A 43402-nucleotide genomic window follows, 5' to 3' on the forward strand; every position below is an offset into this window, starting at 1 on the left:
TAGCATCCCACTTACAGAAGTCACAACCACTTATGTCAGATTTTTTGGTTCCTACTCTTCTAGGATAACTGGGGTTATATTTAATTGCAAGCCCCTTAACAGATGTCTCAAAGACCGGGCTTAAGTGGTACAGCATTTAAGCAGTATATTTCAATGACCCGTTATCGAGTCGCCAAATCCTCTATCCGAATTCCCCTATATGGCTCGATCGCCACAGACAATCTCTGGCACCCGCAGTAGCTTACCCTTAGCGCCATTGCCTGAAGTCGCAGGCAAACCCAGAAGAAACAGGAAGCTGTTCTTGCCGGCAAAAAATCGACTCCCAGCAAGATTTTTGGCGAACAGTTTTCTGATATGCGCTCAAGAGGGCTTATAATTAGTACAAGAATATTTACAGAACCCTAAAAGTTCTTAATGAACCTTATAATCCTTAGTCAGGAACTCCGAGGCTCAAGCCACTGAGCTTGTAAGAAATTGCAAGCTGTTCTGACCAGACCCCTCTTGGGAGGAGACGTTATTTAGGTCACGACACCGGCGAATGCGACGCCAGTTTTCCGCTCTGTCACCTGCGATTAAACAGTTTTAAAGTCACTGAAACAGTGTCGCAGGTCTAACAAGCCTTTATAACCAGGTCGAGGCGAACATTACCCCGGAAGGGAGGCTCCATCAGGAGCGAACATTATGCGTACAGGGTTGCAAGATTTGAGATGGTAATTGTCCCATTGAAAGTACATTACAAAAGTACACCAGACTCTTGCAACTCCAAGGCGGTAATGGTAAAGATTCAAGGCGGTTGAAATCGCCTGGTCATTTTCCTCTCAGGTCTTTCATACCCTGAGTTTCCCACTTACCGAGTTTTTTTATGAAGCTTAAAATTAAAAAATTGCTCCTTAAAGTTACCTGGAACCCCCAGAAGGCTGTAGCCTCCGCCATCTGGTTAGCGGTGAGATAAATGATGATGCCTCGGATACTTGTTATTGATGATGACGCGGCGATCGCCGAACTCGTAGCCGTCAACCTAGAAATGGCTGGCTACGAAGTCACCCAGGCAGAAGACGGCATCAAAGGTCAGGCACTAGCAATACAAATGCTCCCCGACCTGATCATGCTAGACCTGATGCTGCCTAGAGTAGACGGATTCACAGTGTGTCAGCGATTGCGGCGTGACGATCGCACCGCCGACATACCCGTCTTGATGTTGACAGCCTTAAGTCAAACTCAAGATAAAGTAGAAGGCTTCAACTCCGGCGCCGACGATTACCTGACCAAACCCTTTGAACTAGAAGAAATGCTGGCACGAGTGCGAGCCTTGCTGAGGCGCACAGACCGCATCCCCCAAGCTGCCAAACACTCAGAAATCCTGAATTACGGCCCGCTAACTCTTGTCCCCGAAAGGTTTGAAGCTGTTTGGTACGTTAATACCGTCAAACTGACTCACCTAGAGTTCGAGTTGTTGCACTGCTTGCTCCAGCGCCACGGTCAGACAGTCTCTCCCAGCGAAATTCTCAAAGAAGTCTGGGGTTACGACCCCGATGACGATATCGAAACAATTCGCGTACACATCAGACACCTGAGAACCAAGATGGAACCCGATCCCCGCCATCCTCGGTACATCAAAACCGTATACGGCGCGGGTTATTGCCTGGAGTTGCCCAGCAACGAGCAAGTAGCCGAGGAAAGCAGATCATCGGAAAGCAAATCATCTGCTTGAGCTAGCGTGTCCGATGCCACAAGCAGTTAAAAATCTAACTAGAAAAGCCTGAGAGCAAACGCTCTCAGGCTTTGTTGTTTAGAGTTTGAGATGAATATGCCAACAAGTAGCGATTAACTCTCTTGATTCAGAAAAAAACAATCCCGCACCCCTTCTAGCCCCACTTTTATCAAGCTTGCCCAGAAGAAAGTACCGAATTTCTTTTGCCACCTTGTCTTTTCCGAGAGGATTAGATAGCTACTTAAACAAAACTCTACCTTTACTAAGACTATTTGTCAATAAATTTATAAATCTTGCTCTAAATTTTATTCTGCCCAACCGGAGGAAAAGTTCTTATTGTAGCTCAAAACCAATTGTAGACTTGGTTTTACGATATTTTAAACGGCTGTGTTACATATCTTAACTAAAATAAGTGAAAAACTTTATCAAATAGCCCTTGACGAAACTTCTAAAATTGTTGATTATCTATATCAATAAGCTGCACAAGCTTAAGACTCAATTGACATCTTTCTCAAGAGGTAACTCGCCGTGACAAGCATGGCCAAAAAATCCTTCCCAGCCCAAGGAGAAACCTATCCCTGGTGGGCCGGCAACGCCCGCTTAATCAACCTTTCGGGTCGTTTGCTAGGTGCTCACGTCGCCCAAGCCGGCCTCATCGTCCTCTGGGCGGGAGCCTATACCCTGTTTGAGCTTTCCCGCTTCAACCCAGAATTGCCCATGTACGAACAAGGCTTAATTCTGCTGCCCAACCTAGCCAGACTTGGCTTGGGTGTCGGAGCCGGAGGCAAAATTGTTGATACCTATCCGTACTTTCAGATTGGTGTCATTCATCTAATCAGCTCAGCCTTTCTCGGCTTCGGTGGCATCTTCCACTCCCTCAAAGGAGAAGCCACCCTCGAAGAAAGAACTCCTTTCTTCGGCTACAAATGGGAAGACAAAGAAAAAATGACCACAATTTTAGGCATCCACCTAGTTTTGTTAGGTATCGGAGCCTTCTTATTGGTGGCCAAAGCAATGTATTTCGGTGGTTTGTATGATACCACGATCGGGCAAGTGCGGGTGATTTCGGAACCCACATTCGACCCAACTGTGATTTTCGGCTACCTATTCGGCGCAGGTGGCAAAAACTGGATTGCCTCCGTCAACAACCTCGAAGATGTTGTCGGCGGCCATATGTGGGTAGGAATTCTCTGCATAATCGGCGGGTTGTGGCACATTCGCACTCAGCCTTTTGCTTGGACAGAAAACCTGTTCGTCTGGTCAGGAGAAGCTTATCTCTCCTACAGTCTTGGCGCTTTAGCCTTAATGGGTTTCATCGCCGCCTACTTTGTCTCAGTCAACACCCTGGTTTACCCAGTAGAATTCTTCGGCCCAGCCTTAAAAATTGGCATCCAGCAATATCCCTATTTCGATAGTGGAGAAGTTTTGACTTCTCGAACTTGGCTGGCAAATTCTCACTTCTGGTTAGCCTTCTTCTTCTTGCAAGGACATATTTGGCACGCCCTCCGAGCAGCGGGATTTGACTTCCGCAAAGGCGAAGTCGTCAACCAAGTTGCAGCGAATGCAGCGAGTTAACCCAGAATTTACGCGCGGGGGTCAAAAACCCGGTTTCTGCACCAACATTTCTCGAAAAAAGCGACGACTTTTGTGAGAAACCGGGTTTTTTGGGCAACTCCAATTCACCGAAATTAGAGGAAAGCGAAAATGCAAGCAATAGCTGAACCGAATTTAAAACCAGAACTGGAAAAGCCAGAAAACGAGTACGGCTGGTGGGCTGGTAACGCCCGTTTCACAGAATTGTCAGGACGAATTTTAGGAGCTCACGTCGCTCACGCAGGTTTGATTGTACTGTGGGCCGGGGCGATGACTCTGTTTGAAATTTCCAATTTCAACCCGCAGCAGCCCATGTACGACCAAGGTTTAATCCTGCTGCCACATTTGGCAAGTTTGGGTTTGGGAGTAGGTAAAGGTGGTCAAATTGTTGATATCTATCCCTATTTTGCGATCGGAGTTGTGCATTTAATTAGCTCCGCAGTTCTTGGTGCCGGCGGCCTTTATCATTCCTTGCTCGGCCCGAAAGTATTGCCACAAAACAACACTTTCTTTGGTTCCTTCGGCTACGACTGGGAAGACAAAGATAAGATGACCAGCATCATCGGCATTCACCTATTACTATTAGGTGCTGGTGCTTGGCTGCTAGTCGCAAAAGCCTTATTTTGGGGAGGTCTTTACGATCCCCACGTCGCAGATGTACGAATAATTAGCGAACCAACCCTCAATCCCATTCGCATTTTTAGCTATCTCTTCCCCGTATACGGCCCCGAAGGAATGGCAGCAGTTGACAACTTAGAAGATGTGATCGGCGGTCACATTTATGTCGGCTTGCTCTGCATCATTGGCGGTTTCTGGCATATCTTCACCAAGCCTTTTGCCTGGGCCCAGCGAGTGTTGTTTTGGTCGGGAGAAGCTTACCTTTCTTACAGTTTGGGCGCTTTGGCTTACATGGGCTTTTTGGCTGCCTACTTTGTGACAGTAAACGACACTGTTTATCCAGAGGTTTTCTACGGCCCTGTGGGTTTAACCGGCCCGGAAGCCACAGTAGTTTCTTCGCGGACTTGGCAGGCAACAAGCCACTTTATCTTAGCGATTCTGGCGCTTTCCGGTCATATTTGGCACGCCCTGCGGGTACGGACAAAAGCAGCAGGATTTGATTTTCGATCGGGCGAATTTGTAACGGCAACTCCTGCTATGGTTCCAGTTGCAAGTGCAACGACAACCGTAAGTTTTTCTGACACGACTGTAACTTTTTTGCGGAATTTGCCGATTTACCGCAAGGGATTGTCTCCCATAGTCAGGGGATTAGAAGTTAGCTTGGCTCACGGCTATTTCCTGGTAGGAGCTTTTGCAGTATTGCTGCCTTTACAAGAAAAAGGTTTAGCACCTCTGGCAGGATTGCTGGCAACTCTGGCATTAGTCTTGATTTTGGCAATAGGCCTCTCGATTTACGAGAATCGGAACATCGAAGCAGGTAAAGTTCTTTACTGGCACAAAACGCCGGAAGATTGGAGTTTATTCCGGGGCGGTTTTGTGATCGGAGGTACGAGCGGAGCTTTCCTTGCTTATTTGCTGCTAGACAATTTTGCTGGCATTGATGCAATTTTCCGAGGTGTTGTGAACTGAACTCAAAATAGAATCTGAATCGAATTTAAGCAAGAAACAAAGTTCAACTTTCTTGCTTAAATTGGCTCAGTTCTGGATTTGTATATACTGTTGAGAAAATCACCCTATGACTGTTTTTATTTGCTGTTTCTGTATCGGGACTTTGATGGTTCTGTTTTTGTGGAGTATTTCGGTAGCGCTGCGAGAAGGATTCTATCAAATTCGGCGACTGCATCAAATTCCGTGTTCGGATTGCGAGTTTTTTACTAATGACTACCGTCTCAAGTGTACCGTGCGGCCGTGTGTTGCTTGTACTGAAGATGCGATCGGCTGTACCGACTTTGAACCGAAAACTTGTTTTGCCAATTCTTGTCAACAACATTGCTCTAAGCTTCATAAACCTTACACAGAAATACCGACAACTAATCCTTCAGTTACACCTTTAGCAAGAGGGAAAAGCGGCTATAGCCCTCAATTATGAATTGCGAACAATTTGTAGGGGTAGTGCCCCCGTGCCTACCCTCCTCTCCTCTCCTAGATAACTAAATCCTTCTGCCTTCACAAATATGAATTTATACAGTGCTAACTCACTCAAAGTCGAACTCAACCAGAGGGGCTGTCGCCTGACTCCCCAGCGAGAAACTATTTTAAGCGTCTTTCAAAATCTACGGCAAGGCAATCATTTGAGTGCAGAAGAGTTATATAAAACTTTACAGAGTCAAGGAGAAAAAATTGGCTTATCTACTGTATATAGAACATTGCATTTATTAGCCAGAATTGGGATTTTGCGCGAACTAGAATTAGCAGAAGGACACAAACATTATGAACTAAATTTGCCTGAATTACACCACCATCATCACCTGGTTTGCATTCAGTGTCACAAGACTTTTGAATTTAGCGATGAATCGATTTTTAAAATTGGGAAAAAGCAAGTTGAAAAAGCTGGTGTAGAATTGCTGGATTGTCAGTTAACTGTGCGTGCTGTTTGTTTTGAAGCGCTGCGGGAGGGATGGCCTTCTTTGATACCTAGCAATTGGTTATGTCCTCAATACCATTCGGAAATGGAGAGTGAAGTTCTTTAGGGGCGGTGGCTGTGAGCTCCCGCCCTTGGCAATCAAGCAACCTCTGAATCGAAACGTTGGTGTTCCATCCGAAATACGTTGGCGTACAAACTAGCAACAATCTGTTTGCCTTCCTGGGTCAACTGCAAATAACCGAGAGATTCGCTAATGTGAGGATAAATTCCACTCCAGTAAAACTTAGAGTAGCTTTGGAGCAAGTCGCCCGGATGTCGGTATCCCAAAACTTTAGTAGCACCGCTTTCTTCCAATTCGTAAAACAGCGCGCCAATTTTTTGTAAATATTGTGGGTTGCTGAGCTGACCTATCAAGTCAGCACCGCGAACTAAACTAGAATAATTACCTGCATCTTGGTCAATGTTGCCGTCAAGCACCGAGAAACGAGTCTGTTCTATGTTCTGCTTGATTATCTCAGCATTAATTAGCTTGTGGTTGCCGAAGCGCTCGTCAATGAATAGTTTTGCTCTGTCAACTCGGTAAGGAGATAAACTAGCCGCTGTTGCACCAGGAGCAAGTGCAATTCTCATGCCATCTTTTCCGGTAGCATACAATCCTGCTGATGCTTGGTCTTCTCGGCAAACTCCTTTGACATATCCGATATCTTGGCACAGCAAAGAAATGATGAAGTGCAGCCAATTTTCACACGAGACTCCGCCCTTGCGAATGTGTTTTCCCCGCAAAATTTCTTGACCGACCAAGGTAATACAAATGGCGTGTTCTGTATTGTGATAAAGAGCGTCGCTGCTGGCAATGTTTTCTAACGCCATTGCCCCCACCCAGGCAATAATGTCGGCATAGTCGGATTTGTAGCCTCCGTAAGTGCGACTATATCCATTTTCTAGTTGTTTGATGAAAGCTTCGATCAGCAGTTCTGTAGAATTAAACATACCCTGTCCTTTTCCTTGAATATTGCCTGTCAAGTGTGGTGAGTCTTATTTGAGTCTCTATATAATATAATTTATATATGATTTTATGGATGAGATTTTAACTCAAAACTGAAAACTCACTCACCTGCGTTGTTGGCGCTTGCCTTTGGAGGTAATATCAACACTCCAAACGCCACTTAGTCCATGACTAAAAGCCATCCCCGTCGGACTGCATAGAGCAGTCTGCTAACAATTTTTAGCTCGTCTGAACTTTTTAAAGTCTCAGAATTAATTTCGTATTGAATTTGGTGGAACACCGTCCGATCTATCTTACCGGATTTCCAAATATTCAAGTAAAGTTCGGAAATTGTACTTTCAGGAATATAAGTTTTGGTTTTCATCTGCGCTCAACTAAATGTATATTGCTTATTATCAGGTAATTTTATATAACTTTATGTGATGTCGATCTCTCTGAGGCTGTGATGCGAGCGGCTGTGATGCGATCGCACGGTAGAGTTGATGGGCGTCTCCGAAAAATGGTGGTTCGATATTTCGCGCGATCGATTTTGCACCACTGCTGTGACCCTCTTCAAAGTTGGGCTTCAATATATAATGCCACATATGTATTGGTACGACGGGCGATCGCCGCATCCCAACTTCGAGCAAACAAGCAAGAAAGTTCGCCCGCCGTGGAAATTTCTTGCCAAAAAAACTCGAGTCGTGTACTATATAGAGTCTGGTATCCTCACTTACCCATAATTATTTTCATTTATCCCGTCCCCACACAGGGGAAGGGACTTTCAGTGCGGATGCCGCCAAATCACTATATTCAGCAAAAAGCTAGAAATGCCGTAACTCATGCCCACTATTCAGCAACTCATCCGTTCAGCACGGGAACAAACGCAGAAAAAAACCAAATCGCCAGCTCTCAAGAGTTGCCCCCAGCGCCGCGGAGTTTGCACCAGAGTGTACACGACCACCCCGAAAAAACCCAACTCGGCGCTGCGGAAAGTGGCTCGGGTACGGCTGACCTCTGGTTTTGAAGTGACAGCCTACATCCCCGGCATCGGTCACAACTTGCAAGAACATTCGGTAGTAATGATTCGAGGCGGTCGGGTAAAAGATTTACCTGGAGTTAGATACCACATCATTCGCGGTACATTAGACACTGCCGGCGTGAAAGACCGCAAGCAAGGTCGTTCAAAATATGGGGCGAAGCGTCCTAAAGCAGCGAAGAAATAAGACTTCAACAGTTGACAGTTGACAGTTGACAGTTGACAGTTGACAGTTTAAGAGCGACCTCTACCTAGAAGGAAGAGGATTGGAGTAATGAATAGTCTGATTTTAACTTCTCCCTCACTCGTGTTCCGGCTTTCAACCAATTCTTTCTGGTAACTCGCATCCTTGAGGGGTGGAAAAGCCAAACTTTCGATCGTCCGCGATCGATAATATCTGAGTTCAAAACCCCAAATTCAATCATTCAAAATCAAAAATCCCAAATAGAACTATGTCTCGCCGCACAGTTATTCAAAAACGTCCAGTTCCTCCAGATCCAACCTACAACAGCCGGTTGGTAAGCATGATGGTGAGACGGATCATGCAGCACGGCAAAAAATCCGTGGCCTCCAGCATAGTCTACGACGCCCTGAAAACCATCCAAGAACGCACAGGAGCTGAACCGTTAGACTTGTTTGAAAAAGCAGTCAAAAACGCTACACCCCTGGTAGAAGTCAAAGCCCGCCGGGTAGGTGGCGCTACATACCAAGTGCCGATGGAAGTACGTTCCGATCGCGGAACCACCCTCGCACTCCGTTGGCTGATTAGATTTGCCCGCGCCCGCACAGGCCGCTCAATGGCAGCTAAACTGGCTAACGAACTGATGGATGCAGCCAACGAAACAGGCAGTGCTATTCGCAAGCGCGAAGAAACACACCGTATGGCAGAAGCTAACAAGGCTTTTGCTCACTACCGTTACTAATTGCCAAATCGTCGGGCATGGAGAAGAGGTCGATCGCGCGGCATAAAAGCATCGGGCGATCAATTGAAAAGTGTAAATTTTGAGTATTGAGATTGCTTCTCCAGGGACAATGCTGCCGGCCATTCGTGAAGCAAACTCAAAACTCCCAAAGTAAAAATTCACCCGGTCTCTGAATCCTCCATGTCGCATCCTTAATATTTTTGTAAACAAATGTTGCAAAAAATATTAAAATGTAACAATACGCTCCATATACTTATGTTCTAAGTCGGTAGCGATGGCAAACAAAGTTATTATGTAGTATAGTTGTATTATAGCAACACAAACTCCAAGGAGGTAGCTGTGGCACGTATCGTCCCGCTAGAGAAAACTCGCAACATCGGCATCGCCGCCCACATTGACGCGGGCAAAACAACAACAACAGAAAGAATTCTGTTCTATTCTGGCATGGTTCACAAAATGGGTGAAGTGCACGATGGAACAACAATTATGGACACGATGGCGCAAGAGCGAGAGCGGGGAATTACGATTACTGCTGCCGCTATCACCACCACTTGGAAAGAGCACAAAATCAACATCATCGACACTCCCGGACACGTAGACTTCACTATCGAAGTAGAACGTTCCATGCGAGTGCTTGACGGAGTGATCGCAGTATTCTGCTCGGTAGGTGGAGTGCAACCACAATCGGAAACAGTTTGGCGACAAGCCGATCGGTATAAAGTACCGCGAATCGTGTTTGTCAACAAAATGGATCGGATGGGCGCGAACTTCTACAAAGTCTATGCTCAAATTTGCGATCGGATGAGAGCGAACGCTGTACCCATCCAAATCCCGATCGGCAGTGAGGAAAACTTCCGGGGAATTGTAGACATAGTGCAAATGAAAGCCTATATCTACAAGAACAACACGGGCACTGATATCGAGGAAGTAGAAATCCCCGATGAAGTCCAAGAGCTAGCGGCCCAATATCGCACCAAGCTGATCGAATCCGTAGCAGAAACCAGCGACGCCCTTACCGAGAAATACCTCGAAGGTGTAGAACTAACCGAAGACGAAATCCGTTTGGCCCTGCGCCACGGTACTGTCCAAGGTACGATCGTCCCCATGCTGTGCGGTTCGGCATTCAAAAACAAAGGCGTTCAGTTGTTGTTGGATGCAGTCATCGACTATCTGCCGTCGCCCTTGGAAGTTCCCCCAATTCAAGGACTCCTACCCAACGGCGACACCGCAGAGCGCTTTGCCGACGACAACGCCCCGCTGTCAGCTCTGGCATTCAAAATCATGGCAGACCCCTACGGTCGCCTGACCTTCCTCCGCGTTTACTCCGGTGTCCTCAAAAAAGGTAGCTACGTCCTCAACTCCACCAAAGACAAAAAAGAGCGGGTTTCTCGCCTAATTGTACTCAAAGCGGACGATCGGATAGACGTAGAAGAACTCCGCGCCGGAGACTTGGGAGCAGCCTTGGGTCTGAAAGACACCTTCACAGGCGATACCATCTGTGAAGAAGGCTCCGAAGTGATTCTGGAGTCCCTGTTTATTCCAGAACCAGTCATCTCGGTAGCGGTGGAACCCAAAACCAAACAAGACATGGAGAAGCTCTCCAAAGCCCTCCAGTCACTCTCCGAAGAAGACCCCACCTTCCGAGTCAACGTTGACCCAGAAACCAATCAGACAGTCATCGCCGGCATGGGAGAACTGCACTTGGAAATTTTGGTAGACAGGATGCTGCGCGAATTCAAAGTAGAAGCCAACGTCGGTCAGCCGCAAGTAGCCTACCGCGAAACCATTCGCAAATCCGTCCGCGCCGAAGGTAAATTTATCCGCCAAAGCGGCGGTAAAGGTCAGTACGGTCACGTGGTGATCGAACTAGAACCTGCTGAAGAGGGAACCGGCTTTGAATTTGTCTCCAAAATTGTCGGTGGCACTGTACCGAAAGAGTACATCAATCCGGCAGCACAAGGGATGAAAGAAGCCTGCGAATCAGGTATTCTAGCAGGATATCCCGTGATCGACCTCAGAGCTACTATGGTAGACGGGTCTTTCCACGATGTAGACTCTTCAGAAATGGCATTCAAGATCGCCGGTTCAATGGCAATCAAAGAAGCCGTGATGAAGGCGTCGCCTGTGCTGCTAGAGCCTATGATGAAGGTAGAGGTTGAAGTTCCCGAAGATTACATCGGGAACGTCATCGGAGACCTCAACTCGCGTCGGGGTCAGATCGAAGGTCAAGAGACGGATCAGGGAATTGCCAAAGTTTCTGTAAAGGTTCCACTAGCAGAAATGTTCGGTTACGCTACTGACATCCGCTCCAAAACCCAAGGTCGAGGCATCTTCACAATGGAATTCAGCCATTACGAAGAAGTGCCGCGAAATGTGGCTGAAGCCATTATCGCTAAGAACAAAGGGAACTAATGATTTAAGGTTTTAGATTTTGGATTTTGGATTGAATCCAAAATCTAGAATCTAAAATCTCAAGTCTAAAATCGCTAAAAAAAACAAGGAACAAATCGAGAATGGCACGCGCAAAATTTGAACGGACTAAACCCCACGTAAACATCGGCACAATCGGTCACGTTGACCACGGCAAAACAACTTTGACCGCGGCGATTACGATGACTCTCTCTGCACTAGGTCAAGCAAAGGCTAAGAACTACGCCGACATCGACGCTGCGCCCGAAGAAAAAGCACGGGGTATTACGATTAATACCGCTCACGTAGAATACGAAACCACAGGTCGTCACTACGCCCACGTGGATTGCCCCGGACACGCTGACTATGTGAAAAACATGATCACCGGTGCTGCTCAAATGGACGGCGGCATCCTAGTAGTGTCAGCGGCAGACGGCCCCATGCCTCAAACTCGCGAACACATCCTGCTAGCTAAGCAAGTTGGTGTTCCCAGCTTGGTTGTCTTCTTGAACAAGGAAGACATGGTGGATGACGCTGAACTGTTGGAACTGGTAGAACTGGAAGTTCGCGAACTTTTGAGCTCTTACGATTTTCCTGGCGATGACATCCCCATCGTGACTGGTTCTGGCTTGAAAGCTCTCGAAGCGATGCTTGCTAACCCCAAAACCAAGCAGGGCGAAAATGAGTGGATTGACAAGATTTACAAGCTGATGGAAGCAGTAGATGCTTACATCCCTACTCCAGAACGCGAAATTGACAAGCCTTTCTTGATGGCAGTTGAAGACGTATTCTCGATTACTGGTCGGGGTACTGTGGCTACTGGTCGGATTGAGCGCGGCAGTGTCAAAGTAGGCGAAACTGTCGAAGTGATTGGTCTTAAGGACACTCGCAGCACTACGGTGACTGGTGTGGAAATGTTCACTAAGTCCTTGGATGAAGGCTTGGCCGGCGACAACGTGGGTCTACTCCTCCGGGGTATTTTGAAGGCTGATATTGAAAGAGGCATGGTAATTGCCAAGCCAAAATCCATCAGTCCTCACACTCAGTTTGAATCTGAAGTTTACATTCTGAAGAAGGAAGAAGGCGGCCGTCACACGCCATTTTTCTCTGGCTACCGCCCTCAATTCTACGTCCGTACAACTGACGTAACCGGTACAATCATGCAGTTCACTGCTGATGACGGTTCGGAAGCTGAAATGGTGATGCCTGGTGACCGGATCAAAATGACTGTAGATCTGATTCACCCGATCGCGATCGAACAAGGAATGCGCTTCGCAATTCGCGAAGGCGGCCGCACCGTCGGCGCCGGCGTTGTTTCCAAAATCCTCAAGTAGGAATCCGCTAACAGCCCTGATAGCAGAAAAGCCACCAAATGTCAATAGGCTTTTCTGCTATTTAGTGAGTAGTTAGTAGTTATTGGTTAGTAGTTATTGGTTAGTAGTTAGTGGTTAGTAGTTATTGGTTGGTAGTTATTGATTAAATATTCGATAATAAAGAACAAATAACAAGTAACAAAGAACAAATAACAAGTAACAAAGAACAAATAACAAAGAACAAAAAATAAACAGAACCTAGAAAATTAAAGAAACCAAAATGGCAGCTATCCCACAACAAAAAATTCGCATTCGCCTCAAAGCTTTCGATCGCCGAATTCTCGACGCATCTTGTGAAAAGATTGTAGATACAGCAAATCGGACAGCAGCTACTGCGATCGGCCCGATTCCCCTACCGACAAAACGACGGATTTATTGCTTGCTGCGATCGCCCCACGTAGACAAAGATTCTCGCGAACACTTTGAAACCCGCACGCACCGTCGCATTATCGACATTCACCAGCCTTCTGCTAAAACAATTGACGCTTTGATGAAATTGGATTTGCCAGCCGGCGTAGATATTGAAGTCAAGCTGTAGATTGACAGTTTGGGAAATAACAAGAGAAGGAACAATGGAAAAATACATTGTTCCTTTTTTTTAGTTATGACTCGGCGGTTGAAACCGCGTCTATACAAACAAAATCGGCCTGCGCCGATTGAAGAATAAAGGGGTTTGGAAACCCGGATTTGGTATTAGGTAAAAAAACCGGTTTCTTTGGTATGAGTGCGTCCAGGACTGTGTTTGATGAAAATTTGGGCGATCGAGTAGCAAAAACAAATGCGGGCAAAAGCAGATAAACCCCACTTGTGGAAGCCAGATATAGCCCAGTTTGTTTAAGTCCTACTAGACATTGACAAAATAGTTGGCGCTGAGGTTGAGATTGGTGGAACCTTGAACGATCGCAATTAGTTCCGCACGGCTTTCATTCAGGAAGATGGCTGTACCCACAGCTAAACCAGTTGGTGACGCTCCCAGACTATACCTCGACTTGGGGCCGGACAGTTGGATCGTATCTTCTAAAGCATTGAAATCGGTAATTACCGCAAAATCGCTAAGACCGGAGGTGCTAATATTATTATCGCTGTAGAAAGCTCCCTGAGTAGCGCCTAGCACAAAGCGATCGCGCCCAGCACCACCAGTCAAGCGATCAATTTCGCCAAAACCTCTTCCTGCTGCTGCATCTGCGCCCGTCAGCACGTCGTCGCCATTATCTCCAAAAAGGCGCTCGTTGCCAGTACCGCCGAACACTGAATCGTTACCACGTCCACCATTAAGGATATCGTTGCCACTATCCCCAAAGAGGGCATCATTACCATCACCGCCAGTAATTTTGTCGTTTCCTAGACCGCCACTAATGTTATCATTGGCTCCACCACCTGCCAGGTTATCGTTGTTAGCGGTAGCGGGTAGATTGAGAGCAACAATACTTTTATTGTTTTTAGTGCTAGCATCGTTTTCCCCAGTAAATCCCGCGTTGAATACGGTGTTGAGATTTAGGAGAGAGCCGTTAGACTGAGTAAAACTGTTGCCTTGGAGCAGTTCTGTGAAGAGGGTAGTACCGTAGGTATGATTGCCACCTAAAAAGTTCTTCGGGAAGATAGTTTGTCCAGGTTGGTACCATTCTTTTTTATTTGCATAAATATCGAGAGTACCTAGCCGATCGTTGTAACCTAATACCTGGCTGGTATGAATAGCTACGACGCGATTAGCATCAGTTGGGTCGAGGCGATCGCCTGCACCCTTACCTTCAAATGCCGGGCCAGCGGGGTCTAATCCCACAATTTGATTAATCACTTTTCCGGTGGATTGGCGATAGGCAGAGGCTGCAAATCCAGCAACGTGAGCTCCTAAACTGTGTCCGATTAAGGTGGTGTAATTAGGATCTACACCGCTATTTTTCAAGTAAGCAGATAGCTGATTGCCAACATTCTGTGTTTTGTCGGCAGAAGGGAAATACAAGACATTACCAGCATCTTTTTCCCAGTCAACAACGACGAGATTTGCATGAGATTCTCGCTGGCGTATAGTTTGAGCTTGGTCTGCCAGCCAATCCCCTGGCTTGTAGCCGTTGCCTGCATTTCCGCCGGTATTACGCCAGCCGTGAATAAGTACATAAGTTGGTGCGTCAGGATTGATCCGTGCGGAACGGTCGATCGAGCCGTTCCCCCAAATATTAAAATTGACTCCTGAAGCGCCAGTAGGATTAGAAGACATTGACCCAAAAGCGTTCATTGTAGTGGTCATGTTCATCGTTCCCGGGCTCATATTGGAAAACATCTCAAGAGATAAACTTGCATCCATTCCTGGCAGACTAGAAAAGTTATTGAGCGATAGGTTGCTATTCATGACTCCGAGACTGGTATTGTTTGATGAGGAAGTAATGTTAGAGTTAGAGCTAGAGGTAAAAATCGAAATTGCCATTGGTTTCTCCTTATGTATGTGAAGATTTTCGCTGAATTAAGTTAATTGACTTTGCTGACTTTTGAAATGTCAGATTTTTTCCCATTTTTGGGATTATCTACTGTTCGCCAGTCATCGGAGTCATTGAAATCGATTAGGACTTCTTGATTCGGTTCTCATTGAAATCTCCTCTTGTGAACTATTCAAACGAAGGTGCGCTAGCAGATGGCATAACGCACCCATAAGCTATACTCTGCAAAGTAGAAAATCTAAGCAGCAGAAGCCAGTTCGCCATCACGCAAGACTATATATTCGTGTGAGTAATACTGTTCAGCAGCCTCTAAAAGCCCACTCACTAGCCACCAGTTAACCCCTCCAGAAACAATTCCACCAACCAAGGGAATCCAAGCTGTACCAGTCTTTGCCATAAGTTTCGCAACTAACTTTGCAGCAGCTTTAGATGCAGCTTTAGATGCTAATTTTGCTCCGAGTTTAGATCCACCTTTGAGAGCTACTTTTGAAACAAGAACTCCGGCTACCTTAGCAGCTATCTTCGGTGTTGCTTTGCTACAAACTTTAATACCAACTTTTCCGACTGGAATGGTACTTGCGGCTTCTCCAAGCCCTGTCCAAATAGACATGATTAAATTCATATCTACGTCGTAGTCAACATCAACACCTTTGATATGACCAATCCCGAAACAGCCCAAGGCACTGACTCTCCCACACCAGGCCAGATCCGCAGGAATTGCTGCTAACCCCATAGGACCCCCTAAAGCACCTGATATTCCCCCGGATGCTACAACCATTGCTATGCGTTCATCTTTCCAAGCATCTATGGTGTAACCTTTTACCTGTTTTTTTAATTGTTCTCGTTCCATACTACTACCGAGGTTTGCCAAGTCTTTGAACGTCTGTGCGATGTTATCATTGAGGCTCATATCGATCGCTCCTGTTTTTAGATTGATAAGAGAGTAGATTGGTTGGGAATTAGTAAAATGGGTATTATTGAGCCATTTTGCCTCCCTTTAATCTTGCAATCTTTGGCTATGACTCAACTGTCTCATCCGAAGCTAGAATCGTGCCAGCACAAAAAAAGATCAGTTCGATTCCCTGTATAACGATCTGAGTTTGTGCTTGACAACCAGGGGATAAAATGTTACCCGAATACTAAGATTGTTGCTTCGATATTTCACCTGCAACTGCTAGAGCAATGGGTAAAATAAAGACATATTCAGATAGTTTCTGGTTAAAGACACCATCTATCTTCTCTATTCCTTCCTGCTGTATCTTTGATGTATCCTTACCAAGTGCTGAAACAGCTAAATAGTAAACAGAATCCTTTCCTAAAGGAGCTTCCAACCTTTGCATTAACCGAACTTCAGCCAACTGTTTTAGGGATTCTTTGAAAGCAGGAACAGCATCTTCTCCTAAAGCATTCCCCATATTTAATAAACACTTACGCACTTCATCAGAAATCATCCTACCGATGTCTTTTTGCAGTAAAACTTTACTCTTCTTACTAGAAGTATCCTTATTGTCTTTACTCTTGGGGTTATAACCTGTGCCTCCCAGCGAACAGAATCCATCAAAAGACTCATCATCCTGTTTGTCAAAATTTGACGGTACAAAAATACCTTGACCGATCATCTTTTCGTAAAAACTGTTAAAAAACAATCGGTCTTGTTCTCCATCTTTTTTAGCATAGAGGTCGGATTTGGGAATCACACAGATAAAATTTATCCCTGATAAATTACCTCTTTGCGTTTCTAGATCGCTGATGATTTGTTCCAAAAGATATAACTGATTGACCGTAGCTCTACCCTCGCGTGATTTATCGACGACCGCATAATTTTCCGCAACAGCTTTCCAAATTTCTGCATTGCGAGTTTTAGTCAATTTTTCGCGAATAGTAGGCTCAATCGATAAGTCAAAGAAAAAGATAATTGTATTGGCATTTTTCAGGATTCTCAGTACCCAAGGTTGAGAACCTTCTTCTGTCAAACTGCGCGCCACATCTTCTCCCGCTATATCCGTAAAGACAAAGTGAGTTTTATCGAAATTATTTGAACCTATTTCAGGAAACTGCACAGAAAGTTTAATACTGGTTTTAGTACCTGTTTTTGTGGGTTTAGGAATCGACCCATTACGATACTCTTTTTCTAGCTCTTGCAATCGTTTTCGGTCATCTGGCAAATCAAGGGCTACAGTTGCTCCCAAAACTTGTACGTGATCGAAAAAAGAAACTAACCCTGTGAGTAAAACACTTGATTTTCCAGTACCCGGACTGCCTAGTAAGATAATTGAGTGAGTTTCGCTTTCTTTGGGATACCAACCGCACCGTTTGTCATTATCTCCTGAAGGCCCTGTACAGGAAAAATTGACTAGCTTATAAATTTCTCGACCCCATTGTTTGACAAGTTTTCTCACAAACTCTTCAAGTAGAGCTTCGCTATTTGGCGTATTAGTCTTTGGAGAAATATTTGATACTTGTTGTACGTTTTGTTCCTTAAGCAACTTCTCTTTACTAGATTTTAACTGTTTCTGCAAGTTGTCTGATAACCTCAGCTTAGGATTACCTAATACCACTTCCGAGTGAAGAAGATCTAGTAAATTACGGTATGAAATAATAGTTTGCCGAGGTAAAGTAAATGGCACATTCCGATTGATAGAGAGTGTTTTTAGTTCATAGACCTCACATTTTTCACTGTTGTGTCCCAGAACTATAGCTAAAACAAATTGCCCTCTAAGAATAGCTTTGAGTAATCCTTCATCGTCTTTCTTTTTGCCATGAATCTCCTCTAATTTATTCAAGTACCATTGAATAGTAGGACAAACTTCATTGAGTAGTTCTTTGAGTCTTTTTCTGTTTGGCTCGCTCTCAAGTTTTTTCATCCATTCAAAGACATTCCTTTGATCGAAAATCAAATCCATCAAATTCCCAATTAGAGAACGAGGTTCTATACCGCGCAGGAGAGATTTACATTCTCGATCCAAAAGTTCTTGGTCAGTTTCTGTTTTTAGCGGGAATTTATCATGATTTCTGATTTGCTCAAAAAAGTCTAACTTTTTCTGAACAAAGTCTTCGGCAGCATCTTTGCCTAAAATACCTCGATACATCCCTTGATGAGATAATTCTCGTTTATTTTGAATTGCATCATCATCCTCATCATTATCGTCATCATCAGCATCAACAGTTTTATCATCGGAAAAAAACTTTCTTTCCTGCCCGTATGGATAACGACCATCCGTTGATGGTTTTAATAACAAGTTTCTTTGTTCTAATTTAGTTTCCAATCGTTCTAAGAAAAGCCGTAGGGACGCAATGTTGCCATCTAACTCTAAGCGTAAGTTATCAGTCAAAATCATTTCATAGCCTTGAGTTCTGATACCAATGGGAGAGCCGCAAGCCGGACAGGTAATATAGTTCTCCTCACTTTCAGCCGTTTTCAGAAAATCAAATACAGTATTGGATGTCATAATTGATGTTACTCCTGGATTGTTTGTAGAGAGAGGCGTTACGAAGAATCTTGCAATCCTTAGTTATGACTTAACTGTCTCATCCGTCCCATGAATACTCCAGCACAGAAGCAGATCAGTTCGATTCGGTGTATAATGATCTAAATTTGTGCTTGACAACCAGGGAGTATAATGTTATATGAAGAGTCTTAAAGCTTCTCTTCGGGGACTGGCTAGGATAAAACAGGCTAGAGAAGAAAGGGGATGGGCAATAGAAGACCCTATATGGCGTGAAGAAGCCAGTCAGATCCTTGACCCTAATCGAGATTGGGAGAACGTAGAGGAAACATATTTAGCTGTATCAATAGGGACTTGGAAACGATTTTTGCAGGGAACACCTATTAAAAACAATACTTTCAAAGCTTTCTGCCAGGTTTTGGGTCTGAATTGGGAAGAAGTTGTCGATAATAATCCATCTCAGTCAACCACTCTGGCTGTATCTTCAAGCCAAGACTGGGGAGCAGCACCAACTGTCTCCTATTGCTACGGGCGCACTCAGGAACTAGATACATTAAAAAAATGGATTTTGAAGGACAAATGTCACTTAATTTTTCTGCTAGGTCAAGGAGGTATAGGTAAAACTACTCTCTCGATCGAATTAGCAAAAGAAATTCAAAATAAATTTGACTATATAATCTGGCGAAGTCTTGGGGCATCGCCACCAGTAGAAAAAATCCTAGCAGATGCAATCAAATTTTTGTCTGATCAGCAAGAAACTACACTACCAGAAACTTTAGAAGAGAAGATCGGCAGACTGGTTCATTACTTAAAATCTTCACGCTGTTTGTTCATACTGGATAATGCAGAGTCAATTCTTCAAAGTGGTAGCCACATAGGTCAATATCTGGAAGGATATCAAGGGTATGGTGATTTGCTAAAACGAATAGCTCAATCATCTCATCAAAGCTGTTTAGTAATTACCAGCCGAGAAAAACCAGAAGCAATTGAATTGATAGCCAGACAGAATCAAAATATACGTTCATTATATTTAGATGGTTTGAAGGTAGAATATGGTCGAGAAATATTTACTGTATTTGGAGAATTCTCTGGATCAGAAGATGACTGGAAAAACGTTATTGAAAACTATGCAGGTAATCCTTTTGCTTTAGAAGTTCTAGCACAAGATATTCGAGATTCTTCATTAAGAGGGGACATATCTCGATTTGTAAAAAGATATTTAAATAGAGGCAGAGTAAAATTTACTGAAATCAACAATTTATTACAACGTCAGTTTGAACGGCTATCTCTGTCAGAAAAACAAATTATGTACTGGGTGGCAATTAATTATGAGCCAGTTTCAGACGAAGAATTACAGGAAGATATTATTTTATGGGAAGCTCAACAGGAATTAGTCGAATGTTTAGCGTCTTTAAAGCGACGATCGCTCATCAAAAATACCGAATTGGGATATACACAGCTACCCGTATTGAAGGAATACATTATCCATCGACTAATAGATGAACTTTGCCAAGAAATTAAAACAGAGCAAATAGAACTTTTGAACAGCTACTCTCTGTGCAAAGCCACATCCCAAGACTATATTAGAGAAACTCAAGTTCGCCAAATTATCACGCCTTTGCTGGAAAGATTGCTTCAGGAACTTGGCGGGAAAAGAAATGTCGAAAGTAAACTCAAACAAATTATTTTCAATTGCCAACAACAATCGCCTAAAGCGCCTGGATATTTAGGAGGTAATATTCTTAATATCTTGTGCGAGCTAGAAACCGATTTGACAAACTATGATTTTTCGGATTTAACTATTTCTCAAGCCTATCTTCATGGAATTCAATTACATCAGGTTAATTTTGCCAACTCTGACTTATCTAAATCTTTTTTTTCTGAACCTTTGGGTAGCATTCTATCAGTAGCATTTAGTCATGATGGTCAATTATGGGCAACAGGTGATGCAGATAAAAATATTTATATTTGGCGAGCGGATGGTCAACTCATAACTACTTGTGTAGATCATACTAATTGGGTAAGGTCAGTTGCCTTTCATCCTCAAAAACAAATTTTAGCTAGTGGGAGTGACGATCGCACTGTCAGGTTATGGGATATTAATACAGGTCAATGTCTTGCTACATTACAGGGACACACCGATCGAGTTTGGTCAGTAGCCTTTAGTCATGACGGTAAGATATTGGCTAGTGCTAGTGATAATGCCGATCGCACCGTAAGATTGTGGGATGTGGATGATGTTGACTCTCCTCAATTTCTGCGAACTCTACCACATAGTTACTGGGTAGTCAAAGTTGCTTTCAACGATCGAGGGACAACTCTAGCCAGTGGGAGTGCCGATCGAACTGTAAAATTATGGGATGTTAATACAGGTGAATGTCAGAATACCTGGCAAAACCTCTCGCATCAGGTTCGATCGATCGACTTTAGTCCTGATGGTGAAACTCTAGCGACAGGTACGGATGATAAACTTGTCAGATTGTTGGATATTAAGACTGGTAACTGTCTCAAAGAATTTTTGGGACATGATGGAAGAGTGTGGTCAGTTGCTTTTAGTCCTGACGGTCAAACTCTGGCTAGCGGTGACCATCTAACTGTCAAGTTATGGAACATTGAAACGGGTGAATTATTACTCACTTTACCAGAAATCGATCGCCGAATTAGAACAATAGCTTTTAGTCCAAATGGTGAAACTTTAATTACTGGTAGTGACGATCAAAGTGTTAGATTGTGGGATATCCGCAAAGGCGAATCTTTGAAAACTATCTATGGCTATACTCAAAGAGTTTGGTCAGTTGCTTTTTCTCCTGATGGGAAAACTGTTGTTAGCGGCAGTGACGATCGCACAGTAAAACTGTGGGATATCGAGACAGAGAAATTCAAAATACTGGGTATAGCTACAAAGCGCGTTCAGTCAGTTGCATTTCATCCTCAAGGCACAAAAATAGCCAGTGGCGGTAATGATGGGAGAGTACAGTTATGGGATCTAGCTACTCGTAAATGTTCAAATTTCTCAGAGAAGCACAAAGATTGGATTTGTTTAGTAGCTTTCAATTCGGAAGGAACAAGACTGATTAGCACTGGTGACGATTGCAGGATAAAAATATGGGATGCTAACACGGGTCACTGCTTAGAAAATTACGAACATCCATATTGGATTCGATCGCTTGCTATCAGTCCTGATGGTGAGAATATAGCGATCGGTAGTGATGCTACAATCTTACAAATATGGAATATTCAAACAAAACAACTACTCGATATAGGAAAGCATCAAAAAGGAGTGTATGCAGTCGCCTGGAGTCCTGATGGTAAAATTATCGCCAGTGGGAGTGATGACCTCACTATCAAATTATGGGATAGTAAAACGTATGAATGTCTGCATACTTTAACAGGACACAAACAGCCAATCAGATCGGTTGTGTTTAGTCCTAATAGCAGCCTTGTTGCTAGTGGCAGTGATGACTGTACGATCGAACTATGGGATGTAAAAAGTGGTGCTTGCCTCAAAACTTTTACAGAACATGAAAATACCGTTCGTTCCGTTGCTTTTAGTGCTGACGGATTAATGCTGGCAAGTGGCAGTGAAGATGAGACAATTAAACTGTGGAATATTGAAACACTTACCTATATTAAAACGCTGAAAGCTGAACGCCTTTATGAAGGAATGAATATTGCAGGCGTGACTGGGATTACTAACGATCGCAAAGATACGCTGAAAGTATTAGGCGCAGTAGGAAATTAGCGATATGTTGAGGTTAATAGGCAAACCTACTCTATTTTAATCCTTAAACCTACGTTGCTCCGATTTAACGGGCGATCGTCGGAACTTTTGGCACGCTATATGTAGCGTGCTTCCGTCCAGGACTGTAAATCCCGTGATGGAGGCAGTCGATCGCCCTTAACCGCATTTTCCGCCGATCGCCCCTCACCCCCGCCCGGAATTACTCAAATCAGTTAAAGTAAGAAAAAGAAGCGCAAGTACCGTCACCTTTGAGCGACAATGGCATCCTCCTCCTCTGTAGCAGTTCGCGAACTCCCCTTATTTCCCTTGCCGGAAGTGGTTCTATTTCCAGGTAGACCGCTGCCACTGCAAATTTTCGAGTTTCGCTATCGAATTATGATGAACACGATTCTGGAGGGCGATCGCCGTTTCGGTGTGCTCATGTGGGACCCGAACCAAAACAAAGTCTCTGGCGTTGGCTGTTGCGCCGAAGTCATTCACTGTCAGCGCCTCCCGGACGATCGCATGAAAATCATGACTCTCGGACAGCAGCGGTTCCGAGTCCTCGACGCCGTTCGGGAAAAACCCTATTTAGTCGGTTTAGTAGAATGGATTGAAGACGAACCGCCACAAAAAGACCTCCGATCTTTGGGCAAAGAAGTCGAACAACTGCTGAGAGATGTAGTTCGCCTGTCTAGTAAATTGATGGATCAGTCGATCGATCTACCGGAAGACATTCCCAGTTTGCCCACAGAACTATCCTACTGGGTAGCCAGCTACCTTTACGGTGCAGCTACAGAACAGCAAACTCTCTTAGAATTGCAAGATACTGCTGCGAGATTGGAACGCGAAACCGAAATTTTAACTTCCACTCGCAATCACTTGGCAGCAAGGACTGTACTGAAAGATACGCTCAAGTAGTTAATGGGGCAGGCAAAAAGTACGATCGACTTTGCCTGCATTGACACCCAAATTACCCAGAAATCATACCATTTTCAATTTTCGATTTTCGCATAGGAGATTAAATAATTGAGAATTAATAGACCTTTTACAAAAATATCTAGGAACGGGCAAGATGCCCGTTCCACAAAAGTAAATTTTTCTGTGGAACGGGCATCTTGCCCGTTCCAAAATTAGATGCTTGTGTCACAAAATCTCGACCAACCGAAACCCTACGATGCAGTTAGAGGCGGTCAACTGCCGCCTCCGGTGGGCGGTGTGGTACTCGGCGGACTAGCAGGAGTCAGACACCGACTGTCTAGTTCAGTCAGCGAACATCGGATTGCAGCGCTAAAGGAAGCCTTCAATTACGGCGATGCAGGCTTAAAAATAGTCATCAAGATTTGTCAAAGCGAAACAGGGCCAGTGCAGCGGGCGGCCTGCGATTTGCTGCGAGAAAGGCTGAGTGCGATCGCCCGCGAAAAATTACAAGCCTTCGTACCTGCAAGTTTAGATTCAGAAACAGCGACAGACAGGACTCAAAAAATCTTAAAGAACTCAGCCAGTACAGTCTCAGAAAAAGGCGATCGGCAGTTATCAGAAGCACAGTTAATATTTGAGACAACTGTGCAGCAGATGGAACCCAATTTGTTGCTCTTAGAAGCATTAGTAGCCTCTGTAGAACGCGAAGGCTTTACCAGCGAACTGATGAATTTTTGGGATTTATTAATCTTAGAAATTCAGGAACCTCTCAAAGAACTTCGTCAGGCTGTTGGCAGCGCGATTTCAGCCCAACTGCGGATTCAGTGGCAGTACAATCAATCTGAATCCCAAGCCAATCAGTGGCAGCAGCGAGCTTTGCTAGCTCTTCAGAAAGGCGATGAGAACTCCGTTCGACAAGCCTGGGTTCGCAAGCAAATAGAGTTGGATAAGGTAGCAAAAGTGAAGATAGATTTAGACGACCAAACTGTACGAGTAGAAACTCTCAATCGCAACTTGCTAGCTTTGGAAAGTAAGATTGCCGAAGCTAATTCTAAGAAAGAAATACTAAAGATGCAGGTTCATTTTTCTAAGGTACAGGAGCAAATTAACTGCACTTTTAGCCAAATGAATACTATATTTTTTAGTCCTTAGCTGTCGGATTATGTGCGGATATATTGCCTGATTTCAGACTTGTCTGATGCAAAACTGAATTGCCCTGCTTAAATTTGTAGCCTCATCTAACTTAGCGCCTTCGCGGTTAGCGCCGCACAAAAATGCCCCGCTCAAATTAGCACCGCGCAAATCAGCTTCTCTCAAATCCGCATCCTGAAGGTTACTTTCAGACAAAAATGCTCCTCTCAAGTTGGCTCTTCTGAGACTTGCTCCCCGCAGTTTTACCTCACTGAGATTTGCTCCTTCGAGATTGGCTTCATCTAAGCAAGCATCTATCAGGTTGGCTTCCATCAAGTTCGCTTTATACAAGTTTGCCCCGGTTAAGTTGACACCAATCATTTTCGTGTCTCCCAAGTTGGCGTTTTCCAGGTTTGCATTAATCAGCTCAGCCCCTGTTAATCTGGCACGAGTTAGCTTCGATCCCCTGAGATCTGCCCCATTCAGATCCGCCATGATCAGACAAGCATTTTCGAGGTTTGCACCAATTAAGTTAGCCCCACTTAGGTCTGCTTCAGCTAGAATTATGTCCTTTAAATTGGCACAGGCGAGGCAAATATGAAGTAGGGAAGCTTGTGACAGGGAAGCACCTATTAAGTTGGATTCGTGAAAATCTCTTTCTCCGGCTGCATATCGCTTGAGAAGTTCATCAGCATTCATCTCGCTAGCCCCCTAAGTATTAATACAATCATACTACTGACAGTACAGTGTAGCAACCAAAGATTTTTAAAGTTTCCGTGTGTTTTTTTAACTCTTCTAGTGCCGATCGCACTAATGTAGAACAAGCATCGGCTTCCACGTCCATAAAGAAGATATATTCTCCGAGCGATCGCTTAGTCGGCCGAGATTCAATGCGACTTAGGTTAATACCGCGACTAGCAAATACTTGCAAAGGTTTTACCAATGTTCCGGGCATATTAGCAGGTACGCTAAAAGCTAGTGACGTGTGAGTACAATTCGCCGAAGTTGAATCTAGGTGCGAGTTAGCCCCTAGTGTGGTGCCGGATGTCATTGATGACTCGTGGGATTCTGCGAAGTTTCCTAATTTTCCTGCATCGGAGCCAAGTACCCAAAATCGAGTGTAATTGTCGGGATAATCATTAATCGGGCTCGCTAGCACGGGCAATTTGTAGAGTTCGGCGGCTCTTGGCGAAGAGATTGCCGCTATACTGCTATCTTCTAGATAGTGCAACGCTTCCGTCGTTGAATTAGCCGGAATCAACTGAGCCTGTGGGATAAACTCGGCCAACCACAATTGACACTGAGCTAGGGCTTGCGGGTGAGAGTAAACTTTTTGAATCTGGTTAAAATTTTGAGCATTTGACAGCAGTGCGTGGGAAATCGGCAAAACCAGGGCGTGTTTAATTCGCAGTGCATCCAGCCGCCACAGGGTATCTAGGGTGACAGTGACGCTACCTTCTATGGAATTTTCTACCGGCACAATTGAGTAATCAACCAGCCCGGAGGCAGATGCCTCTAGTGCCTGAGAAATGGTGGAATAAGGATACAGGGTACATTCGGAGTTAGTTTCCCGGCTCAACCAATTGACATAAGCCTGAGCCGCTGTTTCTGCATTGGTACCTACAGGGCCGAGATGTGCGATCCTCTTCGAGGGCTTTGCTAAGGAAATTTTCATAATAATCGGCAATTTTGCGTTACAAATGTTTGCTTTACTCTCATCAGCCAGCAAGTATGATGAAAAAATTAGCCTGAGTCCCAAAAGCTTTTATCCGTTATTTCTCGGATGAGATGGGGCGAGTGGGCGAGTTAGTGCGCGACTCAAATCACCTTAAAAAAGTTATAGTTTATTAAGATATCCTTACGAATCCCACATATTGACATATTCTCATGTATACCCGTTTTAATGCTTCCCAATCCGTTGAGATCGCCGTACCAGATGAACGGGTTCCCATTCAACATTATCTGCGCCAGCCGAGGCGATTGGTGAACGCCCTAGTCGATCGTACTCGCACAGAGCAACTAAGCGATGACTGTTTCCGCCTGAAAATGCGACCGTTACAATTTATGATGCTCAGCATTCAACCCACAGTAGACATGAGGGTATGGGCGCAGTCGGAGGGCGCAATCAATTTGGAGTCAGTCGCCTGCTCGATTCTTGGTGTGGATTATATAAACGATCGCTTTGCTCTCAATCTTAAAGGAAAGCTTTACGTAGACCAAAGTAGTGGGGTAGCGTACTTGAAGGGAAAAGCGGATTTAGAGGTGCAAGTCGAGTTACCGCCACCGTTTTGGCTGACGCCCAAACCAATTTTAGAAGCAACGGGCAACGGCTTGCTCAAGAGTGTACTGCTAAGCGTCAAACAGCGATTGATGTATCAATTGCTCTTAGATTACCGCCGCTGGGCAAGCAGCGAAACAGAAGTAATATCGAGCGATATCCCTCAAATCTTATCGGTTGAAGGTTGAGCGGGTATTAGAGAATGACGTTGCTTAATCAGGGTATGAAAATGGGTAACTTGAAAATTCAGCTATATTAACTGACCAGACGATCGAATGCAATGCAGCCTGAATTTTGTTGAAATTTGCTAGCTCCCATAGATAGCAGCGGGTCATTCAAAATCGATGTGAGTCAGCGCTCCATCATCGTCTTCCATGATTCTCCTAGGCCCAGACCAAGCTGTTGATTTGTCTTGTGAAACTTCGGCCTTTTTGTCGGTGAGTTCGCGCTGTGGTGGTCGAGTTTTTGGGCTCGGTTGCACATTCGTCGCCCCCACCCGGATTCGGATTTTTGGTCCGGAATTGCCCAAGCGAATTGTCATCCCGTCCGCTACCGATACCTGAGCGATCGGCTTATCATCTACATAAGTGCCGTTAGCGCCAAAATTAATAATTTCCCAGCCATAAGAATGATTCCACAGCTCTACGTGGTGGCGGGAAACTACAGCGCTGTAAATAATTACATCATTGTCGTTCGATCGACCGATCCGAACCACAGATTCGGATTCAAAACACCAACTTTGAACTGGGACAGACTGAATAGGATGTAGCAGAGTTAAGGTAATCACTGATGTTTTGACACTCCCCCGCATGACTGAAACGGGGATGCTTCAAGAACCAATTTTTGCGATAAAACCGCAAAAGATTTGATGCTTAAAGGCGTTGTCAGTGCGCCGCTACTCCCTCGCTTTGCCGTAAAAGTTGAAGTTTTGACTGCTTGAGGCATTTGAACAAACTTTTGATTGTTGGCTTGGACTCCAGGTGCGAACTTTGCCTGTCCTCGATCGCCACCAAACACGATATTAATCTGGTGAACTTGGCCGCGATTGACAGCAGTGCGAAGTTCTCGATCGATTGAATCTCGGATGGAGCTACCCGGCCGATCGCCCATCTGGGCCGATCGATCGGTGGAGTGACCATTTTCCCACAGATCGATCGGAGAATTCAACTCAGACGAGTGCTGGTTGCACCGCTGATTCGAGTTGTCGATCGGGCGACAGTCTGCGACGATCGGCGAATTGCTGTTTGCCCCTACAGAAGTTAACCAATTATTAAGGCTGCGGGTTCTAGATAAAATAGGAGTTGGTTCTCTCAAACAGCATAGGTCTTTTAGGGTTGCTAACATTTTTCGTATTGATGCGATACCTTTAAAATACAATGCTTTGAGCACTAGAATTCCTCGCCCAGAAAGCCTCTATTTCGCGTACTCTGTACCGATCGAGCTTTCGGGTGCCGGCCACCCCAAAAATGCGATCGGCAAGCAGCTACTTTCTCGATCGGGAAAGCCGCACTTCAGGGCAAATCCGACTCTGGCGGTTCCACCGGATCGGGCGGTACAGATTCATCCCTTTGGCGCTTCAACTCTGCGACTTTTTCTTGAGCTACATCCCTGACTTCTATAGCTTTATCTTGAAGTTTTTCCGCCAGATTTTGAGCGTTCCGCTTCACGCCAGCCACATTTTTAAGAGTTCTGTCAAGATCTTCCTGTAAAAACTCGGCTACCATGCCGACTTTATGGTGCAGTCCCTCCGCGTACTGCACGGGTTCGGATACAGCAGCCTCAGAGACGATCGCCCGCTTGCTGCCGATCGTCGAAATCGCCTGCACCGGCAACAAGTAAATCCCGTCTAAAACGCCGCGCCAGCCGCTAGATTTAAACAGGTAATCCCTAACAGAACCAGTCCGGACATCAAATAGGTAGTCAACCACCGTACCTGCCTTATTTCCTGCGTCCGTAAGTACCTCAAGGCCGATCGGACAAACAGCTTGTTCCGGCTGATGCAATTCCGGAAGTTCCGGGTTAATCGTCACCAAAACATTTTCGCCCACCGTATCAACTTGCGCCCAAGCGAACCAGCGTTTTTTGTTGCCCAAAAGTCCCGACTTGCAAGTAAAGCCGATCGCCCGCTGGGAGTGAGGATCGAGCCAAAGCCGATCTACCCTGCCGACCTCTTCCGCCGTGCGGCGGTCGATCGTGCGGCGGTTGATCAGTTCGCTGCGCTTAACAATCTGTTGTGATGTACTCATAAATAAACTCCTGAGTGCCGCCTGCAAGAAAAATGTCGATCGTCCAAAGATGTCGATTTAATATTCTTCTTCTTCTTCTTCTTTTTCTTCCGAATAATGGGGAGTATTTTCTGCCTCAGTTAACTCGTCTTCTTCCCTGGAAGTGCCAATTTCTTTTTGGCTGGGAATAGGAATCGTGCTAAGCAGTGCGCCCCCGGAGGGAGCGTGAATTGCCTTAGCATCCCTTGACTTGACGCTAGTTTGTGCTAACTGGGCTGAGGACTGATTCCCACCGACGTTGATTTGAATTTTCGGGCCCGAGCGAGCCAAGTGAACGATCAGACCGTCCACAACGGGAACCTTAGCGATCGGCTTACCATCGAGGTAAGTACCGTTGGTACCTAAATTGATCAGTTCCCAATTAATGCCGCTGCGTCGCAATTCGATGTGGCGACGAGAAACCACAGCGCTAAAAAGAACGACGTGGTTTTCCGTCGATCGCCCGATCCGGACGACCTCTTCGTCTTCAAAGATCCAACTGCGGACGGGAATAGACTGGAGTGGATGTAGCAAGGTCAGCTTAATCACATTGGCAGCATTGAGTTTTGGTAGAGCGCCTCAAGATGCGATTTTAGATTTTAGACTTTCGATCGCCCAATCCAAACTCGATCTAAGAGATTTGAAATAGAAACGTAACCAGGTCTCCTTTTCCCAGAGAGATGCGGTCTCCCGGTCGCAACCGATGTCGGTTTCCCTTGGGCAGGGGAGTATTGTTGACGTAAGTGCCGTTAGAACTGCCTACATCTTCTAGGTAGCAAGCATCTCCCTCCACCCGGAGATTTGCGTGTACCCGAGAAACTATCTCAGAATTAGCAAATCCCGAAACATCAATATCTGGCGGCACCAAGTCATTTGGCTTGCCAATGTGAATCACAGCGAGATTGTGAGGCAATTCCATCGGCGTATTTGTCTGAACGTGTATCAGTCGCGCCGACTGCTGTTGCAGTTGAGTTTTAGCCACACCCGCTGGCTGTGGGTCGGGAACCGGGGGAGAGGTATTTGGTGCTGTTGTCACCGATTCTGTTGTAACAGGAACCGAGAGCGACGGCGAGGGATCTGGAATCGTCGGAATGCTGGCGGGAGTTTTTTCCAAGTTCGGCCCCTGATGTGGGGTAACTAGAGGTTCCATTGCGATCGTCGGCGGTTCGGTTGATCCTAAGTCCGGCACCAGTGGCGATACCACTGTGGGGCCCACAGGCGAGACGGACGGTACTGTCGCCTCAACTTCTGGAACGTAGGAACCCGGACGCAAATTAAAGCCACACTGACCGCAAAATGCTGCATCTGTCTGAACCGCTGCACCGCAGTTTGAGCAACTGGCGGTAACGGGTAAAGGCGTGTAACAAGACTCGCACTGGCTGGCCCCGTCGGGGTTCTGGTGATTGCAATTGGGACAGACAATCATCGATTTCTCCTTGCTATCGGCCAGATTTTCCAATCAGCCTCGTAAAAATAGTTGTGTATATGGTCAAATTTTAACTTTAACCGCCACAATTCTTATATTGCTTCGCTAATACTAGCAACTGAGTTCGCGCCGTGACATTCGGAACGAAGGAAAAGATTGAGTTAGTAATACTGCTGACAGTGCTGACTCTGGAGGCTCTCTCAGCTATTTTACTGCAACGCCTGCCGCAGCATCGAGCAGCCACCAAAGTTCGCCTTCTGGTTGAATGAGTCTGGCTGGATAGGTCATGGAGTCGGCTGCGGGGGCAAAAATTTGACTGAGGGCGGGTTGTTTGCTGGCTCCTGCCACCATGAAGATGACGCACCGGGCGCGGTTGATTAAGGGGAATGTAAAGGTGATGCGGGGTTGACCGTCTTTGTTGCCGACGGTTATTAGGGAGTCACGGACTTGTAAGGCTGGTGTGCCGGGGAATAGAGAGGCTGTGTGGGCGTCGTCTCCTATGCCCAATAGGATGATGTCGAAAGCGGGAAACTCGCCGTCGGATATTTTGAAGAATTGCTGCAATTCGGTTTGGTGCGTCGAGGCGTCGGCTGCGGGGTCAGCCGCGCCTGTGGGCATGGGGTGGATGTTGCTGGCGGGGATGTTTACTCGATCGAGCCAAGCGAGGCGCGCCATTTTTTGATTGCTGTCCGGGTGATCTGGCGCAACGTAGCGTTCGTCACCCCAGAAAACGTGAATTTTGTCCCAAGGCAGGTCTTGGGTGGCGATCGCTCTGTAGAGCGGTTCTGGTGTGCTGCCACCCGCCAAGGCGATCGTGCAAACTCCACGTTCTGCGATCGCTGCTGGGATTTTGGACAGGACAACCGCGAGCGATCGCTCTATGAGTTCTTCCCGATTTGCTAATACTTCTACTACTTTTTTCATTAATTTCCTCTCAACTTTTCTCTTCGTCTGGAGCTGGGCAATTACTCAAATTCGGCCTTGACATTTTGCTTTGAGGTCGATCGGCTGACACGCTTGGAAGGCTCTACACCGCGTCAACTCTGATTTTATCATTATTTCCGCTTTATTTTGCTGGGCAAAACTTATTTCGGTCGGTACTCAATCGAGCTTCACCTGTGGCATACATCTGTAGCAACAGTTTCCGAGAGTTAGGACGTTCTTAATTGCACTTTTCACAAGATATATGTAATGGAACTTCCTTCATAGTTCTTGCTTCTGCTATTATGTTTTTCGCAACTTGCAATCAAAATCGCGATCGCACTTACCTGGGGACAGCAAAAATCATCAAGATTGATATGGTAGACTATGGAAAATAGTTTTAGGTCCCGAGGCTCGGATGGAAGCAAAACTATGTCAAATTTTAAGAAATTTCCTACATCTGTCCGCTATCTAATAGCGCGTTTCCGCCACTGGACGCAACCGTCGGTTTGGGCTCCGCTAGCCGTGCTGTGTGCGGGGGGGTTATTTATCTGGGAAGTCTCCGTACATCCAGAAAGGTTGAGCATAGATGGCGAAGAAGAAGCAGCAAACTCAAACAATCCAGATGCGATTCCCGGACTGTCTGCTGAAGATAGTGCCATTGCTGCTGAAATCGACAGCTTGCCAGTGCTAGTCAATCAGTTCAATCGCTCCAATTCTGAACTGAACTTGTTCAATTCATCAGCAGTCAAAGGCAAAGGTTTATTCGACGAAATTCGCACTCGCGGCTTAGAAAAGCCTAAGCCCTCTTCAGAGCCAAAGTCGGCGGCAATCAACACATTTGTGTCGCTGTCAAATTTACAAAATCCTGCGATTGGGACAGTCAACAATAACCCGCAAAATTCCAGCTTACCAAGTTCAAACCCGACATCTGATTTGAGTTTATCTGGCAGTGGGACGACCATTTCCGGCATAAGAGCGATCGAGCCTGAGTCTGCGGGTGCACCGGAAGCATCAGGTAGCGGTAATTCCAGCAAACAAAACGACAATCCTGTGCCTTTGAGTCCGCTGCAAGCAGCCATGAAAAAATACGTCGCTGCTGACACTTCAGCAACGGCGGCGGCCGTGAAAAGTGCAAACACCCCTAAATTGCTCGATCGACCGGCTTCCCTTGGATCTGGGACAAATCCGGCAAATTTGTTGCCAACGGTCGCTACAGCTCAAGGAAAAGCAAATCCTGGGAATGTTCCTGCGACAATCTCCCCACTTCCGGCTTCTACTAATACAATTATTAGCGACTCTCAACAATTTTTAAACCCGGCAGCTACACTTCCTGAATCATTTACCGGGTTAAATTCCAAAGCATCAGTCATCCCCACAATTACTCCACAGGTTCCAACGGTGGCTTTGCCCAAAAATCCCTATCAAACTAATTTATCCGACTCGGGCTTGATACCGGAAGTTCAACCTGTGGCGCTTCCTGTCGCCACACCTTCACCAATACCGCTAATTCCGAATTTCGGGCAATCCCCTAGCACGGGAGTAAACAAGATCATTAATCCTCAATTCTCTCCCAATTCAGCGAATTCTCAATTTCAACAACCTCAACCAAGTCAGATTAATTTGCCAAGCCAGCCTAACTTTGGAGCAGTTCCTCAAAACACCAATCAGGGCGGGCAGCCAATTCAACCGCAACCTTTTTCTACACCTCGCTCTTTGACTCCGGGACGCTATATTGGTGGCGGCGAAATTAATACTTTTGCTAATCCTTAAATGAAGGAAGAAGGAAGAAGGAAGAAGGAAGAAGGAAGAAGGAAGAAAGAAGAAGGAAGAAGGAAGAAGGAAGAAAGAAGAAGGAAGAAGGAAGAAGGAAGAAGGAAGAAGGAAGAAGGAAGAAGGAAGAAGGAAGAAGGAAGAAGGAAGAAGGAAGAAGGAAGAAGGAAGAAGCATCTCAGTTTTGCATCTGTAGTGCTGTCCCCGCTCGCGAGCTATACGAGCTCGCACTGTAAAAAAATGTTTTTTGCAAAAATGAGATGCTCCCGAAGGAAGAAGTTGAATTGTAGGGTGTGTCGCCCTTGAGAATCCCTGAAGTTGACAGAAAATTTCACATATCCGCACCTGAAAAACCCGGTTGAATTGTAGGGTGTGTCGCCCTTGACAATGCCGGAATTTGACAGACATTTTTACAGATCCGCACCTGAAAAACCCGGTTGAATTGTAGGGTGTGTCGCCCTTGACAATGCCGGAATTTGACAGACATTTTTACAGATCCGCACCTGAAAAACACGGATGGAAGAAACAAACCTAACACTTTTTTGTAGTAAAAATTTGGAGAAATGGTATAAGGTGCGTCGCCATGAGATTGTCGATATTGAGTTAGAGATTTTTCTTGAGCGACGCACCCTACGACTGTTAATTTTTCCAATTCTCAATTCCCAATTTGATTGGTAAAACTTACCTAGAGGCGGCTCTTCCCAACAACAATCCGCCGATTCCTAAGCCAAAGGCGATCGGCAACCAAGCCGATAGAATCGGTGTTAAAACAGCTTTCACGCCCATAGAACTGGTGACGAAAGAAAATACGTAGTAAGTAAAAATCACCACTACGCTAATACCAAAACTCGTGCCTTTGCCCGATCGCCGCGGTTGAGTTCCCAAAGCGGCTCCCACTAAACCAAATACCAAGCACACGAAGGGAAAAGCATATTTTTCTTGAATTCGCACCCGGAGTTTGCGAATTTGCGGTGCATCGCCGCTGTTTTTAATGATTTCCAAACGCTCTAAAGCTTGAGCAATATTCATTTCCTTGAAATCTCGCACTCTCGCAGCTAAATCTAAGGGCGTGCGGGGAAGTTGCAACTGCTGGTGTTGAAACCTAACTATATTGCGGTAAGAGCCGTCTGGAGCTACTATATAAGCGGTGCCGTTGAAAAAATCCCAGGTGTTTTCTGAGGGATTCCAAGTCGCTGATTCTGAAGAAACGATTTGATTGAGACCTGGTGCGGAGCGATCGATAATTGTTAAACCTTTCATTTGCTGGCCGTCAAACTGTTCTGCATAAAAAAAGCGGGACAGGATTTCTTCGCCACCTTTTTCGGGTTTGCGAAATTCTGTGTAAATAATATTTCGATCTTGAAATGTCGGTTTTTCTCGCTTCAGGGCTCTGTCTAAAGTTAAAGTGGCTCTGTAACTGGCGGCGGGTACAACTAATTCTTGCAAAGCAAAGGTGAAGCCGGCAACGATTAAACTCATAATGACTGCGGGCATTATCAATCGGTAAACGCTAACTCCGCAACTGCGGAGGGCGATGAGTTCGCTGTCGCTGGAGAGTCGGCTGTAGCTCATTAAGGTTGCTAGCAGCATTGACATGGGGAAAGCTAATACTACAAAGTACGGAATTTGCAGCAGAAAAATTTCCAGGGCGGCGCCGTAGGGGAGGCCTGATTCTGCTACTCTGCGGACTAATTCAAATAACGCTCCCACGGTGACGGCGACTGATGTAAATAGTCCGACGCCAAACAGAAATGGGCCGATTAGTTCTTTGGTAATGTACCAGTCCATTACTGAAATTCTCGGCAGCCAGTTGAGGGGATTGAAGGATTTGGACGTTGCTATTTTCATACTTTGGCGTTTTTGCCGATCGCTCCTCAAGTTAAAATTTACCTTCTCAATTCTAAAATTCAGTCTTGTGTTTTTATAGTGGGGAGGGCGGGTTTATAGATATCTGGGCTGGGATATTTATATGTAGGCGAACCCGCCGCTACTCGGTTCGTGGTTGCTATCAAAGACTATCGCACGAAGTTGTCGCCTAAGTAATACTGCCGCACTAAAGGGTTGCTGTAGAGTTCTTCTTCAGCCCCGGAGGCTAAAATTTGCCCGTCTCGCATGATGTAGGCTCGATCGGTAATTTCGAGGGTTTCTCGGACGTTGTGATCGGTGATCAGGATGCCGATTTTACGATCGCGCAGTTTGGCAATAATCGTCTGAATTTCATCAACGGCGATCGGATCGACGCCTGCAAACGGTTCGTCTAAAAATAGAAACATCGGGCCGTCTCGCCCAGCGGCTAAGGCTCTTGCTAGCTCAGTCCGCCGTCTTTCTCCCCCGGAGATTTGAATTCCCAAACTGGATGCTATTTTTTCTAAGCGAAATTCTTGCAACAGGAAATCGACTCGCTGCTTCCATTCCCAGCGTGGCACTTGAGTTTGTTCTAAAACTAACAAAATGTTGTCGCGGACGCTCATGTTGCGAAAAATGCTGGCTTCTTGAGCGAGATAGCCTATTCCCAACTCCGCTCGTTTGTGCATCGGCAATTTAGTGATGTCTAAATCGTTGAGCCAAACAGTTCCTTGATTGGGTTTTTCTAATCCGGTAGCTATGTAAAATGTTGTGGTTTTGCCTGCACCGTTGGGGCCGAGGAGTCCGACGATTTCTCCTTGGGCTACTGAAAGGTTGACGCGACTGACTACATTGCGTTTTCCGTAGGATTTGTGAATATTTTCGAGTACAATTTTCATGCTCGTCGAGGCAACTTTTAAGAAGAAGTCATTAGTCATTAGTCATCAGTCATCAGTCAGGGAGCATCTCATTTTTGCAAAAAGCATTTTTCTTTGAGTGCGAGCGTCCCCGCTCGCGTATTGTACAATACGCGAGCGGGGACGCTCGCACTATTAAAAGCAAAACTGAGATGCACCCATCAGTCATCAGTCATCAGTCATCAGTCATCAGTCATCAGTTGGTCAACTGTCAACTGTCAACTGTCATTCGCATCTATTCTGGGTTCTCGATTGTCGCGCATTTCAGCTTTGAGATCGGAACAGGCAGGATGCCTGTTCCACAAGAATGGCAATAAAAATTATTGTTTTAGGTAGATATGCAACAGTTGATGTTTTTGCCGATGCGAAATTTTGCTGCTACCGGGGGCTGTTACTTAGGAGCTGTTCGGGAACGGGCGGGCGGTTTAACAGCGGGATTTGGATTAACCGGAGCTGGTTTGGGCCCGATCGAATTTTGGGCTGCTGCATCTTGTTCTGGCGCCACCAGATAGACGGATTCTACTTGTCCTGGATTGTCTGGGAGCGCAATAAACCGCCCTTCGTCAATCAGGTATGTGATGGTTTCGCCGCGCAGGCTGTTTCCCTGCTGCAATACGTACACGTCACCGCTGAGAATGATCCGGCGCTCGCGGCTGAAGTATTGAGCTTGAGCTGCGGTTGCTTGTATTTGGCGGGCTGGGTAGTTGATTTGGACGTTGCCGCGGGCTGTCACGATGCCGGTTTTGGAGTCGGCTTCTTGGATGTCCGATCGCACGGAAAGAGTGCGGGGCGGTGCGGCTTGCGGGTAGGTAGGAGAGGCGATCGCGCCAGCCAGAGTCAGCGGCAACAGCAGCGATAATCCTTTGAATAGGCGGGAATTGAGTAGTTTAGCGGAGGGCATCATAGCTTGCAAGCCTCAAAATTTTTGAAATTGCTGAAGGGCATTATCTCACCCCTGATTTTTCTCTATGGAGATTAGATCCACCACACCCGATCGGTTAGGTATTTTATCTTAACGGCCGTGAAAAATTCCCGTAAGGTCGATCGACCTGCCCGAGAGCGTCAACCAATTATCCTAGCAAGACAATAGCCCTTTCTTCGCCTGTTTGGATGATTTACTGGAGAAAGCAAGTTTTTTGACGGTTTGGGCGATCGGGAAGTTTCGGGCAGTCTCAAAGGTAGATTGCATAAGCTGTCCGCAAAAAGATAATCTTACAACTGTGCTGATAAAAGTCAGAATCTTTGGAAACAATTAGTCCACATTGTCCCGTTCGATCCAGCGTGCGGCTGTGAATTTCCCATTGCTTGCCCCGGCTCCAACGCACTGTTAGCCTGCGCTTTGCAGCCATCATACTTCCATAGGCAACATTAACTACCCAAGCTGGTACAAATCCATTCCAATCGTCGCTCAAGTCTTTTGAGCAATGATATAAACATGATTCTCAGGATATTGATCGTATTCAAGGTGAAGGGATGTAAATTGAGACTCACTCAGAATCTTTAGGAAAGCATTTACACCTAGTGTGCTGTACTCAAAGTCTTGACCTTGAAATGTTCCAGAAACTTCACCTGCTTCATGCCCACCCCCACACGTGAACATCAATACACCATCAGGTTCAAGAGCATTGCATAGCTTTTTCATCACAGATTCTTGCATATCTAGCGGCAGATGAAATGTGCTGTCCCAAGCAACAATCAAGCTGTAGGGTTTGGGAGGATTCCAACAGCAGATGTCTGCTTGATAGAAGACGATGTTTGGATGCAGTTGTTTGGCTAAATCAATCATTTCTGAGGAAATATCAAGTCCTTCCACTTGAAATCCATGTTCGCTTAGGACTTTAATAAAGCGTCCACTGCTTCCACACCCTATATCAAGAGCTACCTGCTTTTTATGGGTGAATTGAATAGCACGCTCCAACTGTGGGATACCATAAAGCGAATCTTGATGCTGAGTTTGCCACCAGTGGGCAATACGATCGTATCGGGCTGCTGTATCCTCTGTATCCATGTTTATTCTTACTTATGACTGTCTCAGCATTAACCTGAAGCAACCTAACGTTCCCAATCACCCGCCGCAGATACACTCAAACTCAAACTGATAACCTATCAGCGGTCAGTGTGCATTGGGGTTGTTAGCTGGCTGGCGCATACTCATTACCTAAATCAAAGCAAAAAATTGATTGCAACTACTTGAACTCAATACAGATGTAATCTTCATTTTTCCAACTCACTAAATGGTGAGCAAATATCTATCAAGCAACCATTCGGATCAACAGTTAAGAATCGACGCTGCCCATAAAATTCGTTTCTTAGTTCTTGAACTATGCGAAGCCCCATAGCTACTGCTTTTTCGTAGACTAGATCAACCTCGGGAACCACAAAAGTTACATACATACCTGAAGGAGCGGTTTGATATTCTTGTGGAACTAAACTATGACTACGAAGAATGATTCCAAACTCTAGTTCTTTATTAGACGGACTACGAAGTTGAACATACCAATCACTATCGTAGCTCACATCAAAGCCAAGCAAGGTCACATAAAAATCTCGGCTTTCAGCAAGTCGATCGGAGCAAATGTTTGTAAGAATGCGGCTAAAACTCATGAGTCTTCCTAATCATTGGTTTAGTCCAGCTAACTGCTAATTATATAGCAAATGCGGTACAATACATAAAATGGCATAAAAATACCGCAGGTCGCTCATGTATATCAACCCCTGCTTACTCCAGATCGCAATCTCCTTTTATCGATCGAGTTCGGTGTACCAGCCTGCTCATATTGAAGTTTGTTCTAGTTTGATAATTCGCGGCAATCGCAAGCCTGCAACTTCTGCACCTGTTAACAACGGTACAAATTCAGCGACTTTTTCCGGGCCAGCTTGCTGCAAAGCACTCAAGAGTTTAGCACTTTGTCCGAGCAAATCTTCAACGGCAATTCCCGCATAACTCGGTTGATAATAATTGAGCCGATTTATGCCTTCTCCCAGCAAGATTACTGCACCGCGCCAGTTTTGATTGCTTAGGTGATAAAGCGCGACAGAAATTTGCAATATTCCCTGATAAAATCTTTTGTCCGGCTCGCCGGCTTCCATCCACAAAGCCTCTAAGGTATCGTGACAAGCGTAAAAATCTTGGCTGTTAAACTGTTCGATACCTTGCCAAAACTCGATCGGCATTTCCTCTGTCATTCGCTTGGAGATTGGGATTTTGGATTGGGGATGCGTGTTAGAGTAGGCGGCGATCGTTGAGGTCGCTGTCAACTGTCAACTGTCAATTGTCAACTGATTTACGACCTATTTTCACAACAATTACCAATTTTACCAGAAAGAATTGGTTTAAAGCCCCAAGCCCGATCGGGAAAAATTAAAAGAAGACTATTCATTACTCCAATCCTCTTTCTTTCAGGTAGAGGTAGCTCTCAACTGTCAAGCGGTCAACTGTCAACTGTCAACTGTCAACTGTCAACTGTCAACTGAAGACCGCCTACTTAACCGATTACATGGTCTCTCTGACTGCTTGAATCTGATCCATGCTAATTTCCTGATTAGTTCCAGCAAAATCGTTATCTGGCGTCAGAAATAACATACAGTGACATTCTTTCCGCTCGCGCATGGGAATGCAAGGACAGTTCCAGTAGGCGGCTTTGACTTCGGCTTCTTTATCTTCGTAATGGCGACAAGGGCATAGGGGAGCACCTAGTTCATCTTTGTGCTTTGCTAGTCCTTCTATAACGACAGCAGTGACTGAAGGCTCGGAACAAAAGTAAGTTCCGGTGCGCTTGGCGTAGGTTTCGGAGAAATTCTTCATCGCCTCCAAAGTTTTTTCGTTGGAGAGTTTGGATTTTTCTGTTGTGTTCATAGTTGAGGATCGGAGTTGAGGATGCTACGAGCTTTTGACAATTGTACCCCAGAATGTGATTTTAAACACTTGTATATTTCTCTTTACTTACAAGGAGGAAAAACTTGACAAAAATTGAGTTTTAGGTTGTCGGTTTTTTGGTGATTTTTCTGCATCCCTCCGATTTCGGGAAACTGGCGGTTGACACGGTTTTTGGAGCTGCTAATAGATTTGACCGATCGCCCGCCCAGACAAAAACATCCCCCAACGGGGATAAAAAAAGATAAAATATGAGACCGCTGTCCCTGTTTCCGGCATCTCATGGCAATTTCCCCGCATCCCACCCGCACCAAAAAAGTTCCTTCCTCTAAGCTAATTTGGCCCGCTGACACCGAGTTAGTCGGATTAGTGTTTGAATTGACCCCCCGCGCAGCTAGCTATCTGTACGCGCAGTATGCTATAGGTTTGCACGCTTGGTTTTTGCATCAAATTCAGGAAACTGACCCGGAATTATCGCAACTTTTGCACGACTCGCAGTCAGAAAAAGCCTTTACTATTTCGGGATTGGAGGGTGATTTGCTTCCAGCCGGTAAGGAATTTCAGCTTTTGGGCGATCGCATTTACCGCTGGTATGTCACAGGACTGTCCCAGCAAGTAGTACAATGGCTGAGTCAGTGGCTGCAAAATTTGCCCCAAGAGATTGATTTGCGAAATGCTCCGCTGGTAATTCGCTCTTGGGATATTGCTTTTTCTCCCACAACTTACCAGCAATTGCTAACAGCAGAACATCCATTATCTAGAAACATAAAACTTAGTTTTGTAACTCCTACAAGCTTTCGCAGCAAAGGGCATCACTTCCCGCTACCAGTTCCCGAAAATGTTTTTCACAGCTATTTGCGCCGCTGGAATAACTTTTCGGGTATGAATGTTGACCAAGCAGAATTTCTGAATTGGATTGACGAAAATGTAATTATTAGCCGCCACAAGTTGGAGTCGCAAAAGGTGGCGGCGGGCAAAAAAGGCATGGTAACGGGATTTACTGGGGCTGTGGAATTTGCGATCGGGCGATCGGCCGGATTGCGCCCTGATTTTGTACAATTATTTTATGCCTTGGGGCAATTAGCACCTTACTGCGGCACGGGCCACAAAACAACCTTTGGATTGGGACAAACGCGATCGCAATGGTTGACAGAATCCCTACCCGAAGTCTCTATCCAAAGCGTATTGGCGGCGCGAATCGATGAATTGACAGAGAAGTTTATGGCGCACAGAAAGCGTACAGGCGGGAGTCGGGCTGGTGAGATTGCGGAAACTTGGGCGACGATTTTAGCGCGCCGGGAATTGGGGGAATCTTTGTTCGATATTGCTGCTGATTTGGAAATGCCTTATGAAACTGTGAAAACTTATGTAAAATTAGCAAGAAGAGCTTTGAAAGTTGAGGATTGAAGCAGACACAGAAGGAAAAAGCACAGGGGTGTATCTGGCGCAAGGTAAATATATCTGTAGGGGCGAAGCATGACCGCAGAAAATAGGAGATTATAACTAATAACTTATATGCGGTCATGCTTCGCCCTCTTCCTTGCGCCAGATGCGCCCGATCTATTTACTATTAGGAGACCTGAGGAAAATTCTCGAATTAGTTGATTTATTTTCATTCCTGGTTTTTGTTTTTTACAAGTAATTGTGATTATAATATATCCAGTGTCCACCATGAGTTCTATGCCCGAACCTAAAAATAGATTTAAACTTGGTCTCTTATTAGATCTATATGAGAGCCATTTCTTAAAGCATTCATTTATGCGAAAGTTGCGTTTACGTCATCTGAAGCATTGGTTCAGTTGTCTCAAGGTAGGACAAAAGATTAGTGTGGGCTATGGACTGGCGCTGGGAGTGGCAATTCTGGGAACCGCTACAGGAATCTCGATCGCTGACCAATATCATCAACAAGCTGTTAGACACGAACAAAATGCGATCGAAGAAACTCAATTCATCAGTGAATTGCAGATCCAGCTCGTTCAAGTTCTCCTCCACCAACAGCAGATCCTGATGCTATTGGAAAATCGAGATTTGCTAGACCAACAGTATTCCTATTTTTTAAACCATGTGGCTCTATTCAAAAAAGAATGGTCTGAGTTTAAATCTTCGGAAGGGGATACAAAAAATCATAAGGTTGACGAGTCACCTGCTGAAATAAATACCGTCAGACGTTTTCTGCAAGCCAATGAAGAGATTCCAGAGGCTTACTTGCAGCAGACAGAGGCGATATTAAAGGCAATTAATTCCGCTGAATTATCACCCGCAGAAATTCAGATATTCCGCAGCCAGCTCTTGACTTTTGGTAGCAGTCCTACATCGCTGCAATTGAAGAAATTTTTACAAGATATAGAGCAATTAAAGGTAAGGGCGTATAAAGATTACAAAGAAGCAAAAACTGAGTTTGCAAATGTACAGGTGCTACGAGTACAGGTTATTGCTGGGAGCATGATTTTGTCAGTGGCGATCGCCATTTTCCTCGCGATTTATACCAGTCGGGCGATCGCTCGTCCCCTCCAGCAAGTCACCCATATTGCCCAGGAAGCAACCCAAACGGGCAATTTTGATTTACAAGCTGCTGTTACCACTCAAGATGAAATTGGTATATTAGCAACAGCCCTAAATCAAATGATTCGACGAGTCAAGCAACTGCTACAGGAACAACAAGCCGCATCCACAGAACGCCTAATTCAACATGAAAAAATGGCGACTTTGGGACAGTTGATTGCAGGAGTAACCCATGACATTAACAATCCAATTAATTCCATAGCCGGCAACCTAACCCATACTGACAGATACCTAAAAGACTTACTAGAACATTTGCACATCTATCAGCAGCATTACCCCGAACCTGCGTCAGAAATTATCGAACACGCTGAAGCCATTGAGCTAGAATTTGTAGAAGAAGATATACCCCTAATGCTTGCATCTCTTCAGCAGAGTGCTGAACGTATCCGCGATATCAGTTATTCCATGCGGTTGTTCGCACGAGCAGACTCTTCCCAAAAGATTGCTTTCGATATCCACGAAGGCATCAACAGCACGCTATTAATTTTGAAACACAGACTCAAAGCCAATAATAATTATTCGGAAATTACTGTTGCCAAAAATTACGGCAAGTTGCCAAAGATTAAATGTTTCGCTGGACAATTAAATCAAGTATTTATGAACATTATTGGCAATAGTATTGATGCCCTAGATGATGTAATGGATCGAAGTAAAAATTCTGATAATTCTGAACTCGTGCTGATTCCTTCTATTCAAATTCAAACTGAAATTATCGAAGATAATTGGGTCAGAATTAGGATTGCTGACAATGGTTCAGGCATCGATGAAGCGTTGAAATTACGCTTATTTGAGTCATTCTTTACAACCAAAGATGCCGGGAAAGGCACCGGGCTAGGACTCTCAATGAGTCACCAGATTGTGACGGAAAAGCATGGGGGGAAACTCTACTGCAATTCCCAACCTGGACAGGGAGCGGAGTTTGTGATTGAGTTACCTATTGGTTAATTTTAATGAATAATCAAAAGCAGAGTTATACGAATTTTTTATGAGGCTGCATAGAATCCGAATACAAATTAGGTACGTAGTTGCGCTTTAGCGCTCTTTATAATATTAGGAAAGAACGCTAAAGCGCAACTACGTACCTATGATGACAATAAAATCAGCCTGCTTATTCAGGGGAACTTAGGGGAGATCGGGATATGTGCAAGTTCACATTAAATTGGTATTATAAAACTTTATTAAGTTTGTAAGCAGTAGTAAGCAATAGTAGTATCATCTAGTCAAAATGGTCAAGAGAATTATTGCGATCGTCAAAAAATGGAGAGTCTGAATGCAACTAGCAGAGAGGCACATCATTAAATCCACCGAGAATCGTT

Annotated in this window: 39 protein-coding genes; 19 read left to right on the forward strand and 20 right to left on the reverse strand. The window is 45.2% G+C overall.

All coding sequences use genetic code 11. The features are described 5' to 3' along the window. The first annotated feature begins 102 nt into the window (after window positions 1-102). The 6 genes from JGK36_RS26705 to JGK36_RS26735 all read left to right on the forward strand — a co-directional run bounded on the left by JGK36_RS26705 (window position 103) and on the right by JGK36_RS26735 (window position 5952). Window positions 103-240, forward strand: a complete 138-nt coding sequence (locus JGK36_RS26705) for a hypothetical protein (RefSeq protein WP_293186986.1) — start codon at window positions 103-105, stop codon at window positions 238-240. A 718-nt stretch (window positions 241-958) separates the two neighbouring features. Beyond that, window positions 959-1711 (forward strand): response regulator transcription factor, encoded by a 753-nt coding sequence (locus tag JGK36_RS26710; RefSeq protein ID WP_293186988.1) that lies wholly within the window; start codon window positions 959-961, stop codon window positions 1709-1711. A gap of 537 nt (window positions 1712-2248) precedes the next feature. Further along, window positions 2249-3286 (forward strand): chlorophyll a/b binding light-harvesting protein, encoded by a 1038-nt coding sequence (locus JGK36_RS26715; protein WP_293186985.1) that lies wholly within the window; start codon window positions 2249-2251, stop codon window positions 3284-3286. 129 nt (window positions 3287-3415) lie between these two features. Then, window positions 3416-4891 carry a chlorophyll a/b binding light-harvesting protein gene (locus JGK36_RS26720; RefSeq protein ID WP_366516584.1) on the forward strand — a complete coding sequence of 492 codons (1476 nt, stop codon included), beginning with the start codon at window positions 3416-3418 and terminating at the stop codon, window positions 4889-4891. Between the two features lie 106 nt (window positions 4892-4997). After that, window positions 4998-5351 (forward strand): hypothetical protein, encoded by a 354-nt coding sequence (locus JGK36_RS26730; protein WP_293186984.1) that lies wholly within the window; start codon window positions 4998-5000, stop codon window positions 5349-5351. Between the two features lie 85 nt (window positions 5352-5436). Next, window positions 5437-5952, forward strand: coding sequence for a transcriptional repressor (locus JGK36_RS26735; RefSeq protein ID WP_293186983.1), 516 nt, complete (start codon window positions 5437-5439; stop codon window positions 5950-5952). A gap of 32 nt (window positions 5953-5984) precedes the next feature. On the opposite strand, the gene JGK36_RS26740 is transcribed toward JGK36_RS26735, so the two are convergent. After that, on the reverse strand, window positions 5985-6836 hold the full coding sequence (locus JGK36_RS26740) for an Npun_R2479 family HD domain-containing metalloprotein (protein WP_293186982.1): 852 nt from the start codon (window positions 6834-6836) through the stop codon (window positions 5985-5987). Between the two features lie 176 nt (window positions 6837-7012). Beyond that, window positions 7013-7216 (reverse strand): hypothetical protein, encoded by a 204-nt coding sequence (locus tag JGK36_RS26745; protein ID WP_293153605.1) that lies wholly within the window; start codon window positions 7214-7216, stop codon window positions 7013-7015. A 457-nt stretch (window positions 7217-7673) separates the two neighbouring features. Here JGK36_RS26745 and rpsL point away from each other — a divergent pair, with 457 nt between their 5' ends. The 5 genes from rpsL (at window position 7674) to rpsJ (ending at window position 13113) form a co-directional block, all read left to right on the forward strand. Then, the gene (rpsL, locus tag JGK36_RS26750) at window positions 7674-8057 is read left to right on the forward strand and encodes a 30S ribosomal protein S12 (RefSeq protein ID WP_106150480.1); all 384 of its coding nucleotides are present in this window, start codon (window positions 7674-7676) and stop codon (window positions 8055-8057) included. A gap of 265 nt (window positions 8058-8322) precedes the next feature. Further along, window positions 8323-8793, forward strand: coding sequence for a 30S ribosomal protein S7 (rpsG, locus tag JGK36_RS26755; protein WP_006632196.1), 471 nt, complete (start codon window positions 8323-8325; stop codon window positions 8791-8793). Between the two features lie 339 nt (window positions 8794-9132). Continuing rightward, window positions 9133-11205, forward strand: coding sequence for an elongation factor G (gene fusA, locus JGK36_RS26760; RefSeq protein ID WP_293186980.1), 2073 nt, complete (start codon window positions 9133-9135; stop codon window positions 11203-11205). Between the two features lie 101 nt (window positions 11206-11306). Next, window positions 11307-12536, forward strand: coding sequence for an elongation factor Tu (gene tuf / locus JGK36_RS26765; protein WP_293186979.1), 1230 nt, complete (start codon window positions 11307-11309; stop codon window positions 12534-12536). A 268-nt stretch (window positions 12537-12804) separates the two neighbouring features. Continuing rightward, window positions 12805-13113 (forward strand): 30S ribosomal protein S10, encoded by a 309-nt coding sequence (rpsJ, locus tag JGK36_RS26770; protein WP_265238410.1) that lies wholly within the window; start codon window positions 12805-12807, stop codon window positions 13111-13113. 306 nt (window positions 13114-13419) lie between these two features. On the opposite strand, the gene JGK36_RS26775 is transcribed toward rpsJ, so the two are convergent. From JGK36_RS26775 to JGK36_RS26785, 3 genes are all read right to left on the reverse strand, one after another. Further along, a complete protein-coding gene (locus JGK36_RS26775) occupies window positions 13420-14997 on the reverse strand; it encodes a hypothetical protein (protein ID WP_293197691.1) in 1578 nt (525 codons plus the stop codon). 248 nt (window positions 14998-15245) lie between these two features. Further along, the gene (locus JGK36_RS26780; RefSeq protein WP_293197693.1) at window positions 15246-15917 is read right to left on the reverse strand and encodes a hypothetical protein; all 672 of its coding nucleotides are present in this window, start codon (window positions 15915-15917) and stop codon (window positions 15246-15248) included. A gap of 229 nt (window positions 15918-16146) precedes the next feature. Further along, the gene (locus tag JGK36_RS26785) at window positions 16147-18456 is read right to left on the reverse strand and encodes a hypothetical protein (RefSeq protein ID WP_293197695.1); all 2310 of its coding nucleotides are present in this window, start codon (window positions 18454-18456) and stop codon (window positions 16147-16149) included. Window positions 18457-18634: 178 nt separating this feature from the next. On the opposite strand from JGK36_RS26785, the gene JGK36_RS26790 reads away from it, so the two are divergent. The 3 genes from JGK36_RS26790 to JGK36_RS26800 all read left to right on the forward strand — a co-directional run bounded on the left by JGK36_RS26790 (window position 18635) and on the right by JGK36_RS26800 (window position 24247). After that, a complete protein-coding gene (locus JGK36_RS26790) occupies window positions 18635-22195 on the forward strand; it encodes an NB-ARC domain-containing protein (RefSeq protein WP_293197698.1) in 3561 nt (1186 codons plus the stop codon). A 258-nt stretch (window positions 22196-22453) separates the two neighbouring features. Then, window positions 22454-23095 (forward strand): LON peptidase substrate-binding domain-containing protein, encoded by a 642-nt coding sequence (locus JGK36_RS26795; protein ID WP_293197701.1) that lies wholly within the window; start codon window positions 22454-22456, stop codon window positions 23093-23095. 216 nt (window positions 23096-23311) lie between these two features. Further along, complete coding sequence (locus JGK36_RS26800) at window positions 23312-24247, forward strand: PspA/IM30 family protein (protein WP_293197702.1); 936 nt, start codon at window positions 23312-23314, stop codon at window positions 24245-24247. Window positions 24248-24280: 33 nt separating this feature from the next. On the opposite strand, the gene JGK36_RS26805 is transcribed toward JGK36_RS26800, so the two are convergent. Together JGK36_RS26805 and pheA are read right to left on the reverse strand one after the other, a co-directional pair. Then, on the reverse strand, window positions 24281-24925 hold the full coding sequence (locus JGK36_RS26805) for a pentapeptide repeat-containing protein (protein ID WP_293186437.1): 645 nt from the start codon (window positions 24923-24925) through the stop codon (window positions 24281-24283). A 28-nt stretch (window positions 24926-24953) separates the two neighbouring features. Continuing rightward, on the reverse strand, window positions 24954-25901 hold the full coding sequence (gene pheA, locus JGK36_RS26810) for a prephenate dehydratase (RefSeq protein ID WP_293186435.1): 948 nt from the start codon (window positions 25899-25901) through the stop codon (window positions 24954-24956). A 212-nt stretch (window positions 25902-26113) separates the two neighbouring features. Here pheA and JGK36_RS26815 point away from each other — a divergent pair, with 212 nt between their 5' ends. Further along, window positions 26114-26692: a DUF1997 domain-containing protein gene (locus JGK36_RS26815; protein WP_293186433.1), complete on the forward strand. Its 579-nt coding sequence runs from the start codon at window positions 26114-26116 to the stop codon at window positions 26690-26692. 143 nt (window positions 26693-26835) lie between these two features. On the opposite strand, the gene JGK36_RS26820 is transcribed toward JGK36_RS26815, so the two are convergent. The 6 genes from JGK36_RS26820 to pgl all read right to left on the reverse strand — a co-directional run bounded on the left by JGK36_RS26820 (window position 26836) and on the right by pgl (window position 31118). Continuing rightward, entirely contained in the window at window positions 26836-27291 is a 456-nt protein-coding gene (locus JGK36_RS26820; RefSeq protein ID WP_293186431.1) for an FHA domain-containing protein, read from the reverse strand. Beyond that, complete coding sequence (locus JGK36_RS26825; RefSeq protein WP_293186429.1) at window positions 27288-27848, reverse strand: hypothetical protein; 561 nt, start codon at window positions 27846-27848, stop codon at window positions 27288-27290. The genes JGK36_RS26820 and JGK36_RS26825 overlap by 4 nt, the downstream gene beginning before the upstream one ends. Window positions 27849-28015: 167 nt before the next feature. Further along, window positions 28016-28750 carry a PRC-barrel domain-containing protein gene (locus tag JGK36_RS26830; RefSeq protein WP_293186427.1) on the reverse strand — a complete coding sequence of 245 codons (735 nt, stop codon included), beginning with the start codon at window positions 28748-28750 and terminating at the stop codon, window positions 28016-28018. Between the two features lie 57 nt (window positions 28751-28807). Further along, complete coding sequence (locus JGK36_RS26835) at window positions 28808-29317, reverse strand: FHA domain-containing protein (protein ID WP_293186425.1); 510 nt, start codon at window positions 29315-29317, stop codon at window positions 28808-28810. Between the two features lie 82 nt (window positions 29318-29399). Further along, window positions 29400-30194 carry an FHA domain-containing protein gene (locus tag JGK36_RS26840; RefSeq protein ID WP_293186423.1) on the reverse strand — a complete coding sequence of 265 codons (795 nt, stop codon included), beginning with the start codon at window positions 30192-30194 and terminating at the stop codon, window positions 29400-29402. A gap of 204 nt (window positions 30195-30398) precedes the next feature. After that, window positions 30399-31118, reverse strand: coding sequence for a 6-phosphogluconolactonase (pgl, locus tag JGK36_RS26845; protein ID WP_293186421.1), 720 nt, complete (start codon window positions 31116-31118; stop codon window positions 30399-30401). 429 nt (window positions 31119-31547) lie between these two features. Between pgl and JGK36_RS26850 the strand changes: the two genes are divergently transcribed. Together JGK36_RS26850 and JGK36_RS26855 are read left to right on the forward strand one after the other, a co-directional pair. Beyond that, complete coding sequence (locus JGK36_RS26850; protein WP_293186419.1) at window positions 31548-32888, forward strand: hypothetical protein; 1341 nt, start codon at window positions 31548-31550, stop codon at window positions 32886-32888. Beyond that, window positions 32889-33194, forward strand: coding sequence for a hypothetical protein (locus tag JGK36_RS26855; protein ID WP_293201193.1), 306 nt, complete (start codon window positions 32889-32891; stop codon window positions 33192-33194). 375 nt (window positions 33195-33569) lie between these two features. On the opposite strand, the gene JGK36_RS26860 is transcribed toward JGK36_RS26855, so the two are convergent. The 7 genes from JGK36_RS26860 to JGK36_RS26890 all read right to left on the reverse strand — a co-directional run bounded on the left by JGK36_RS26860 (window position 33570) and on the right by JGK36_RS26890 (window position 39506). Continuing rightward, window positions 33570-34736, reverse strand: coding sequence for an LptF/LptG family permease (locus JGK36_RS26860; protein WP_293186417.1), 1167 nt, complete (start codon window positions 34734-34736; stop codon window positions 33570-33572). A 167-nt stretch (window positions 34737-34903) separates the two neighbouring features. Next, window positions 34904-35632 (reverse strand): LPS export ABC transporter ATP-binding protein, encoded by a 729-nt coding sequence (lptB, locus tag JGK36_RS26865; protein WP_293186416.1) that lies wholly within the window; start codon window positions 35630-35632, stop codon window positions 34904-34906. A gap of 409 nt (window positions 35633-36041) precedes the next feature. Next, entirely contained in the window at window positions 36042-36554 is a 513-nt protein-coding gene (locus tag JGK36_RS26870; RefSeq protein WP_293186414.1) for an LptA/OstA family protein, read from the reverse strand. Between the two features lie 504 nt (window positions 36555-37058). Continuing rightward, window positions 37059-37658, reverse strand: coding sequence for a trans-aconitate 2-methyltransferase (locus JGK36_RS26875; protein ID WP_293186412.1), 600 nt, complete (start codon window positions 37656-37658; stop codon window positions 37059-37061). A 206-nt stretch (window positions 37659-37864) separates the two neighbouring features. Beyond that, entirely contained in the window at window positions 37865-38254 is a 390-nt protein-coding gene (locus JGK36_RS26880) for a VOC family protein (RefSeq protein WP_293186411.1), read from the reverse strand. 168 nt (window positions 38255-38422) lie between these two features. Then, complete coding sequence (locus tag JGK36_RS26885; RefSeq protein ID WP_293186444.1) at window positions 38423-38836, reverse strand: DUF309 domain-containing protein; 414 nt, start codon at window positions 38834-38836, stop codon at window positions 38423-38425. Window positions 38837-39143: 307 nt separating this feature from the next. Continuing rightward, window positions 39144-39506, reverse strand: coding sequence for a ferredoxin-thioredoxin reductase catalytic domain-containing protein (locus JGK36_RS26890; protein WP_293157224.1), 363 nt, complete (start codon window positions 39504-39506; stop codon window positions 39144-39146). 300 nt (window positions 39507-39806) lie between these two features. Between JGK36_RS26890 and cas6 the strand changes: the two genes are divergently transcribed. Next, window positions 39807-40931 carry a CRISPR-associated endoribonuclease Cas6 gene (gene cas6, locus JGK36_RS26895; protein WP_293186410.1) on the forward strand — a complete coding sequence of 375 codons (1125 nt, stop codon included), beginning with the start codon at window positions 39807-39809 and terminating at the stop codon, window positions 40929-40931. 351 nt (window positions 40932-41282) lie between these two features. Next, on the forward strand, window positions 41283-43031 hold the full coding sequence (locus tag JGK36_RS26900) for a HAMP domain-containing sensor histidine kinase (protein WP_293186408.1): 1749 nt from the start codon (window positions 41283-41285) through the stop codon (window positions 43029-43031). Window positions 43032-43402 lie beyond the last annotated feature (371 nt).

The sequence above is a fragment of the Microcoleus sp. PH2017_35_SFW_U_B genome (genome assembly GCF_020737865.1).
Lineage (GTDB): Bacteria > Cyanobacteriota > Cyanobacteriia > Cyanobacteriales > Microcoleaceae > Microcoleus.

Excerpts from the sequence above, each read along its gene's own strand:
- JGK36_RS26705 (WP_293186986.1), top strand. The coding sequence starts at position 103 with ATGTCTCAAAGACCGGGCTTAAGTGGTACAGCATTTAAGCAGTATATT.
- JGK36_RS26710 (WP_293186988.1), top strand. The coding sequence starts at position 959 with ATGCCTCGGATACTTGTTATTGATGATGACGCGGCGATCGCCGAACTC.
- JGK36_RS26715 (WP_293186985.1), top strand. The coding sequence starts at position 2,249 with ATGGCCAAAAAATCCTTCCCAGCCCAAGGAGAAACCTATCCCTGGTGG.
- JGK36_RS26720 (WP_366516584.1), top strand. The coding sequence starts at position 3,416 with ATGCAAGCAATAGCTGAACCGAATTTAAAACCAGAACTGGAAAAGCCA.
- JGK36_RS26730 (WP_293186984.1), top strand. The coding sequence starts at position 4,998 with ATGACTGTTTTTATTTGCTGTTTCTGTATCGGGACTTTGATGGTTCTG.
- JGK36_RS26735 (WP_293186983.1), top strand. The coding sequence starts at position 5,437 with ATGAATTTATACAGTGCTAACTCACTCAAAGTCGAACTCAACCAGAGG.
- JGK36_RS26740 (WP_293186982.1), bottom strand. The coding sequence starts at position 6,836 with ATGTTTAATTCTACAGAACTGCTGATCGAAGCTTTCATCAAACAACTA.
- JGK36_RS26745 (WP_293153605.1), bottom strand. The coding sequence starts at position 7,216 with ATGAAAACCAAAACTTATATTCCTGAAAGTACAATTTCCGAACTTTAC.
- rpsL (WP_106150480.1), top strand. The coding sequence starts at position 7,674 with ATGCCCACTATTCAGCAACTCATCCGTTCAGCACGGGAACAAACGCAG.
- rpsG (WP_006632196.1), top strand. The coding sequence starts at position 8,323 with ATGTCTCGCCGCACAGTTATTCAAAAACGTCCAGTTCCTCCAGATCCA.
- tuf (WP_293186979.1), top strand. The coding sequence starts at position 11,307 with ATGGCACGCGCAAAATTTGAACGGACTAAACCCCACGTAAACATCGGC.
- JGK36_RS26775 (WP_293197691.1), bottom strand. The coding sequence starts at position 14,997 with ATGGCAATTTCGATTTTTACCTCTAGCTCTAACTCTAACATTACTTCC.
- JGK36_RS26780 (WP_293197693.1), bottom strand. The coding sequence starts at position 15,917 with ATGAGCCTCAATGATAACATCGCACAGACGTTCAAAGACTTGGCAAAC.
- JGK36_RS26785 (WP_293197695.1), bottom strand. The coding sequence starts at position 18,456 with ATGACATCCAATACTGTATTTGATTTTCTGAAAACGGCTGAAAGTGAG.
- JGK36_RS26790 (WP_293197698.1), top strand. The coding sequence starts at position 18,635 with ATGAAGAGTCTTAAAGCTTCTCTTCGGGGACTGGCTAGGATAAAACAG.
- JGK36_RS26795 (WP_293197701.1), top strand. The coding sequence starts at position 22,454 with ATGGCATCCTCCTCCTCTGTAGCAGTTCGCGAACTCCCCTTATTTCCC.
- JGK36_RS26800 (WP_293197702.1), top strand. The coding sequence starts at position 23,312 with ATGCTTGTGTCACAAAATCTCGACCAACCGAAACCCTACGATGCAGTT.
- JGK36_RS26805 (WP_293186437.1), bottom strand. The coding sequence starts at position 24,925 with ATGAATGCTGATGAACTTCTCAAGCGATATGCAGCCGGAGAAAGAGAT.
- pheA (WP_293186435.1), bottom strand. The coding sequence starts at position 25,901 with ATGAAAATTTCCTTAGCAAAGCCCTCGAAGAGGATCGCACATCTCGGC.
- JGK36_RS26815 (WP_293186433.1), top strand. The coding sequence starts at position 26,114 with ATGTATACCCGTTTTAATGCTTCCCAATCCGTTGAGATCGCCGTACCA.
- JGK36_RS26825 (WP_293186429.1), bottom strand. The coding sequence starts at position 27,848 with ATGTTAGCAACCCTAAAAGACCTATGCTGTTTGAGAGAACCAACTCCT.
- JGK36_RS26830 (WP_293186427.1), bottom strand. The coding sequence starts at position 28,750 with ATGAGTACATCACAACAGATTGTTAAGCGCAGCGAACTGATCAACCGC.
- JGK36_RS26840 (WP_293186423.1), bottom strand. The coding sequence starts at position 30,194 with ATGATTGTCTGTCCCAATTGCAATCACCAGAACCCCGACGGGGCCAGC.
- pgl (WP_293186421.1), bottom strand. The coding sequence starts at position 31,118 with ATGAAAAAAGTAGTAGAAGTATTAGCAAATCGGGAAGAACTCATAGAG.
- JGK36_RS26850 (WP_293186419.1), top strand. The coding sequence starts at position 31,548 with ATGTCAAATTTTAAGAAATTTCCTACATCTGTCCGCTATCTAATAGCG.
- JGK36_RS26855 (WP_293201193.1), top strand. The coding sequence starts at position 32,889 with ATGAAGGAAGAAGGAAGAAGGAAGAAGGAAGAAGGAAGAAGGAAGAAA.
- JGK36_RS26860 (WP_293186417.1), bottom strand. The coding sequence starts at position 34,736 with ATGAAAATAGCAACGTCCAAATCCTTCAATCCCCTCAACTGGCTGCCG.
- lptB (WP_293186416.1), bottom strand. The coding sequence starts at position 35,632 with ATGAAAATTGTACTCGAAAATATTCACAAATCCTACGGAAAACGCAAT.
- JGK36_RS26870 (WP_293186414.1), bottom strand. The coding sequence starts at position 36,554 with ATGATGCCCTCCGCTAAACTACTCAATTCCCGCCTATTCAAAGGATTA.
- JGK36_RS26875 (WP_293186412.1), bottom strand. The coding sequence starts at position 37,658 with ATGGATACAGAGGATACAGCAGCCCGATACGATCGTATTGCCCACTGG.
- JGK36_RS26880 (WP_293186411.1), bottom strand. The coding sequence starts at position 38,254 with ATGAGTTTTAGCCGCATTCTTACAAACATTTGCTCCGATCGACTTGCT.
- JGK36_RS26885 (WP_293186444.1), bottom strand. The coding sequence starts at position 38,836 with ATGACAGAGGAAATGCCGATCGAGTTTTGGCAAGGTATCGAACAGTTT.
- JGK36_RS26890 (WP_293157224.1), bottom strand. The coding sequence starts at position 39,506 with ATGAACACAACAGAAAAATCCAAACTCTCCAACGAAAAAACTTTGGAG.
- cas6 (WP_293186410.1), top strand. The coding sequence starts at position 39,807 with ATGGCAATTTCCCCGCATCCCACCCGCACCAAAAAAGTTCCTTCCTCT.
- JGK36_RS26900 (WP_293186408.1), top strand. The coding sequence starts at position 41,283 with ATGCGAAAGTTGCGTTTACGTCATCTGAAGCATTGGTTCAGTTGTCTC.